Raw genomic sequence first — 57,671 nt, forward strand, 5'->3', positions numbered from 1 at the left:
ACCACGTCCACTCCGTCTCCCAGGATGTTCAGCTCGGAGTCGGTCACGAGGACAGCCACTTCAATCAGGGCGTCATTCGTGATGTCCAGGCCGGTCATTTCACAGTCAATCCAGACAATGCGTTCATTAGTTATTGGCACAGCACCAATGTACCGCGGAGCTCCGACAGAGGCGGCCGGCTCAACTGCTGCTGGACGAGTCCGGCGCCGTTCAGTGGCTGGAGTGGCTGCGCTGCTGGCGTTCCGCGGCCACGGCCGCCGCGGCGTCAACAGCGGAAGCTGCCGCGTCGTACCGCTGAACCGGGAGCTGTCCTGTCTCGGGAGGCCCGAAAACCCTCGTCCAGCGGCTTTCTCCGGCGGATCCGGGCGTTGCGCCGGCCTCCGGTGCGGTGGGACTTTCGGTGGCTCTGGGACTTTCGGCGGCGCTGCCGTCCGGGTTGACCGCAGCTGCCGGAGATGCCGCAGCGGCAGCGCGGCGGGACCGCCGGCTTTCCGGCACTGCGGCACCGGGGTCGATGCCCCGGCGGACATGTCCGGCCGGAGCCTGGGGGACATCAGGCTTACTGGCCGGAGAAACGCCGGCGCGGGCAGCTGCGGGACTGGCGGCGGCGGGTTTGCCGGCTGTGGCCGGTTTGCGCGCGAAGACCGAAACCACGGGCAGGACGCCCGTTGTCGGGTCGGCTGCGCGCATCTGCTTGCGCGTCATTGGTGCCGCAGGGGAAGGTTCCGGGGAAGATTCAGCTGATGGTTCAGCGGAAGGGGCGGGGGACGGGCCGGTGGACGGCGCGGAGGTTGGCTTAGGAGCTGCCTCAGTGGGCGGGGCAGCGGAGGTCACCGGCTCCGGGGTTACCGCCACGGCAGCAGCCGAAGCGGTTGGGGGAGTGGAGGAAACGGACCAGACAGCGGCGAAGCACAGGAGAAGCAGGAAGGCGCAGGCAGCGGTCACCAACCAGTCGATGCCGGCCCACTGCATTGCGGCGGCCGCCGTGAGGGCGAGGAAAAGTCCCCAGCCGAGCAAGCCGTGGTTTCTTTGAGCCGGCTGAGGGGGTGCCGAGGTGAGGTGCGGCAGGCTTGGGTGCCTCCGGCTTGGCGGCAGGCCGGGCGCGCCGGCCCGAATTCCGGCGCCGCCGCAGTTCCGGCTCACCGCTGGCCGGCGAAGGAGCTGCGGGCTGACTGGTGGCCGCGGACGGCCCTGCCGGCTCACCCTTGGCCGGCGGCGATGCTGCCGCGGACGGCCCTGCCGGTGACGGTGCTTCCGGTGCCCCTAAGGCGCCTGCCCCGGTGCTGCTTTCCGGCACCTCACGCACCGCCGGCTGCGGCACCGAAGGGTGCACCCCGCCGTCGTGCCGCTGTCCGTCTTCACTGTCTGCCCGGTGGCGCCCCACAGCCCATACCGCCTTGCCTTGATGATCCAAACGGATTTCAGTCTATGTGACGCGCCCCGCATCCCCGTGCTCCGGCCCGGGCGCGTCCGTGCTGTCCCTTCCGCCGTCCCGGCCGGGAGGGCCCCGCGATGCTAATATTTGGGCTAACTGACGGTCGTAGCCGCTGCGTGTCCAGCTCGTGAATTTCGGCTGCGCCGTGACTCCGGCCCGTGCCGCCGCGCCGTCGGGCAATTGTACGAAACCAAGGATTGGAACCACTCAGATGGCCGCCCAGGTCCCCGCGACCGAGCCTTCGCCTCCGGGTACGGAGTCAGCGAAAGCCCAGAACCCCAACGTCGCGATAATCCAGGGGCTCATCGGTTCCCTCATGATGCTCGGCGGTTCGCTCGGTGTCGGGTGGCTGTCACTGGCCTCCTATGACCTGCGGCGCAATCCGGTCATCATGTGGCTGCGCTTTGAACCGGAGGGATCCATACTCTCCGTGTTCCTGCTGGCGCTGGGCGGTATGCTGCTGGTCCGGTCGTGGCTGCGGCTCGGCCAGCGCATCACCTCGTGGGGGCCGAAACCCGGCCGGTGGTGCTGAAGGCCATCATCGCCTGGAGCGCCCCAATGTGCGTGGCCCTGCCGCTCTTCAGCCGCGACGTGTTTGCGTACATCGCCCAGGGACTGGTGATGGTCAGCGGACTGAATCCGTACAAGGACGGTTATTCGCAGATCTCCAACTACCTGCAGATCGGCGCCGACGACCTGTGGGCGCAAAGCCCCACTCCCTACGGTCCGGTCTTTCTGTGGCTGGAGGAACTGGTCATCCGGGTCACGGACGGCCAGCCGGAATACTCGATCCTGCTCTTCCGGCTGATCTCCCTGATCGGTGTGGCACTGTGCGTGTACTACGTGCCCAAGCTCGCCGAACTGCACAACATCAACCCCAACCGCGCCCTCTGGCTCACGGCCGCGAACCCGCTGTTCCTGACCACCTTCATCGCCAGCATCCACAACGATGCGCTGATGATCGGACTGGCACTCGCCGGCTTGTACCTGTCCGCCACCAAGCGCGCGATTCCGGGAATCCTGCTCATCACGCTGTCGGTGGGGATCAAGCCGATCACGCTGATCCTGCTGCCCTTCGTGGGCCTCATGTGGGCGGGCAAGGGAGCCTCCTGGCCGCGCAAGTTCCTGTACTGGTTCATGACCGCCGGAATAGCCCTGGGTGTCCTTTGGATCATGGGCCTCATCAACGGCTTCGGCTTCGGCTGGGTTGGCGCGCTCAGCACCCCGGGCAGCGTATGGATCTGGTATGCGCCCATCGGGTTCCTCGGCATGCTTGTTGCCACCCTGGGCAACGCGCTGGGTCTTCCCGGCTGGACGTTCGCGGACATCGTGCACACGCTGGGCCGGATCGCATCGATCCTGGTCGTGTTCTGGCAAATGTTCGTGGGCGACTACAGCAGACTCGTGCGCCGCCTGACCCTGGCGTTTGCCGCCGTCGTCCTCCTGGCGCCGATGATCCAGTCCTGGTACGTCGTGTGGCTGATCCCGCTGTTTGCCGTCACCGGCATCCGCAACGACTGGCAGGTCAAGACGCTGTACCTGGTGGTGTCCTTCTTCATGGTCTATGGGATCAGCGACCAGCTGGACATCTGGCCCTACTTCGACTTCAGCCTCACCGCCGCCCGGCAGATTGCTGCCGTGACGGCGCTGGGCTTTGCGCTGTACCTGATCTTCCTGGATCCCAAGACCAAGGTCCTGTTCCGGAAGAAGCTTACGGAGCCGTCTCCGGGCGAACTCCGGGTGCGTTGAGGAGCCGCTGCCGCCGGCCTTCGTCAGACGCACGATCCGCAGCAGCGACCAGATAAAGAGCACCAGCAGCAGGATGTTGCGGATGGTCAGGAGCAGGGCGACCACCACGTTCAGGTCGTTGTACAGCGCGGCATAGAACATCGGATACACCAGCGTGGTCAGGGGTGCAATCACGAGCATCAGGAGTGCCGGGACCCGCCAGCTGCGGCCTTCCCACGCTACGCCCACGGCCACGACGGCACCGAGCCAGAGCATGAACTGCGGCGAGCCCACTTTGTTGAAGACAATGAAGGCGGCCACCAGGGCCAGCGATCCGGCGATCAGCAGCTGACCGGCGTCGGCTCCGCGGCGCAGCGCCCAAAGCAGCAGAACGACGACGGCGAGGGCCGCCAGCGCGAGCAGCGGCATCATCAGCGCGGCCACGGGTTCGCCGAGGGCACCGCGGACTTCCCGCGTGTTGATGAGCTTGTCTTCGTAGATGAACGCATCGGAGCCGCCCAGGATGGCCTGCCACAGGCCCGGAGTGGTGAACGGTGCTTCCATCTGCATTCCGCGTGCGCCCTGCGCGCCGACGAACGACAGCAGGTGGGAGATGCCGCCGCCGGCGATAACAACGGCGGCCATGACCGCTGACACTGCTGCGCCGGTCAGCAGCAGGGTTCCGCGCCGGCGCCAAGTGACCAGGACCGCCAGGATCACAGCGGCGGGCCAGACCTTCATCCACGTGGCGAAGGCCAGCAGGGCCGAGGCGACGACGGGGCGGCTGGCCAGCAGAAGCAGGGCAATGATCACCAGCGGCGCGGTGAGCCCGTCGATCCGGCCCACGGCCACCGGCCCCAGCAGGCCGGTGACGACGAGCCACCAGTACGACGCGGCATACCGGGCCGGGGTGCCCGGCTTGCTGATCACGGCCACGGCAGCACCGTTCAGGGCCGTGAAGAGGAGGAACCAGACGAGCTGGTACGGGCCCCAGCCCAGCACCGCGGCCAGGACCATGGGAATGAGGGCGCCAATGGGGTAGACCCAGTCGTTGCTGATTCCCTGCCAGTTGCCGTTGTCGATCCCTTCGAACGCCCACTGCCGGTAGAAGTTAATGTCGCTGAGGACCCCGCCGGAAAAAATCAGAGACGACAATGCCGCGAAGAACACCAGGTGGACCAGAACAAAGCAAATCCATAACGATTTCCGGCGCATGAAGCGCTCCTGCAAAGGGGCCAGTTTCTGCGACATTCCGGGCGGTTCTCCTTAGGTAATGCAGGTGCCGTGTCCCGTTCGGACACAGCGATAAGGCTACCGGCGGCCATGCCGCGGCATGCAATCCGCCATCGGACACGGGATACTGGAGGAATGACCGACGGAACAGAACACGTAATTACGGCAGATTTCGACGTCGCGGAATGGGAACCGACCCCCTATCAGGTGGAGGGAACCAACAGCGAACTTTCGACAGTCCGCGCCGTCAAGATTTTTGAAGGGGACATCGTCGGCACCAGTGTGGCGGACCTGCTCATGGCCGGCAACGCCGTCGGCGCCGGGTATGTCTGCTCCGAGGTGTTCGCCGGCTCGATCGCCGGACGGGAAGGCACCATGGTTGTCCAGCACTGGGGTGTAGCCGAGGGCACCGCGACCGCCAGTTCCGGCCACATCATTCCGGGCTCGGGCACCGACGGCCTGGCCGGCATCGCCGGCAAAGCCATCTTCACGCAGGAACCCGACGGCCAGCACCGGCTTGAACTGCGCGTGACACTGCCCGAAGCCTGAGCTGGCTGAGCCTCTGCGGCTAAGCCCGTCCGCTCAGCCCGCTCCACTCAGCCCGCTCCACTCAGCCCGCTCCGCTCCACACGGGTCCGGCCCAACCGGCGGCGGGAAAAGCCAGCCACAGCGCCGCTGCCGCGGACGCAGCGATCACCGCGGCAAAGGCCGCCAGCCACAGCGCCGACGGCACTCCGGTCCGCTGGTACAGGATGTAGGCATCCGAGCTCTGCAGGGACCGCCGCCGCCGGGTATGGACGCTCAGGACGTTGAACCAGTCCCGCACCGCTCCCGCAAGCAGTGCCATACCAACCGCCAGCGTGATGCACGAAACGGCGAGCGGCGAGGCGAACCACACCAGCAGCACCGAGACGGCAGCGCAGCCGCAGGCAATGGCAAACCCCTGCAAATTGCGGATAAACAGCAGCGCCGCCAGCAGAATAAGTGCCCCCGCGGACAGCGCAAACCGGCCCAGCCGGAAAAGGCGGCCCAGACCAGCACGGCGCCGGTCACGGCGGGGACGGGATAGCCCCAGAAACCCGTCCAGGCTGCTGCGAACCGGCTGCGGCCCAGGCTGCGCATCTGTCCGGAGTGGTCGAACCTCAGCTCGATTCCCTTCACCACCTGCCCCGTCATGAGGGCGGCGAAGGCATGCCCGAGCTCGTGGACAAAGGTGACGAACAGGCCGAACCACCGCCACTCGGGCCGGGGGAGGGTGAGGGCGGCGGCCGATGCTGCGATCAGCAGCAGGACCGGCCACGCAACCTCCAGGGGCGCGCCGCGCGAAAAACCGTCCACTACCTTGGCCCACCACAGCGACAGGACGGAGCCGGCCGTACCGGCCTCCACTAGGAAACGGCCTCCGGCACGCTGCCGGTTCGGTCCGCCGCAACGACTTCAGCGGTGCGGTCACTCACGGGCCTCAAAGGTCCAGCTGTCCGCGCAGGATTGAATCGCCGGAGTGCGCGGGATCGCCGTCGTAGGGTTCATCCGAAATATCCACGACGGGATAGCTCGCCAAATCCAGGTCGGCGGGCAGCTCGAAGCGGCCCTCGGTGCCGTCCATCGTGCCGAGACTAACCATGGACGACGCGTCCGGGGCCAGGAGCCACACCTCCCGGAAACCCTGTGCGGCATCGCTGCTGGCGGTCACCACGAGTTCGCGCCGGCCGTCCGGCAGCCGGTCGATGACAGCGCTCCCGGTGTCTGAATAGGATGCCAGAGGTGCCAGCTCAGCCGAGGCCACCACCTCGGGAGGCGGGTCCACAGCGCGCACCGCTCCCCAGACACCGGCGCCGGCGACGACGACGGCGGCAGCCGCGGCGGCCAGCCAGGTTCCGGTCCGCCGGCGGCGGGCGGCCGCGAGCGACGACAGGGAGGCCCCGGAGGCGTTTGAAGCATCTGTGGCATCCACGGCGGCTCGGGAAACAGCGGTGGCGCCGGGGACCGCCAGCGGGTCCTGCCGGAGGTCCTCACCAAGGTTCAGTTCGCGGTGGATTCCGGCCCACACGGACGGATCCGGAGCCGGCAGGGTTACACCGGGTGCGCCGGACACAGCACCGCTGTCCGGCAGTTCGAGGTCGTCGCCGGATTCTCCCGCAGCTGCCTGCCGGGCGGCGGCAACCACCCGGGAAAAGGAACCCAGATCAGCCCGGCAGCGGGGGCACTGCTCCAAATGTTCGGTTTCTTCATCGGTGGAGGGTTCACCCAGTGCCAGGAGGGTGAGCGCATCATCATGCAGGTGCTGCATCACTGACCTCCAATCTCCGCCTCAGATGAACGAGGCTTCGGCGTATATGGCTCTTAACGGTTCCCAGCGGCATTTCGAGCCGGTCGGCAATTTGCTGATGGGTCAAATCCTCGTGGAATGCCAGCCGGAGGATTGACCCCTGCGGTTCGCCGAGCCGGTCGAGTTCGGCCTCGATGACCATCCGGTCGGCGACCCGGTCGGGGTTGCCGGGTCCGTCGCCGGCCTCATCCCGCCGCTGCGACGCGGCGGTGTCCCACATGCTCATCTCGCGGCCCCGGGAGGCACCCATCCCGGCAGCCACGTTGCGGGTGATCCCCACCAGCCAGGAGAGCAGGCCGGAGTGGTCGGGGGCATAGCTGGCCCGGTATTTCCAGGCGCGGATGAAAACTTCCTGAACGACGTCGTCCGCTGCGGCGGCGTCGGAGAGGCGCCGCAGCGCCAGCGACCGGATCAGGGGAGCGAAGCGGCGGTATGCCTCGGCCAGGGCCGGTTCGCTGCCGGCAGCGAAGGCACGGTCGAGGGCCGTGTCATGCTCGACGGAACCGGCTGGCATCGGGTGCGGTCTCCTGGTTTCGGGATGCCGGCCTGATGCGGCACGGCCTGCCGGGTCGGCAGTTTTCCCTATGATAGCGGTGCCGCCGTCAGGACGACGTTATCTTCGTAGTCATCCTCTGCTTCCAGCCATTCTCCGCCGCAGGTGACCAGCTTGAGCCGGGGTGCTCCGGTGCGGTCAAAGAGGCGGTGGCCGTCCAAACTCCTCTTCGCAATGTTCTCCACCCCTCCGTCGCATAGCGCAGAACTGAGCCGTCCGCCCGGGTGACGGTCAGGACGGTTCCCGCGGTGACGTCCTTTAGCCGGGCGATCGGGAGCTGTTCGGTGCGCGTATCCACGTGCGCCGCCAGGACGCTGGAACCTTCCTCAGCGCCGGGGGCGGGACCGTAGCGGTACCAGGCGGCCTGGTGATGGTTGTCCGGCAGGGCCATTGCGCCGTTGGCTTCGACCCTCCGGAATCACCTCAAGGTCTATTCCCGTGCCTTCGACCTGGATTCGTACCGGCCGCGGTACGGCTGCTGCGGGTTCCGGCACCGCGGGGCGGATCGCGATGGCGGAAGGATCCGGCAGGGATCCGGGGACGGCAGCCGCCGGAGCTGAAGCTGCCCCGGGAACCGGGCTGGAGGTGACAGCAGCCGCCGGACCGGCGGCGGAGGGGGCGTCCCCGGTACCCGGTGCGCAGGCGGTCGAACCGGCAGCGAGGGCACCTGCCAGTGCAGCGGCAGCCAGGAAGCGGCGAAGGGATGCGGGGCGGAACATTCGATCGGCCTTTCAAGATAATGCCGGGGTGATGGCGGGCAGCGGGGTTGCCCGCCGGTACAGGTGCTCCGGCGGGCAACCCCGCTGCCATCAACCCCGGGAGGGGGTTACGACTTACCGGCGCGATGCGGCGGCGGCACCGCTGCGGCGCAGCGCGACGGCGGCGCCGGCCAGGAGCAGGACCGCAAGTCCGGCACCGGCGGCGAGCATCTGCCCGTTGCCCTCATCCGGGGAGGCCAGGGCACCGGGCACGGCATTGGGTGCCGATTCCATGCCTTCGATGGTTTGCGTGGCCAGGGCGAGGTTGCCGTCCTCGAGCGAGCCCCACGCGTAGACGAAGGTATGGGTGCCCTCGGAGAGGGTAAGGTCGGCCGGGCCGATGACCGGTTCGGTGGTTCCGCTGCCGCGACAGATGCTGAAATGGTGCCGGCGTCAACCGCCAGTGTCTCCTCACCGGGGTTTTCCAGCCCGGTGATCACCGGAGATCCGTTGGCCAGCACGTCGACGGCGGGAGCTGCGGCCGTGTGCCGGACGGTCAGGTGTGACTTGCCCGGAGCCACGGTGGAGAGGTCGTTGGTGTAGAAGTTTGCCGTGGGTGCACCCGAGGCATCGAGGTTGGCGACGGCAGTGTAGTTTCCTCCCGCCGCCATTTCGACGGTGACCGGTCCGATGATCGGTGCCGAGGCATCGGCGGCGTCGGGCGCAGTAATGGCGAGTTCGTAGCTGCCTCCGGGCAGGTCAAGCGGCCCGGCCAGCGTTCCGGGGGTGAAATCGTCGAGGGTCAGTGCTCCGTTGACGTACACATCCACCGTTGTGTCCGGCACAGCGTGCAGGACGGAGAGCTGGGCGGTGTCCGCGGCTGCCGCGGGGGTCATGAACCCGACTCCGGCGGTCAGTCCTGCGGCTGCAGCGAGGGCGGTGACGGTCTTGCGCATGATGTCTCCTTGATGGTCGCGTCTCCGCCGGCCGGCGAAGGTGTGCTGTTGCTTACACCCCCTCTACTTCCGGCAGCCCGGGTTTGGATGCAGTTGCATGGAATTATTTTTCCGGCGCGCCTGAGCGCGCCGCTGCGGGCCCGGCCGGTTCCCGGCGCGGCCGGGCCCGTAGTATCATCGACTGGTTGCCCCCCGTAGCTCAATGGATAGAGCAACGGCCTTCTAATCCGTAGGTTGCGCGTTCGAGTCGCGCCGGGGGGACTGTGCGCACCGCCGCCTCCCGGTCAGGAGGGGTCGGCCAGCACCGCCCCGCCGGACACTGTGATCGCGAATGAGACCTGTCCGCCGTTGGAAGCGGGCAGCTCCAGATCCGGATACTGCCCGTCCGGCGCCTCGAAAGCCCGGAACTCGACCTGTTCAGCCCAGTCGTAGTCCGGCCGGTCCGCCACCGTCCCCACCGGCAGCACCGTCCCGGGACGGACAAAGAGGGCAGCTTCGAACACGGAGAACGTCCGGGTGTGCCAGCGGCCGCCGGGAAGCTGTTCACCCGACTCGAAATGGGTCCACACGCCGTCGGGCAGGTAGAAGGAAACCGTGCCGCCCGCGCTGAAGACCGGGGCCACCAGCAGATCCGAACCAAGCATGTACTGCCGGTCCAGCTGCGCACAGCCGGGGTCGTCGGGAAACTCCAGGAACATCGGACGCATGACCGGGGTGCCGGCCCGGTGGGCCTGCTCCGCAGCGTGCAGCAAATACGGCATCAGCTGCATTTTCAGGCGGGTGAAGTGCCGCAGGACGTCACTGGATTCATCATCCACCAGCCATGGCACCCGGTAGGAATTGGAACCGTGCAGCCTTGAATGCGAGGACAGCAGTCCAAAGGCTATCCAGCGCTTGAACAGCTCCGGATCCGGTGTCCCCTCGAACCCTCCGATGTCATGGCTCCAGAATCCAAAGCCCGACGCGGACAACGAGAGGCCTCCGCGCAGCGATTCGGACATCGCGGTGAAGGTGGATTCGCAGTCGCCGCCCCAGTGCACCGGCATTTTCTGGCCGCCGGTGGTGGCTGAGCGGGCGAAGAGCACTGCTTCGCCTTCACCGAGTTCCTTGGTGAGGAGCTCAAAGACGCTCTCGTTGTAGAGCTGCGCGTAATAGTTGTGCATCCGCTGCGGATCCGAGCTGTCATGCCAGACGACATCGGTGGGGATGCGCTCGCCGAAGTCGGTCTTGAAGGAGTCCACGCCCTGGCCGAGCAGGTGCCGCAGCTGGTCCTGATACCACTGCACCGCGTCCGGGTTGGTGAAGTCCACCAGCGCCATGCCGGCCTGCCACATGTCCCACTGCCAGACGGACCCGTCCGCCCGCTTCACCAGATAGCCCTTGTCCCTGCCTTCGGCGAACAGACGGGACCGCTGGGCGATGTAGGGATTGATCCACACGCAGACCTTCAACCCGCGCCCGTGGAGCCGGCGGATCAGCCCTTCGGGATCCGGGAACGTCGCCGGGTCCCAGACAAAGTCGCTCCAGTGGAACGCCCGCATCCAGTGGCAGTCGAAATGGAAAACGGAAAGCGGAAGGTTGCGTTCCTCCATTCCGTCGATGAAGGACATGACTGTCTTCTCGTCGTAGTTGGTGGTGAACGAAGTGGACAGCCACAGTCCGTAGGACCACGCCGGGAGCCGCGGGGGCCTGCCGGTGAGTTCGGTGTACCGGCGCAGGATGTCCTTCGGCGTGGGGCCGTAGATCAGGAAATACTGCAGGCGCTGGCCCTCCACGCTGAACTGTGTCCGGGACACGACCTCGGACCCGACCTCGAAAGAGACCCGTTCGGGCTGGTTGACGAACACTCCGTAGCCGTCGTTCGTGAGGTAGAAGGGAATATTCTTGTACGCCAGTTCGCTCGACGTGCCTCCGTCTTCATTCCAGACGTCGATGGACTGGCCGTTCTTCACGAACGCGCCGAAGCGTTCACCCAGCCCGTAGACGTTGGTTCCCACTCCCAGGGTCAGCTGCTCGTGCACGAAGGTGCGGCCGTCCCTGTCGGTGACGACGCCGATGCTGCGCGGCACCGACGAGGTCAGCAGACGGCCCTCGGCAGTGAAATCCACGTGCCAGTCCCCGGAGGTGCTGATGGCTGCGGACAGCCGGCCCGAGGTGAATCTGACGCGTGAGTCTTCCGTCTGGATCCGGACCCGGGGGTGGGTCTGTTCGACCGCAAAGTGCGGGCCCCGCTGCACGCCTCCTGGAAGTGCTCGATGGTGACGCCGATGACGTCTTCCAGCGGCGATTCGAAGGTGACGGTCAGCTGCGGACAGTTCAGCGCATCTCCGCGCCCTTCGATTTTCCTGGTGGGGGCGTATACGAGAAGACGGTCGCCGTCGGCCTCCACCTCGGACACGTCGCGGGGCCGCAGGACAGCCATGCCTTCCCGGGGCAGCCAGTAACCGTCAGTGAATTTCATGTGTGGTCCTTATGGTTTCGTCGTTGACATTGTTGCGGGCGCTGCCGGAAAGCTCGAGTACAACCGCCCCGTATGGTTCCAGTTCCAGGTCCGGTCCGGCCCGGTGCCCGGTCAGGAGGTCAGTGCCGGCAGCCGGAGCCCGGACGCTGCGCCGGACGCCGCCGTGGTTTAGTAGAAACAGCCACTGTCCGCGGTGGACCGCCTCGACGTCGTCGGGCAGCCCGCCCGAAAAAACGGAAGTGATGCCGGCGGCGGCAACCGCGTCCATTACCACTGCCGAGAGGGCAGCGTCGTCCAGGTCCGCCCCCACGTACCAAGCCTGGCCGCTGCCGTAAGGATGGTGGGTGAGGGCGGGTTTCCCGGCCAGGGGACCGCTGGAGAAGCAGGCCAGCGCCCGGGCTCCGTCCAGCCGCAGGTCCTCCGCCCAGAAGTATGCGGTTCCTGCCGGCGCGGCGGGCGAGGCGAAGGCGACGGCGGCAGGTTTGGCTAGGGGAACCCATTCCTCGCCGCTGACGCCCAGGCACCTGCGCAGGAGCGCAGGGAACCGTCCGGTGGCCAGGCGGGCATTTTCATCGGCCACGCCGGTGAACGGGCCGGCCAGGAAGGCGCCGCCGGCCGCCGCGTACTCTTCCAGGGCTTCAGCATGGGCCGCCCGCAGCAGGAAGAGGTTGGGGGCCAGTACCAGCGCAAACCGACTGAGGTCGGATCCCGGATGAACCACCTCCACCGCTATCCCGTGACGCAGCAGGGGCCGGTAGAAGGAGAGCATCTGATCCATGACCCGCAACCGCTCCGACGGGCGGGCACTTTCCTCTGCTGCCCACCAGCTGTCCCAGTCGAACAGGATGGCGACGCTGGCTGGAACGCCGGTGCCCGTGACGGGGGCCAGCGCCCGGAGCGACTTCCCCAGGGCAGCTGTTTCGCGGTAAACGCGGGTATCTGCGCCGGCCAGCGGCACGACGGCGGAATGGAAACGTTCGGCGCCGGCTGCGGACTGGCGAAACTGGAAGAAGCAAATGCCGTCCGCGCCCCGGGCCACCGCGGAGAGCGCGTCAATGCGGAGGGCGCCGGGCGCTTTGGGAACGTTGTGGCTGCGCCAGTTCACAGCTGATGTCGCGGACTCGAGCAGGAGCCAGGGGCGGCCGGATCCGAGGCCCCGGCACAGGTCATGGGTCAGGGCGCCGAGTTCGCGTGATCCGGGATCCGCGGGATCGGTGTACCAGTCGTTGGCTACGACATCTGTTTCCGGGGCCAGAGAAAAGTAGTCGGCTCCGGGAAAGAAGCCCATGAGGTTGGTCGTGACGGGTTTCTCCGGATCATGCCGCCGGATGATGTCGCGCTGCAGCCGGTAAAGGGATAGCAGCTCATCCGAGGTGAAGCGCTTGAAATCCAGGGCCTGCGCGGGATTGCCGATGTAGGGGGCCCGGCGCGGAGGGAGAATCTCCTCCCACGAGGAGTAGCGCTGGCTCCAGAACGCCGTGCCCCAGGCTGCGTTGAGTTCTTCGAGGGACCCGTGCCGCTTCTGCAGCCAGCCGCGGAAGGCGTGGGCGGTCTCGTCGTCGAAACTGACCTGGCCCAGCTCGTTGCCCACATGCCACATGGCCACGGCGGGGTGGGATCCGTACCGCCGGGCCAGGGCTTCGGTTACCGAGGCGGCAGCCCTGCGGTAGGCGGAGGATGAGGGATTGAACTGGTTTCGTGACCCGTACCAGAGGGTGCGTCCGTCCGCATCCTGGGGCAGGCTGCCGGGGTAGCGGTGCCCCAGCCAGGGCGGGGGAGAGGCCGTGGGAGTGGCAAGGTCCACCCGGATACCGCCGTCATGCAGCAGATCAAGGATCCGGTCAAGCCAGCCGAAATTCCAGCGGCCCTCCTCGGGTTCGAGCTGGGCCCAGCTGAAGACGCCCACGGTAACGAGGTTGATGCCGGCATCCTGCATCAGCGCAATGTCCTGGGGCCACACCTCTTCCGGCCATTGTTCCGGGTTGTAGTCGGCACCGAAGAACAGGGATCCCTGCTCTGCGAAGTTGGGTGGAAAAGTCATCGAATCCTTTCGATTCTCTTGGCGGAGCATGGACGTTTTTCGAAAAGGGATCCGTTGCGCCGCGGGGCCGCAGAGCTTAGGTTGGGCAGGAGCGGTGTCGAATTCCATCGACAGCCGACGAACAGCTGTCGCAGCGGGGGATCCTGCAGCCGGCCGGAAAGGAACAGTGCGCGATGCCCACGATGAGCGAAGTAGCCCGAGCAGCCGGGGTATCCACGAGCACCGTCTCCTACGTGCTCAGCGGTAAGCGCAGCATCTCCGAAGAAACCCGCAGGCAGGTGCAGGAGGCCGTCAGCCGGCTCGGTTACAGTCCCCACGCGGGAGCACGTTCCCTGGCGTCCAACCGCTCCAATGTGCTGGGACTGATGGCCCCGCTGCGCGCTGACGTCAATGTGAGCGTGGTGATGCAGTTCGTCGCCGCCGTCGTTTCCGCGGCCCGGGAGTTCGACCAGGATGTCCTGCTGCTCACCCAGGACGACGCCGAAGGGATTGAGCGCGTGACGTCCCGGTCCATGGTGGACGGACTGATCATGATGGACATTGAGGCAGCCGACCCGCGCATCCCGCGCCTGGCCAAGCTCCGCAAGCCCGCGGTGCTGATCGGCCTTCCCGACGATGCGCAGGGTTTGAGCTGTGTTGACTTCGATTTTGCGTCAGCCTCCAAAATTGCTGTCCGGCACCTGGCGGACCTGGGTCATCAAAGCGTTGCCTTCATTGGTTCTCCGCCGGCTTCCCTGGCCCGGCATGCGACGTATGCCGACCGCGCAGCGTCGGGGTTTGAGCAGGCGTGCCGGGACGCCGGCCTCGGCTGCAGCCTGCATGCCAGCGGCGCCACCTCCGCAGATCTGGGCGAAGTGCTGGATCACATCTTCCGCTCCGGCCGCGGCGACTCCGCGGTTACCGGGCTGGTGGTGCACAACGAGGCACTGGTGCCGATGCTGCGCGAAGCGCTGGCCGGAATTGGGCTGAGCGTGCCCGATGATGTCTCGGTCGTCGCGGTGGCACCCGTCGATGTGGCCACTGCGTCAGCCCGGCCCTGGACGGCCGTCAGCATTCCGGCCAGGGAGATCGGCCGTGCGGCGGTGGAGATGGTGATGGACAGGCTGAACTCGGACAAACCGGTTGAACTGCGCCTGATCCTCCCGGCGCTGGACGTGCGCACGACGACGGCGGCTCCGCCGCACCGCTGATGCCGTCTCCGCCCGCGTCCTGACCGTCCGGCGGGGCCGGGCTGCCGGCGCCGTCCCCGGGCCCCGGCGTCCGCCGTCGTCATCAGCCCTTCACCGCGCCAATCATGACGCCCTTGGTGAAGTGCTTTTGCACAAAGGGATAGACAAACAGGATGGGCACCATGGCGATGACGATCACTGCCATCTGCAGGGCAAGGGAGGCGGCGACGCCCTGCCCGATGTCGATCTGCCCCGGCACTGAAACACCCTGCAGCACGTAGGAGCGCAGGACCACCTGGAGCGGGTTCTTGGAGCTGTCGTTGATGTAGAGGACGGCGTTGAAGAACGCGTTCCAATATCCGACGCCGTAAAACAGCGCGATGACAGCCGTCACCGCTTTCGACATGGGGAGCACAATCTGGCCCAGGATGCGCCACTCGCTGGCGCCGTCGATCCGGGCGCTGTCCAGGATCCCCTGGTCAATGCCCATAAAGAACCCCCGCAGGATGATGATGTTGAACACCGACACGGCTCCGGGGAGGATCAGCGCCCAGTAGGAGTTGATCAGCCCCAGCCCGGAGACCAGCAGGTAGGTCGGAATCATTCCGGCGCCAAAGAACATGGTGATCAGCAGGATGAACAGGATGGGCGTGTGGGCGAAGGTGCCGGGCCTGGACAGGCCGTAGGCGCACAGGACTGATACGACGACGCTCAGCAGGGTGCCGACGGCGGTAACGCCCACGCTTACGGCGACGGCGCGCGTGACCACGCCGCCGTCGAGAATCTGGCGGTAAGCGTCAAAGGTGATGCCGTCGGGAATCAGGACCAGCCCGCCCGCTTCGGTGATGGTGGCCTGCGAGGACAGGCTGGTGAGGACGATCGTGTACAGCGGCCCGAGGACCGCCAGCACCACCAGGGTGAGGACCAACGCTTTGGCGGCCTTCCCGGCCGCGGAGGGCTCTTCCTCCCAGGCCGGCCTTCCGCTGGAGCGGCGGTCCGGTTTTTCGGAATCCATGAGAACTGTCATGACTTTGAGTACACCCCGTTTTCACCCATCAGGTGGGCTATCTTGTTGGCTCCAAGGATGAGTCCCAGGGAGACCAGGCCTTTGACGAGCCCGGCGGCTGCCGCATAACTCCAGTCGCCGTTTTGGACCCCGGTGTAATAGACGAAGGTGTCCAGGACTTCGGAAGCCCCGGCTCCAACCGCCGCCCGCTGCAGAATGAGCTGTTCGAAGCCCACCGATAGGGCATCACCGAGCCGCAGGATCAGCAGCAGGATAATCACCGGGCGCAGCCCGGGCAGGGTAATGTGCCACAACCGCTGGCGGCGGTTCGCGCCGTCGACCGCGGCAGCCTCATACTGTGCGGGATCGATCGCGTTCAGCGCCGCCAAAAACACGATGATGCCCCAGCCGGCGTCCTTCCAGATGGATTGGGACGTAATCAGGAACAGGAAGGTGTCGGGATTGGTCATGATGTCCATGCCGCCCCACCCGCGGGAAGCCAGCAGCTGGTTGAGCAGTCCTGCGCCGCCGAAGATCTGCTGGAACACTGAGACAACGAGCACCCAGGAGAAGAAGTGGGGCAGATAGACGACGGCCTGGATGGTGGCACGCATGGCCGGCCGTACCAGTGAGTTCAGCAGCAGGGCCAGGGCGATGGGGACCGGGAAGAAAAAGACGAGCTGGAACCCGGTGATCACCAGTGTGTTCTGGACGGCAAGGTAGAAGTTCGGGTCGACAAAGACGCGGGCAAAATTTTGCAGACCCACCCAGGGACTGTCCGCAATCCCGATAAAGGGGGAATAGTCCTTGAAGGCAACGACGTTGCCCAGGATCGGGACATAGGAGAAGACGATCAGCAGGGCGACGGCGGGGACGGTCATCAGCAGCAGGGACTTGTCCCGCCGCAGCCGTGTCCGCAGGGTCAGCCGGCGCTGGACCCCTGCCATTCCCGGGCGGGGAACGGTTCCCGGACCTGATTCGCGCTGGGCCACCGCCGTGGGCGCACTGTTCCTCATCAGGCGTTGAGGAAGCCGGCGTAGAAGTCGCGCAGCTCGTCGCCGCCGGACTTCTTCCAGGTGGCCAGGGCGGAGTCGAGGTCAGACATGGACTTGCGTCCCCGGGCAATGTCTTTGGCCAGGTCGTCAAACGGCTTGCCCAGGGAAGCGAATTTGGTGTCCTCCTGAATCTGCATCCCGAAGAACAGGCCCTCCTGCACGTTGGGAGCCTGCCGCGCTTCCCACTCGCTGCGCTCCTGTACATATCCCGGATACTGGACCATGGAATTCACGACCGGAGGACTGACCAGGAACGCATAGGTGCTGGTGACTTCAGCGCGTCCCTTGTCGGTGGCCTGGGGCACGTTCTGGCCGTCGAGGGTGTAGTGGACTCCTTCGACGCCGTTGGTGATGAGCCGGTTCTCTACGGTGCCGAACGGTGCCGCCATGTAATCGGCCAGCGCCAGGATCTCCTCGATCTTCGACTTGTCCTCGTTCTTCTTGACGAAGCTGAAGATGCTGGCAGGCGAGGCTTTGAACAGGGTGGGCTTGCCGCCGTCGGGTGCGAAGAAATCCATGGCCTGCATGCGGAACTGCGGATTGGTCGGCAGCACGCGGGCGAGGGCCTCGTGCCAACTGCCCAGCCCGTCGCCGGTCATCAGGACCGCACCGGATTCAAACCGGGATTTGGCCATCTGAGTGTTGCCCGCCACGGCATCCGGATGCACCGCGCCGGAAGCGAACAGCTTGGCGATCCATTCCAGGGCCGCCCGATATTGATCGCTTTCCAGCTTGTGCTGGAGCTTTCCGTCAATCTCCTGCCACATTGGCGGCACGCCGTGCATGATCTGGGCCAGGTTCCACACATCGTCGGAGCCCCAGCGGCTCTTGGACGCGTCGGTGGCCTCTTTCGCAATGTCCAAATACTCGGCCGCGGAGGCCGGTTGCTTCAGACCCAGTTCTTCGAACAGGTCCGCCCGGAAGAAGAACGCATCGTTCAGCAGCGTTCCGGGATATGGAAGGCCGTAGAGTCCGCCGTTGAACACACTGAACTTCCAGGCGTCGGTGGGCAGGTTCGCGAGGTTCGGGTACTTCTTGACCTTGTCGCCGGCCAGGTATTCGGACAGGTCAGTGAAGAGGTTTTCGGCCGCCTGCCCAAACCGCGGCGGAAGATTCCAGGACGGGATGACCACCCAGTCCGGCACATCCTTGGGCGAGGCGAGCACCGTCTGGATCTTGTCGTAGTACGTGTTTCCGTCATTGACCTGGAATTTGACGGTCGCTCCCAGTTCTTTGTTGACGCTGGTGTAGTAGCTGTTTTCGGGGAGCGCCGGAGGGACCGTCCACCAGGCCGGGCTCATGGCGGTGTACGTTCCGCCCTTGCCTGGAACGGAGGCAACCGAGGCCGTCAGGTCGGCCGGGAGGGAGGTGAAGCCCGGCGTCGAACCGTTGACGCCGGGGATGTCGGGAGTCGCCAGGCTGATCGGATAGTGGTTGGGGATCAGTTGTGCAATCGTGGCGCCCAAATCTTTGGAGGAGGTGATCTGCGATGTTGCGCCTCCGCTGCCGCAGGCGGTGAGGAAGGCGGGCACGCTGGCCGCGACGGCTGCGCCGCCCAGGAGGCCCAGAAGGACCTGCGGTCGACCGGGCGCTTGGAGAGCTGGCCCAGCAGGCCCGCTGCAGTACCGGTGTCTGTGGTTTTCGGACGGTTGCGCAGGGCTTTGTCGCGGGGCATGTCCCACTCCTTTGTGGATCGGTTGTTCCGGTCGGTTGGCAGTCCGTGGTGCGGCGGTGGAGCCACACTGTCGAATCGATTCGATTCTTCTCGACCCTAAAGCACCACTTGTAGGGATGCAAGCATTTTTTGTGATGCCGCTCACGCCGTAGGATGGCTTGCAAATACAGGTCCAGAGCGCCCATCGCAGGACCGAACGGCGACCTGCGTCGGGACTCAGCCTCCCGCGACCGCAGGGAAGCGCTTCGATCAACCAACGACTGAACGGAAGAAACATGGTGACGCAGCTAGCGAACCGCACTCCGGAAAACTTCCTGGCGGCTATGACCCAGGCCCAGAAGACCGCACTGCTGCACCAGCATTCGCCGGCGCTTCAGGAGCTGGGCCTGGCAGAGTTCCGCACGGGCACCGAAGCAGCGCACGGGGTGGCGTGGCTCGGCACCGCCACCGTTTTTCCGCAGACCGTTGGGCTGGCCGCGAGCTGGGACGAAGACCTGCTCCGGCGGGTCGGGAACGCCATTGGACGAGAAGTCCGGGCGAAGAAGGCCGACGATCCCACCGTGAGCCTGAACGTCTGGGCGCCGGTCGTGAATCCGCTGCGCCACCCGCTGTGGGGCCGCAACGAGGAGGGATTCTCCGAGGATCCGCGGTTGACCGGAATCCTCGCTGCGGCCTTCTGCCGTGGCCTGCGGGGCGCCGGCGGGCACTGGCTCACCGTCCCCACGCTGAAGCACTTCCTGGGATACAACAACGAAACCGACCGCAATGTGTCCTCCACGCAGCTGCGGCTCCGGGTCCTCCACGAGTACGAACTCCCCGCGTACCGGATCCCGGTGGAGGACGGAAACGTGGGCGCAGTCATGCTTGCCTACAACCTCGTCAACGGGCGGCCTGCACACGTCAGTGACCTGGTGGGAGAACACCTGAGGCGGTGGCACGGCGGGGAGGACCTGGTGGTCGTTACCGACGCGGGCGCCCCCACCAGCCTGTACACGGCCGAGAAGTACTTTCCGGACGCTGCGGCTGCCCATGCCGCCGCCGTCCGTGCCGGCGTGGACAATTTCACCGACGACGGAACCGACCCGGGACCCACCATTGCGCACCTGCGCCAGGCACTGGACCGGGGCCTGCTCACCCCGGAGGACATTGACCGCAGCGTGCTCCGCCTGCTGAAGCTGCGCGAACGGACCGGCGAATTCGAAGGGGCCCGAGATCCGCTCGCGTCCGGTGAAGCAGTCGATAGTGCGGCCCACCGGGCCCTGGCGGCTGAAGCTGCGGCCAAGTCGGTGGTGCTGCTGCGCAACGAACCCGTTGCCGGTGCGGCGGACCAGTCGCGGCTCCTTCCCCTGGGGGCAGACCCCGGGCGGGTGGCGGTCATCGGTGTGCCGGCCACCCGGGTGCTGACCGACTGGTACAGCGGTACGCCCACCTACTCCGTCAGCCCGGCCGAGGCGCTCGCCGGGCGGTATGGGGATGTCAATATCACGGAGGGGACTGACACCCTGGCTTTGCGGAGCGTGCGAACCGGAAAATACCTGGGCTCGGCCGCTGCCGACGAGGCTCTGTCCTGCATTGCCTCCACAGCCGGGGAGGCGGAGCAGTTTGAGGTCAAGGACTGGGGCAGCGGAGAGCTCACGCTGCGCAGCGTGGGCACCGGGCTGCTTGTGACCGGCGGTTCCGGCGCCTACCTGTACCCGTCAGCGCCGCGGGTAGGGGGATGGGTGGTGCAGGAGAGTTTCCGGCTGCACCGCGACGACGACGGCACAGTGGCCATCCAGCACACCGGCACGGGCAAATGGGTGCACGTGGAGGCGCACACGGGCAGTGCCCTGCTGGTCGCGGGAACAGCGGCCGGAGCTGACCGGTTCGTCCTGCGCACCGTCAGGGCCGGAGTCGCCGCAGCGGTGCAGGCAGCAGCCGCAGCCGACGTCGTCGTCGTGGCGGTGGGCAACGATCCGCACCTGGGCGGACGGGAAACCCTGGACCGCCGCACGCTTGAGCTGTCCCAGTCCGATCAGGAGCTGGTCCGGGCGGTGCATGAGGCTAATCCCCGCACCGTCCTGGCCATCATTTCCTCCTACCCCTATGCCCTCGGCGCGCTCGCCGACCTGCCTGCCATCGTGTGGTCCTCCCACGGCGGACAGGAACTGGGACATGCCATGGACGCTGTCCTCAGCGGGGCGGCCGAACCGGCCGGCCGCCTGCCGCAGACCTGGTACGCGGCGGATTCGGACCTGCCAGACATCCTGGACTACGACATCATCAGCTCCGGGGCGACCTATCAATACAGCGGGGCTGAGCCGTTGTTTCCGTTCGGGCACGGGCTGACGTACGGCTGCGTCCACTACGAGGAGCTCAGCGTTGCCGGAGCGTCCGGAGTCTTCGCTGGCGCCGGCACGTTCACCGTCGACGTCACGGTTTCCAACGACGGCACCCGGCCCGCGCAGGAGGTGATCCAGCTCTATGTCACCGCTGCCGGGCACCGGGCCGACTTTCCCCGGCGGCGGCTGGCCGGGCACTCCAGGGTGCTGCTGCAGCCCGGACAGCGGCACACGGAGCGGATCACGGTCAGCACCGGTGCCTTCGAAACGTTCAGCCTCACGGCCGGGCGGATGCTCGTGGAGCCCGGGCGGTATGTCCTGCTCGCGGGCTCTTCCGCCGGCAACCTGCCGCTGCAGGCCGTCGTGGAGGCCGACGGTGACGGCGGCCCGCTGCGCCGGCGCGGCGGCCGGATCCCCGCCGAGGCGTTCGACGCGTGCAGCAACCTCGAACTGGTGCCCGAAACACGCGGAACGGGCACGGCAGTGGCGCCGAAAGATTCCTCGCGCCCTGCCTGGGCCGAATACCGTGGCTGGGAAGCTCCCGGCGCGGGCCGGGAGGGCGGAGCCGGCGGCCGGGAGAGCGGGGCGGAAGTGCAGGTGGTCAGCTCCGGCGGCGGCAGCGTGGAGCTGCAATCCCGGGGGCTGGGCGGGCAGTGGCTCCGCGCCGGACACGGCGGGGCAGCGTCCGTTCCGGCCGGGACGTGCGGCACGGTGACGCTCACCGTGCCGGACTCCGCAACGGACGCGCTTCGCCTCGTTGTCCGCGGACCGGTGACCCTGTCTGCCCTGCGGGTGCACTGATGGCCGCAGCGAATGCCAGCGGCGGTGCCGACATTGCTTCCGGCCGTTTCCACGTGCTGGGGTACCCGGAGCCGGCGCTGGCCTTCACCGAAGCGTTGCCGCTGGGCAACGGACGGCTGGGAGCAATGTGTTTTGGCGGAGCGGGGCGGGACCTGATCCGGCTCAATGACGGGACGGCATGGTCCGGGTCCCCGGCCAGTGAACTGTTCGCTGAACCGCAGGATGCCGCCCGGAACGCGGAGGAGCTTCGCAAAGCCCGTCAGCTCATCCGTGATGGACGGTATTCCGCAGCGGAGCAGTGCCTCGCCGGGATGTCTCAGCCCTACACGCAGTCATACCTGCCTTTCGCCGATCTGGTGATTACGGCAGGTCAGGGAGCTGTGCAGCCGGATCGCGGCACTTACCGGCGCGCCCTGGACCTGCGGACCGGCATCCATACCCACAGCTACCGGATGCGGGGCAACCGGGTAACCCAGCAGGTCTTCGTGTCGGCTGTCCGCGGGGTGCTGGTTGTGGAAGTGGAAGCTGACCATCCGATGCACCTCGCGGTGGAGCTGCAGAGTCAGCTTCGGATCCACGGCAGTGCCGGCAGCGCCGGTACGCACGGGCTGCAGTTGCTCCTGCCCTCCGATGTAGCGCCCGCCCATGCCGGACCCGGCGCCGGCGTAACGTACGGTGGGCCGGCACTGGCTGGCGCCGTCGTCCTGTGCTGGGAACACGACGGCGGGGAATCCGCAACGACGGACAGCGGCCTGAGTGCCGGCGGAGTCACGCGGGCGCGTATTTGCCTGGCCACGGACACCACCTTCGCGGCACTTGGCGTCCAGCCCCGGGGCTCGGCCGCCGAAGCGTATGAGCGGGCGGAGGCCAGGGCACGAGAGGCGCTGAGCGCCGGAAGCGAAACGCCGCGTGCTGAACATCTCGCCGCCCACGGCAGCCTGTACGGCCGGGCCGCGCTCAGCCTGGGACCGTCTGCGGCATCCTCGCCGCAGGTGGCAGCCTCCCCGGGCGGGGCAGTCTCGCCGGGAGGGGCGGCCTCCCCGGCAGTGGCGGACGCGGACGTGACGGCCCTGATCGGCAACCGGGACGCTGCCCCGCAGCTCGCTGCGCTGCTGTTCAATTACGGCCGGTATCTGCTGCTGTGCAGCTCGCGCCCGGGATCCCTGCCGGCGACACTGCAGGGGCTTTGGAACGAGGACATGCAGCCGCCGTGGAGCTCGAACTACACGCTGAACATCAACACCGAAATGAACTACTGGGGAGCCGGGCCGGCAAACCTGGCAGAGTGCTTTGAGCCGTTCCTGGAGCTGGCCGCCGCTCTGGCCCGGAACGGGGAGGCCACAGCGGCAAGGGTCTACGGCCTTCCGGGCTGGGTCGTCCATCACAACACCGACGCGTGGGCTTTTTCCTCCCCGTCGCAGGCGACGCGGCCTGGTCCTTCTGGCCGCTGGGAGCGGCTTGGCTGTCCACGCAACTTGCCGAACATCTGCGGTTCGGCACCTCCACTGAGGCACAAATCCGGCAAGTGCGGACCATCATCCTCGGTGCCTGCCGGTTCTATCTGGTGTGGCTTCAGCCGATGCCTGACGGATCCCTTGGCACTGTGCCGTCCACATCACCGGAGAACCATTTCCAGACTCCCGAGGGGCAGGCCGCAGCGGCCCGGTCCTCCACCGCTGACATCGCGATGATTCGGCAGCTCTTCAGGGACGCCCTGGAGCTCGGTCCGGAGCAGGACCCTGTGGTTCGCCGGGCTGCGGAGGCACTGCGGCTGCTCCCGCCAGTCCCGCTCACACCGGAGGGGCTGGTGTCGGAATGGGCGGACAACTTCCGGCACCCGGAACCCCACCACCGCCACCTGTCCCACGTGTGGTTTGCCTATCCGGGCCGCGGGGATCTCGACGCAGCGCTTGCAGCGGCTGTTTCACGCACGCTGGACGGCCGGGGCGATGATTCCACCGGGTGGTCGCTGGTCTGGAAAATGGCGATGCGGGCGCGGCTCGGGCAAGCAGAGGCCGTCGGGCGGCTGCTGCCCCTGATCCTTCGGAGCGCCGGTGCCGGAGAAGGACGGCAGTGGGCCGGCGGGTTGTATCCGAACCTGTTCAGCGCCCATCCGCCCTTCCAGATCGATGGAAATTTGGGCTATGTGGCCGCAGTTGCTGAGTGCCTGATCCAGAGCCGGACATCCGCGGGGCATCCGTCCGCCGTCCTGCTGCTGCCGGCCCTGCCGCCGCAGTGGTGCGGAGGGGTGCGGTCCGCGGGCTGGTGGTCGTGCCCGGGGTGGTCGCCGGGCTCGAATGGGCTGCGGACGGGACGGGAGCCGCGAAACTGGTGCGGGCCGAACTGCAGGCCCGCTCGGCCCGCTCCGCGGGCACTTACCAGCTTGAATGGAACGGCGTACGCCGCCTGGCCCATATCGGCGCTGGGGAAGCCACGGTGGTATCCGCGGCGGACTTCACTGGCGCGGATCCGCTTTGCCCTGCACACCCGTCCGCCGCACCGTAACCGCGGCCCGTTTTCCACAGTTCCCAGGCCGCGGCGCGCTGAGGAGGGTTTACCGGCCCAGACTTTCGTGTACCGGCGGGAATCCGTCCGGCCGGCGCGGAAGGGGAACAGCATGAGCGACACCATCACGGTCCGTGGCTACGTAGCCACGGAAGTCCGGAGCACCACGGCCGACAGCGGGCTGGCCATCGCCAGTTTCCGAATGTGCTCCACTGAACGGCGCTATGACCGGGACGCCGGCAGCTGGGTCGACGGCCAGACAAATTGGTATTCGGTCAGCCTGTTCCGGCAGCTGGCAACCAACGCGGCTTTCAGCATCCATAAGGGAGACCGTGTGCTCGTGACCGGGCGGTTGAAAGTTCGGCAGTGGGCACTGGAGGATGGGCGCAGCGGTACCGCGGTTGACATCGATGCCGAGAGCGTAGGGCATGACCTGATGTGGGGGACCGCCAACTACCGGCGCAATGTCCAGGACCGTACCGCCACCGGCACCTCCGGCACTGAAGAAAGCGGTGACGACCTTCCGGCGGACCTGGACCTGGACACCGGAGAATTGATCGGTGCGGAAACAGGCGGTGAGGAAGCCGGTCGTGAGGAAACCGGTGAGGGGGCCGGTGACGGCCCCGGCGATCCCTTTGCCGCCGTGGAGGCATCCGGGCGGGGGCATGGCAGAATGGGCGGATGATTCGTGCACCGCGCAACCGCCGGCTGTCCCTGCTGACCCTGACCGTCCTGCTGGCCGGGTCCGCGGCTTTGCTTGCCCCGGCTGCGGTTCCGGCAGCTCCGGGTGCGGCCGGTCCGGTGGAAGTTGCCGGCGTCGCCGCGCCGGCGCTTCCGGTGGCATCCCAGCCGACGGCTGATACGCTCACGGCCTCGCTGACAGCGCTCGCCGCAGCAACGCCCACTCCCAGCCGCGATGAAGTTCGGCGGGCATTCACCGAGGCGGGCTTCACCGCGGGCTCCGTGGAGGTTTCACTGGACCGCACACCAACCGGGCTGGCCGTTGACTCCATCCGCGGGGCCGCCCCACACGGAGGCGACTGCCTCTTCGGTGAAGTACGTGAGGGACAGGTGGCAGTAACTGCCCTTCCCCTGCTGGACTCGGGGTTCTGCTTCGTTGGAGACCAGCGCTAGCTGTAATCTCCAGGACATTAGGTACGTCCGGAGCGCAGGCCCACGCGCCGGACAGGGCATCGGGCGGGGCGCAGGCAGGGCAGGTGCGGCAGCGGCGTAAGTTTCACGGGCACCGGGTCAAATGGCACTTATCCCAGTTGACGCACTAGCCTTAGTTCTATGGCGGAATTTATCTACACGATGACCAAGGCCCGCAAGGCCGTTGGCGACAAAGTTATCCTCGACGACGTAAGCATGTCCTTCTACCCCGGTGCCAAGATCGGCGTGGTGGGTCCCAACGGTGCGGGTAAGTCCACCATCCTCAAGATCATGGCCGGACTGGATACCCCGTCCAACGGTGAGGCCCGGCTCAGCGCCGGCTACACCGTGGGCATCCTGCTCCAGGAACCGCCGCTGAATGAGGAGAAGACCGTACTCGGCAACGTCCAGGAGGGCGTTGGTGAGATCTATGCAAAAATTCAGCGGTTCAACGAAATTTCGGAGGCAATGTCCGAACCGGACGCAGACTTTGACAGCCTGCTGGAGGAAATGGGCAAGCTGCAGGAAGCCATTGACGCCGCCGATGCGTGGGATATCGACTCCCAGCTCGAGCAGGCCATGGACGCCCTGCGCTGCCCGCCGCCCGAGGCTGACGTAACACTGCTCTCGGGTGGTGAGCGCCGTCGCGTGGCACTGTGCAAGCTGCTGCTGCAAAAGCCTGATCTGCTCCTCCTTGATGAGCCCACCAACCACTTGGACGCCGAGAGCGTTCTTTGGCTCGAGCAGCACCTCTCCGCGTACCACGGCGCCGTCCTGGCCGTCACCCACGACCGCTACTTCCTGGACCATGTGGCCCAGTGGATCGCCGAAGTGGACCGCGGACACCTGTACCCCTACGAAGGCAACTACTCCACGTACCTGGAGAAGAAGCGGGCACGGCTGGAGGTCCAGGGTAAGAAGGACCAGAAGCTGGCCAAGCGCCTGACGGAGGAACTGGACTGGGTCCGTTCCAACGCCAAGGGCCGCCAGACCAAGTCCAAGGCCCGTCTGGCCCGCTACGAGGAAATGGCTGCCGAGGCCGACCGCACCCGCAAACTGGACTTCGAAGAAATCCAGATTCCGCCGGGCCCGCGCCTGGGCTCCCTGGTGCTGGAAGCCAAGGACCTGCAGAAGGGTTACGGCGACCGCCAGCTCATTGAAGGCCTCTCCTTCTCACTGCCGCGCAACGGCATCGTTGGCGTCATTGGTCCCAACGGTGTGGGTAAGTCCACGCTGTTCAAGACCATCGTCGGTCTGGAAGAACTCGACGGCGGTGACCTGAAGATCGGTGACTCGGTCAAGATCTCCTACGTCGACCAGTCCCGCGGCGGCATCGATCCGGAGAAGAGCCTCTGGGAGGTTGTGTCCGACGGGCATGACTGGATCCAGGTCGGCCAGGTCGAAATGCCTTCGCGTGCCTACGTCTCCGCGTTCGGGTTCAAGGGCCCGGACCAGCAGAAGAAGGCCGGCGTGCTGTCCGGCGGTGAGCGCAACCGCCTGAACCTGGCCATGACGCTCAAACAGGGCGGAAACCTGCTCCTGCTCGATGAGCCCACTAACGACCTCGACGTCGAAACCCTCTCCAGCCTGGAGAATGCGCTGCTGGAATTCCCGGGCTGCGCCGTGGTGGTCTCGCACGACCGGTGGTTCCTGGACCGGGTGTCCACCCACATCCTGGCCTACGAGGGCACTGAAGAGAATCCGGCGAACTGGTACTGGTTCGAGGGCAACTTCGAAGCCTACGAGCAGAACAAGATCGAGCGCCTGGGCCCGGATGCGGCGAAACCGCACCGGGTGACCCACCGCCGCCTGACGCGCGACTAGGGAATACGGCCGTTCCGGCCATCCCCGGAAGAAACCCGCTCCGTACAACGGAGCGGGTTTCCTTTTCGGCTTCCGGGGAATGCGGAGCGCCCCCGGTGAGCTTAGGGCAGGTCGGGAACCCGCACCATGCCTTCCTGGGCGACTGTGGCCACGAGCTCGCCGGCACGGTTGAAGATCCGGCCGCTGGCCAGACCGCGGGCGCCGGACGCGCTGGGGGATTTCTGAACGTACAGCAGCCATTCGTCGACCCGCAGCGGGCGGTGCCACCACATGGCGTGGTCGAGACTGGCGACGGACATGCCGCGGGCTGACCAGGCCAGCCCGTGGCGGCGGAGCACCGATTCCAGCAGCGTGTAGTCGCTGGCATACGCCAGGGCGGCGCGGTGCAGGTTCTGGTCATCGGGCAGCGGACCGAAGGACTTCATCCAGACCGCATTGCGGGCCACCTTGTCCGGCCCGGCCTCAAAGTACACCGGCTTTTCCACGTGCCGGATGTCCATGGGCCGGCGGTGGGACCATGCCTTGGCAACCGGATGATCGATGCCCCGGAGCAGCTCCGCAGTGGTGGGCAGGGATTCCGGGTCGGGAATTCCGCCGGGCATCTCCACCTGGTGGTCCAGGCCCTCACCGGGCACCTGGAAAGACGCGATCATCGACAGGATGGGCACGCCGTTCTGGTAGGCATGGGTTCTGCGGGCCGAAAACGACCTGCCGTCCCGCAGCCGCTGAACTCCGAAGGTGATGGGAACCTCAGTGTCTCCGGGACGAAGGAAGTAGCCGTGCATGGAGTGCATCAGCCGCCCGGGCTCCACCGTGTTCGCTGCCGCGACGAGCGACTGTCCCAGAACCTGACCGCCGAAGATCCGCTTTTGCGGTTCCGGCTGTGAACCGCCAACGAAGATGTCCTCGTCCGTCTGGGCACCGTCCGCAGGGCTGAGGTTCAGCAGGTTCAGCAGCGATGTGGTGGGGTCGACGGTGTCGTCTAGGGCCATGGGTGGTTAGTCTCCTCGGGAAAGCTCAGCGGTGGGGAGGGCAACCGGCAACTTGCCGGGTCCCTCTTCGAGATTAGACGCACCCGCCGGGAACCCCCAAGCCGGGGGTTTACCGGGTTGGCCCCCGGATTTGAGAGGATGGGCTAATGCCTATCAATCGTTTTCCGATCCAACTACGCTTCGGCGACGAGGATTCCAACGGGCACGTCAACAACGTGCGCTTTATCCAGTTCCTGGAGGAGGCACGTGTGCGGCTCGGTCTGATGCCTTTGGGGGAGGCACTGTCTCCCGGCAACCCGGGATTGAATTTCCGGTCCCTGACGGCGCAGTCCGGCATGGCCGTCGTCGCCCGCCAGGAGATCGAGTATCTGGCACCCCTGGTTTACCGGCAGGAACCTGTGTGGGCCGAGATCTGGGTTACCGGGATCGGCACGTCCAGCCTGACCTACGGCTTCCGCATCGCGGACGACGACGGTGGCCGGGTCTATGCCCTGGCGCAGAGCACGCTCGTCGTGGCTGATGCCCGGACCGGGCGCCCGCTGCCGCTGTCCGATCAGCAGGTCCGCGTCCTGGAACACTGGAGCGGCGGGCCGGTTCCGTTCCGGAACGGCGGCACCGGGCAGCCGCGCGGGGGCGCGGCCGCCGAACCGGACGGAGCACTGCGATGACCGCCGGTGCCGCAGCGGTTCCCGGCGCTCCCGGCGGACTTGCCCTGGCTGATCCGCAGGTGACCGCGGACCTGCGCACGTTCGTGGTCCGTGCCCGGGCAGCCGATGACGGTGCGGTGCGGCTGCAGGCCGTCGGCTCCGTGCTCGCCGCCTACGTTTGCGTGCTGCGGCCGCGTGCGCTGGGCGAGGACGTTCCCACCGTCCTGGGGATGCGCACCATGCCGCTGGCGGAGCCGGCGCATCTTGACACCGTCGTTTCGCTCGCGTCCGTCGCCGACCGGCTGGCACGCATGGACGGCGCCGAAACCGTAATTCCGGTGCCGCCCACGACGGTCACCGAGAGCTGGACGGGGTGGGCGCGCCGCGCAGCGGATGGGAACGCGGAGCCGACGTTCCCTTCAAGCTGCTGGAGCAGGCCGCCCACCGGGGGATCCGGGAAGTCGCGGCCCTGGTTCCGGCCAGTTCGGGCGCACCCGTGGTGAGCACCGCCCGGGGTGCCGTCTGGGGGCAGCGGCTGCCCGGCGTTGATGCGGTCATTCCGGCGGGGGCGGCGTTCGCGGCATTGACGCTGGGCTTCCTTCCCGCTGCCGGCGACGGCGACGGTGCCGCTGCCGGCGATGGTGCCGGCAGCGCAGCGACCTTCCGCTGCGGCCGGTGGACCCGGTTGAGCATGCCGCGGGGACATGTATTGGTCCGCTCCGCTTCCGTTCTGGAGTTCTGACGAGGGCGTGCTTTCCGTGCCGCGCAGGGGCAGGAGCCGCAGCGGCTAGGCGGAGTTGACCATGGAGTGGGCTGCCCGCTCCAGATAATCCCAGAGGGTTGCCTCGTGCAGCGGGGACAGCTCCAGGGAGTCCACGGCGCCGCGCATGTGCCGGAGCCAGGCGTCGCGTGCCTGGGGGCTGACAGCGAACGGCATGTGGCGCATCCGCAGCCGCGGGTGCCCCCGCTGCTCCGAATAGGTCCGCGGGCCGCCCCAGTACTGTTCCAGGAACAGCAGCAGGCGCTCCTTTGCGGCTGTGAGGTCTTCCTCGGGGTACATGGGCCGCATCAGGGGGTCCTCCGCGACGCCGTCGTAAAAGACGTCGACGAGTTTGACGAAGGTGGCATGCCCGCCCACCGCTTCATAGAAATTGTCGGTGTAGGCGGGCTGGGCGAATCCCGGCTGGCCGGACAGTGGCAGCCGTGACGCTGCCGGCGGTACGGGGGACACAGGAAGCGCGGGGCGGTTTTCGGAGGGTGTTGCCGGGGTGCTCACCGTGATTCTCCCCTGGTTGAAACTGCGGACTGTGAAACCGGTGCGGCCGGTGCTGTTGCCGGTGCTGCCGGTGCGGCAGGCGCGGCGTCGGATACTGAAACAGCGCCCGGCGCGGTGTCCGGTTCTTCCGGCGGCTCGCGGAAGTCGCCCTGGGAACGGTTGCCGACCTTGGCCAGCTCGCCGTTGCGGATGTACCAGATCACGCCGCGGGTATCGACCATCCGGGTGATCCGGATACCAACCGACTGCACGGTTCCAATGGTGTCACCCACTTCAATGACGTCGCCGATGCCGTACTGGTCTTCGATGGTGATGAAAAATCCGGCCAGGGCGTCACGGATAAGCTCTCGGGCGCCGAAGCCGAGGGTAATGCCGACGATTCCCACGCTGGCGATCAGCGGCGCAATGTCCAGGCCAACGGCTCCCAGCACCATGATGATGACCACGGTCCAAATGCACAGGCTCACCGCGCTGCGCAGGAGCGCTCCGATGGTGTCGGCACGTTGGGCACGCCGCTTTTGTCCAGGTTGCGCATGACGGGCTGGGCCCATTTCAGCTTCGAGGAACTGAAGAGGGCATAGCCCTTCTGCGCGCGCCGGACAACGCGGTTGATCAGGAATCTCGCTGCCGTCCAGACAAGCATGCCGATGACAATGATGACTCCGGCCTGGATCAGGCCGGACCAGTCAAAGTCTTCGATGCTTATGGATGACGTGTCAGCTTCTGCGGCGGTCAGCAACGGACGGATACCGTCCCTTTCGTTTCGGGAAGCGAGCTGCCGTGTTGGCAAGCAAGCTGCGGGCACAAATAAGGCTACCGGGATAGGCTTCGAACATGCGCATCCTCATTCTTGGCGGTACCGTCTTCCTGTCCCGCGAGACTGCCCGGCAGGCCGTTGCGCGGGGCCACGACGTAACCTGTCTGGCGCGGGGCGAATCAGGACCGCCGGTAACCGGCGCCTCCTTCGTCGCCGGCAACCGGGAGGCCGGGCCCCAGGCCTACGCCGGGCTCGAGGGCCGCTGGGATGCGGTGATCGACGTCGCCCGCAAGCCGCAGCAGGTCTGCGAGGCGCTGCAGGCGCTGGCAGGCCGGAGCGGGTATTGGTCCTTTGTGTCCACCGCGTCGGTCTATGCGTCCCAGGGCATTCCGGGCGAAGACGAAAGCGCCGGCCTGGTGTCCGGCCTGGAGGCGGTCGACGGCGTGTATCCGGATCCGGCGGACAACGAGTACGGCGAAGGAAAGGTGTCCTGTGAGGAGCTGGTGCGGGCGTTGGGTCCCGGCGGCGTGCTGGTCACCCGGCCGGGCCTGATCGCCGGGCCCGGGGACGAGAGTGACCGCTTTGGCTATTGGCCGGCGCGCCTGGCCCAGGAACGCAGCCCGGTCCTGATTCCCGCCATGGCAGAAGTGATGACGCAAACCGTCGATGTGCGCGACCTGGCGTCCTGGCTCGTGGCCGGAGCCGAGGAGGCACGAACCGGCACGTTTAATGTGATGGGCCCCGCTGTTCCCTTTGGCGAGGTGCTGACTCTCTCTGCGGATGCAGCCGGATTCCACGGGAGTTTCCGCAGCGCGGACCCGCAGTGGCTCCACGAGCAGGGCGTGGCGTACTGGGCCGGGAGCGATTCGCTTCCGCTGTGGCTGCCGGAGGGGTACGACGGCTTCTCCACCCGGTCGAACGCGGCCGCACTGGCAGCGGGACTTACCCTGCGCCCCGTCGGCCAAACGGTCCGCGACATCCTGGAGGACGAGCAGGAGCGCGGGCTGTTCAGGGAGCGGAAGTCCGGACTCTCAGCAGCGCGGGAAACAGCGCTGCTGCAGGCCCTGGACGCTGTGTAGCTGGATTCGGCAGTCAGCCGGCGGCCACAATGGTCTGAGGCTCGTGCAGCACCGGGAAGTTCACGCTGCGGGCAATGAAACAGGTGCGGTTGGCTGCCGCATGCAGCTCTTCCGCCACGCCGGTTGAGTCTTCCGCGGCGACTGTGACCTGCGGGCGGAGCACCACACCGGTGAACTCGCCGCTGCCGTCCCGGTTCAGCCGAAGGGTGCCCGTGGCGTCGTCGGTGTAAGCCAGGACCGTGATGCCGTTTTTCACCGCGACATGCAGGTAGGAGAGCATGTGGCACTGGGAGAGTGCCGTCAGCAGCAGTTGTTCCGGATTCCAGCGGTCCCGGTCACCGTGGAATGTCGGATCCGCGGTTCCGGCGAGATCCGGAAGGCCGTCGGCCCGGACGATGTGGTCGCGGCCGTAATTCCGGTAGCCGGACGTACCGGTTCCCCGGTTGCCCGTCCATTCCAGGGAAACCGCATAGCTGTGCATGGAGAGATCCATGGTTCGTGGCCTTACTTTCCCGCGGGTCCGGCTCCGCGGCGCATGCTGGCTGCCGCGGAGCCCGGACCCGCATTTCTTAACGTGCCTACTTGTCGACCGCCTGTGCCTTCAGCGCGCGGACCACGCCGTCGCGGCTTTCCACAATGAGCCGGCGCAGCGAGGGCGCATCATCACCGAGCGAATCCAGGAAGGCATCCGTGGCATCCACCGTGGCCTGGGTGGTTAGCCGGGACGGGTAGAGGCCGGTCACGATCTGCTGGGCAATCTCGTGGGTGCGCGTACGCCACACGTCGCGGACGGCGGCGAAGTACTTTTCGGCGTACGGTTCCAGCAGCGCCGTGTCATGGACGCGGCTGAAGCCGACGATTGCCGAACGCTGGGCGGCGTTGGGCATGTCGGTCCGCTCTACGATGGCTTCCCATGCGGCTGCCTTGGCGGCCGGGGAGGAAGTGCGGCACGTGCCATGGCCGCGGCAAGCTGCCCGGTGGCCGTGGCATCCCTGTCCAGCTCGGCAGCGATCTCCGCTTCACTCATCCGGCCGCCGGCCACGAGGCCCGTCAGCAGCTCCCAGCGCAGATCGGCGTCGATGTGCAGGCCCTCCAGGGCCCGGTCTCCCGAGAGAAGTCCGGCCAGCGTATCCAGGTGCGCGTCCGAGACGGCGTGGCCCGCGAAGGACTTCATAAACTGCAGCTGCGAGTCCGAGCCCGGTGCCGCCGCTGCCGCCAGCTCCCAGATGCTGTCCGCAGCCGCCGCGGTCATGGCTTCGCGGTCCGCCGGCGCCACATAGAAGGCGAGTGTCGTTGCGAGCTGGCGCAGCAGGACCTGGACCACCGAGGAATCGGATTCGGAGCCAATGTTCTGCAGCACCAGTTCCACGTAGTTGCGGGCCGGAATCTCGCCGTCGCGGGTTGCGTCCCAAGCGGAGGCCCAGACCAGGGTGCGGGGCAGCGATTCGGAGATGTCCCGCAGGCGCCGCACGGCGGTGTGCCATGACTTTTCGTCCAGCCGGATCTTGGCGTACGCCAGATCGTCGTCGTTCAGCAGCAGCAGGTCCGGACGCTTCCGGCCCACGAGTTCGGCGACGTCAGTCCGTTCGCCGTCAATGTCCAGCTCCACGCGGTGCGTGCGGTGCAGCTTGCCGTCGTCGCCAATGTCGTAGCAGCCGATGGCCAGGCGGTGCGGACGCAGCGTCGGGTACTCGGCCACCGCGGTCTGGAGGACGGCGAAGGAGGTGATGGCGCCGTCGTCGTCCGTTTCGATGACCGGGCGCAGCGTGTTCACGCCCGCGGTTTCCAGCCACAGCTCGGACCATTCCTTCAGATCCCGGCCGCTGGCCGCTTCAAGTTCGGAGAGCAGGTCCTTGAGTTCGGTGTTGCCCCAGGCATGCTTGCCGAAGTACTCGCGGACGCCGGCCATGAACTGGTCCTTGCCCACCCAGGCCACGAGCTGCTTGAGGACGGAAGCGCCCTTGGCGTACGTGATGCCGTCGAAGTTGACCTGCACGTCTTCCAGGTCGCGGATTTCGGCGACGATGGGGTGAGTGGTGGGCAGCTGGTCCTGGCGGTAGGCCCAGGCCTTTTCCATGGACGCGAACGTGGTCCAGGACTGCTTGAACTCGGTGGCGTCCGCTGCGGCGAGAGTGGACATGAATTCGGCGAAGGACTCGTTCAGCCACAGGTCGTTCCACCAGCGCATCGTGACCAGATCGCCGAACCACATGTGGGCCAGCTCGTGCAGGATGGTGACGGCGCGGCGCTCCACCGTTGCGTCGGGGACGCGCGAGCGGAAAACATAGCTCTCCAGGAACGTCACGGCTCCGGCATTTTCCATCGCTCCGGCGTTGAACTCCGGCACGAAGAGCTGGTCGTACTTCTCGAACGGGTACGGCGTGCCGAACTGTTCTTCGTAGAACGCGAAACCCTGCCGGGTCAGTTCGAACACATTCTCGGCGTCCAGGTGCTGCATCAGTGACTTGCGCGCAAAGACGCCCAGCGGGATGGTGCGGCCGTCGGAGCTGGTGAGCTCACTGCGGACGGACTGGTACGGGCCGGCGATGAGCGCGGTGATGTAGGAGGAAATCCGCGGCGTCGGGTCAAAGGACCACGTGGCATTCTTGCCGCCCTCCTCCAGGGAACCGGCCGGAACGGGCTCCGGAGTGGGGAGTTGGAAATGACGTCCCAGTGCGACGGCGCGGTGACAGTGAAGCGGAAGGAGGCCTTCAAATCGGGCTGCTCGAAGACGGCGAACATGCGGCGGGAGTCGGGAACCTCGAACTGGGAGTACAGGTACACCTCGTTGTCCACCGGGTCCACGAAGCGGTGCAGGCCCTCGCCCGTGTTCATGTACAAGGCGTCAGCCTCAACAACGAGTTCATTGGATGCCGCAAGGTTGGGCAACTGGATCCGTACGCCGTCGGACACTTCTTCGACATTCAGGTCAACGCCGTTCAATGTGACCCGGTGGACGGTCGCGGTAACGGCGTCGATGAAGGTGGAAGCGCCCTGCCGGGCGGAGAACCGAACCACGGTGGTGCTTCCGAAGACCTCGTCCCCGCGGGTGAGGTCAAGATTCACGTCATAGGAATCGACACTGATCAGTTCTGCTCGTTCACGGGCTTCGGAGCGCGTGAGGTTCATACCTGGCAAGGTGTTGCCTTTCCAATATGCGAAGGGTGTCTGCCGTCCCGTGGAAATCGGCTTAACGGCTTATAACAATTGCAACATTGTCTCACTGGTTGACGCTCAGGAAGGAAAGGAACGGCAATTTTGGCGGAGAAAAATGGTGGCCGGTCCTGCCCGCAGCCGGTGCGGAGGCCCGTATGACGCATTATTTATGCCCGTCGAACAGCGGCTAGGCTGGAACGGCAGGATTTCCCCACCACACGAAACGGATGGAACATGCGCGTCCACATCGCAACCGACCACGCAGGCATGGAACTCAGTGCCCACCTTCTGGCCCACCTCCGCAGCAAGGGCTATGACATGGTGGACCACGGCCCGCAGGTCTACGACGCGGAGGATGACTATCCCGCATTCTGCATCGCGGCTGCCGAGGCCGTGGTGGTCGACCAGCAGAGCGGCGTCGAAGCCCTGGGCATTGTGCTGGGAGGCTCCGGCAACGGTGAGCAGATCGCCGCCAACAAGGTCCGCGGCATCCGTGCGGCGCTCGCCTGGAACCTCTCGACCGCCAAGCTGGCACGTGAGCACAACGACGCCAACGTGATTGCCGTGGGCGGGCGGCAGCACACTGTCGAGGAAGCCACCGAGATCATTGAGGCTTTCCTCGCCGAACCGTACAGCAATGCCGAACGTCACAACCGCCGTATCGCGAAGATTGCCGAGTACGAAACCACCGGCACCATCACGGTCCCCTGATGCCCGGGGCGTACTGATGCCGGAAGGCCATTCGATTCACCGGCTGGCCCGGCAGTTCAACTCTGTGTTTGCCGGCCGGCGCCTGGAAGTATCCAGTCCGCAGGGACGCTTTGCCGCCGGAGCCGCGCGCTTGGACGGCCGGACCCTGGTCAAGGCCGAGGCACACGGCAAGCAGCTGTTCCTGGCCTTTGACAACGACCTGTTCCTGCGCATCCACCTTGGTTTGTACGGCGCCTTCGATTTCGGCGGCGATTCGAGCTTCCTTGGCGCGTCCAGCATTGGTGCGCCCCGGAAAGTCGGAGAGCGCGAGGTTGCGTCGGACGATGACGGTGCCGCGTATGCCGGTCCGCCGCCCCCGAAGGGCGCCGTCCGCGTCCGCTTGGTCTCGCCAAACGGCTGGGCCGATCTCCGCGGGCCCACGGCGTGCGAAGTCATCACCGATGCCGAGCGGGCAGCCGTCGTTGCACGGTTGGGACCGGATCCGTTGCAGGATGACGCGGACGGACAGGAATTCGTTGCCCGGCTGCGGCGGCGCGGCTCGCCGGTAGGCCTGCTGCTGATGAATCAGGAGATCCTTGCAGGGGTCGGAAACGTATACCGTGCCGAAGTGCTTTTCGGCAGCGTCTTTCTCCCTGGCGGCTGGGAAAGGACGTAGCTGAGGACGAGGCGCTGGCGCTGTGGAAAGACATCGTTTCGACCATGAACGACGGCGTTTCCCAGGGCAGGATTATCACGACTCTCCCTGCTGACCGGGAAAGTGGTGCCGAACCGGTTCCACGGGAGGACGCACACTACGTATACCAGCGCACCGGCCTGCCCTGCCGGAGATGCGGAACAACGGTTGCCGGCACTGAAATGGGTGCCCGCAAGCTCTACTGGTGCCCTGCCTGCCAGGAGCGCTGAGGAGGGCTGCTTCACGGGGCGGGAAGTTTCGGCGCCGTCGACCGGTAGACGTGTCCGGTTGGTGTCCTGGTAACTACGGTGTGCCGCTGCGGAGGGCACTCTAGAGGTGACTCTGGATGTGACTCTGGCGGTCGCTCTGGACGTGAAACTCTGCCACCACGCAGCGGCAGTTCCTCCGCAGCAGCAGTGGCGAGCACCTCTGTACGTGCTTCCCAGCCGGGTGCTTCCTTGGCCTGGTTGCAGGCCTGGCATAGGCCTTGGATGTTCTCGGCACTGGTGGTGCCGCCGGCGTGGACGGGAGTGATGTGGTCGTAGTGGCGGATGGGTGCCCCGCACCAGGGTGTGCGGCAGACCTGGTCCCGTGCTGCGATGAGCCGGGCCAGGCCGCCGGGCACGAGCCGTGCCCTTGAGTCCATGGCCGTCAGTTGTCCGCTGGTCGGGGCGATGTAGAGGCGGCGGAGCCAGACTTCGGTGTGCGGATCCGGACGGGTGGGCGGCGTGCCCCAGCCGGTGCCCGGGCCAGGGCTTCTGGGTGCCCGGTCACCCGGGCTGCTCCCGGGGACTTCCGGGCCTCTCGGCATATCTGGTTTATCGAAATCGTCCCGTCCGTGGAGTTCCGGTTCTGGATCCGGTCCGCGGACCAGATCCCTGGCCCACTGGGCCGGAACGATTCCGTAACCGGCAAGCACGGCCGGCTCAGCCCCGTCGGGAACAAACGACCCGTCCTGCCCGGCTTCCGGTTCCGTCGTAGATGGGGTGGCACCGGGCCCACCGCCGGGTTTGATGCCGGCACCGGACCAGGGACGGCTCCGGCCCGCGCTCCGGCTGCCGGTCCCGGCACCGGCTCCGCGGGCCCCGCCCCGGCGGGAATGGTTATCAGAGCCGTTCCCCGTGCCCGCGCAGGCATCAGCAACATCGTTGTGCTCTCCGGTGTCCTTGTGGCCGGTCCCAGGACCGGCGGTTCCCCGGCCGGCCGTGGGCAGGATGCCGTGGAGCAGGGCCTGGTCCGTCATGATCAGCTGCACCTCGATCCGGGCGTCTTCGGCCCGGGCCTGCCCGGTGGCCCGCTCCACGAACGTGTCCACCATGATCTGCCCCTTCGTCCGGGGATCCCCGGCAGCCCGCAACCGGTCCGCTTCCCGGGTCAACGCCGCATACACGCCCACCCCCTGCGCCACTGGCAGCAGAGCCGTCAGATACGTCATGGTGTCCGGAGCCGGACGGCAGGACACAAACCGTTCCGACACCGCATGCGCGGCCCGCTTGACCACCGCATGCGGATCCAACCCGTACGACAACGACTTGATCCGGGCGATCAGCTTCCGGTCCCCGAGCTGCTCCAACTCCACCAGGTTCCCGGCGACCTGCCGGTCCACTTCCTGCCGGTCCGCCAAAGACAGGCACGCGGTTTCGCGGACCAGCAGGGTGGCCCGCCACTCACTGATCACTCCTTTGGAGAGCGCGGACAGGGTGTGGGGCATTTCCGTGGTCAGGATCCGGGCCAGGCCCAGCAGCTTCGCTCCGTGATGCGGGGACTCCCTGCGGGCCAGGGCCACTTCTGCGGCCACGCCCTTCCCGAGCTGGTCGGTTTTCAGTCCCGCGGCGGCCTGCGCGCGGCGGGTGGACGCATCAAAAGCCGCCGCGGCCCGGGCCTGCGCGGCGGCGATGACACCCTTGAGGTCCTCCAGGGCACGGATTTCCTGGATCAGCAGGACCCGCTCCGCAGCTTCCAACTCGGCAAGCGTGCCGCCGCCCTCGGTCGGTGGCTGCAGCGGGTGCGGTGTCCCGGCCACCCGTCCGGGGTGTCCGCCGTCGTCCTCGGAAGACGACGCCCGGCGGACGGCACCCGGGCCGGCCTTTCCGCCGCCGTCGTTTCCTGTGGAGTAGTACATAGCTCCTATTTTAGTGATCCAGTCCCTATTTTCCGCGGTTTTCGCATGCTGGACACTTACTCGAATTCGACTCAGTTTTCATCGGTTTGTAGGAGCCCGTCCCCGCTATAGGAACCGTGCTCCGAAGCGAGGCCTGTACTGGAACGAACCCCTGTGGGCGGGCTGGGATTCAGCCACCAGGCCTAGAGCGGCAACTGCAGGCAACCCGCACAAATCCCGCGGAAAACCACCTGTGCGGATTCCACCCTCGCGCCGGGAATGTCGATGTTCAGCAGTGGTGGCACCTCGCTGCCCGCCGGAACATCGGCAATCTCTCCGCAGTGGCGGCACAGGAAATGATGATGGTCGCTCCCGCTTAGCTCATACAGTGTGGTCCCCGGGCCCGCCTGCACCACGCGGACCAGTCCGGCGTCCGCCAGTGCCCGCAGGGCGTTGTAAACGCTGGTGCGCTGGACTGTTCCGCCGTCGGCTGCCAGCATTCCGGCAAGACCGTCCGCCGATCTGTGCCCTCCGGACGCAGCGAGGACCTGGTACACCTCAAGGCGGGGAACAGTGGCGCGGAGCCCTTCCTGCGCAGTGCCGCACTGACCTCGACCGCAGTGGCAGGCAGCCCGGCGGCTGTTGGGAAGTCGGGCTGGGTCAACTCATTCACCTCCGCGGAACTGGCATGGGTTTGGATAGGAAGAAAGTCTAGCGGCCGGGCAAGGGGAGGTTGCGGAGAGGAAAACCGGGGAGAGGAAAACCTGGTAGGGCGGGACTCCGGAGCAGAGCATCCCGCGGAAGGGGCGGTGCCGTGGATCGGTGGATGTTGGTTCCCTGCGGCCGGGGACGCCCCTATGGCATCTACCCGCTACCCAGGCCCGTCCTACCGCTATCCCGCCAGGGCTTCAAGGAACGCCGCTGTCACGGCCACTGCGTCAGCGGCGCTGCCGGGCAGGAAGACGGCGACGGCGAGATCGCCCTGGATGGCCGCCACCCAGGCGTGGTCGGACTTCTCACCGCCGGTCCCCGCCGTGCCTGCCGCGGCCATGACAGGTTCGCCGGAGACATATGCCAGGACCTCCAACTCCTCCGAGGCACGTTCGCCGGCCACATTAGCGCGCAGAATCGACTGCAGCTGTTCCGCCTCGTCGGCGAACAGCGCCGGGGTGCCGTCGGCGGACGAGGGGGCTCTGTCTCTCCGTCCCCGGAGTCCTGCCGAGCCTGGGGGTTAAGGACCAGCACGGGAGAGACCCTGTCGCCCCTGCCCACGGAGGCCGCCACGGCTGCCACGGCGAAGGGCGAAGCGAGTACCGTTCCCGGAACGTCCGCGGCCGCCGTCTGCTCGGCTCCACCGTCCGGCACTCCACCGTCCGGCACTCCACCGTAGAACGCCGGCGTCCCCAGGCCCTCGGCTGTGCCCAGCCCCAGGCTTTGAGCCGCTGCCGCCAGGTCCGCGTCAGCGGGAATGCCAGGCTCTTCGGTTCCTCCCGCTGCGCCGGCACGGAGCCGGGCCAGCTCGGTAACCGGGAGGAACGAACTGCCCAAGGAGTATTCCCCCAGCAAGGCAGCCTGGGTCCCCTCGCCTCCGGATGAATTGGCGACGGCCAGGACATTGCCGGTGGAGGGCTGGACTGCCACCAGCGAAGCACCGGGTGTGTCGGAAAGGAGGGCATCTGCCTGGGACTGGATCCGCAGGTCAAGGGTAGTCTCCAGGGCCAGGCCGGGTTCCGCCGGTGCTTCAAAAAGAGGCGGGGAAGGGGCGTTGTCCGCGTTCAGGACACGAACCGTCACCGCGTCTGAGCCCCTGAGCTGGGAATCGTATTCACGCTGGAGTCCGGAGAGCCCGGTGAGGTCCCCCGGAGCCAGCAGGCCGTCAGCGGCCATCTCATCTGTTGCCGGCCCCACCGTCCCCAACAGGTCTGCCGCAAAGCCGGGGCTCGGGCCCAGTACCCGCCTTTCCGGAAGGGCATCGGCGCCGGGAATGGTTGCGATCTCGGTATCGAAGGACGGTGACACCTTGTCCTGGCGCACGGTAGTGACTTCAACGAACTCATCGGGCCCGGCAGCCTGGACTTTTGCCGTGAGTGCGTCCGCATCCAGACCGAGGAAGAGACAAAGGTAATAGACCGAAGCGGCGTACTCATTTCCGCCCAGCACTGACTTGTCCAAGACCACCCGCCAAACCGGCCAGTGGCGCATCAGCACGGACCCGCCGGTGCCCAAAATGTCCGCACGCGTGGGCGGGGATGCCTTGCGCACCAGCCTCTGCCACGGAAGAAGGTCCGGATGCACCGTGGTGGAACGGAAACGGGTTTGCCAGCCGGTGTCCTTTCCGCGCTCCAGAGTCACAGTGGTCTCGTAGGTGTAGTCCTCCATTGACGCGTTGACGTCCCACACGTATTTCAAGGTGGCTACGGCCTCGTCGGCTGAGACTTCGTCGATTTCTGACACTGTGACGGAAGGTTTAATCTTCATGCCGGAGACCACGTACTCGAGCATGCCGTTCACGGCCTCGACGGTTGAACCGGCGAACTCGTTTCCGGTGACGTCCAGGCGGGAGAGCCCGTCCGCCAGTGAGGCGACGGCTTCTTCCGGTCCGGGGCGCTCTTCAGTGGAACATCCGGCCAGCGGAAGGCACAGGAACGAGAAAGCAAGGATGGCGGCTGTCAGGCGGTTCTTCCCCATGCGGGAACGATAGCTGCGCGCAGTGAAAAAGGGACGGGGAAAGCTCCGAATTGCTCCTGCGGGGGACCTTATTGGCCGCTTCCGGCCAACCCGTCCAGGAACGCCTTCATCACCGGTCTGCCGGAGGTGGACCCGAGTTCGCCTTCTTCGATGAACAGTGCGGCGGCGAGGCCGCCCTGGATTGCCGTTCCCCAGGCTTGCGGGAGAATTACCTGCTGTGGGGCCCAGGCACTCGAGAGGGCAGCAGCTCCGAAACTCGCGCCTGCCTGTGGTTCGTGAAGGCAAACAAAAAGGTCCCCCGCCACAGCGGAGGACCCTTTCTAAGCCGGCAGCTGCCGGTTATATTTCTCAGAGGGGATGACGGGAATCGAACCCGCGTGATCAGTTTGGAAAACTGAGGCTCTACCATTGAGCTACATCCCCGGCGCCCTAAGGCAGGTTTTACCTTAGCACGGGAAATCGGCGGTTCGGTAATCCCGGCCGGAACCGGGCTTTGGGGAGGATCGGGCCACGCCCAATTGTGCACAGGGCCCTGCATGCCGGTAGGCTGTCAGGTGCACTGACGGGGTGTAGCTCAGCTTGGAAGAGCGCCTGCTTTGGGAGCAGGAAGTCGCAGGTTCAAATCCTGTCACCCCGACTCTGTAGTACACATGGTGCAGACCCAATCCCAGAACCCTCAGGAGAACTACGCTGTGAAGAGCGCTGTAGAAAACCTCACACCCACGCGGGTAAAGCTCGTTGTCGAAGTTCCGTTTGAGGAATTGAAGCCGAGCATCGAAGAGGCCTACAAGACCATCGCCACCCAGGTGCAGGTGCCTGGCTTCCGCAAGGGCAAGGTCCCCAACAGGCTCATCGACCAGCGCGTCGGCCGCGGCTACGTTCTGGAAACCGCCATCAACGACGGCCTGAACGGTTTCTACCAGGAGGCTGTATCGGAAACGGGTATCCGTCCGATGAGCCGCCCCGAGGTTGAGATCAGCGAAGTTCCGGACCCCGCAACGGACGAGGGCCAGCTGGTCTTCAACGTTGAGCTGGACATCCGCCCCGAAATCGAACTTCCGGATTACTCCGGCCTCGAGGTTACCGTTGAGCCGGCGGAAGCCTCCGACGACGACGTCGCCAAGGCTCTGGACGAACTGCGCGGCCGCTTCGGCACGCTCAAGAGCGTTGACCGCCCCGCCGCGGACGGCGACTTCCTCACCATGGATCTCATCGCCAAGGTCGGCGACGAAGAAATCGACTCCGCCGCGGACCTCTCCTACCAGGTCGGCGCAGGCACCATGCTCGAAGGCATGGACGAAGCAGTCACCGGCCTGTCCGCTGACGAGTCGGCAACCTTCGAGACGAAGCTGGCCGGCGGCGAGCACGCCGGCGAAGACGCAACCGTCACGGTGACGGTCAAGGCTGTGAAGGAGCGCGAGCTTCCCGAGGCCGACGACGACTTCGCCCAGCTGGCCAGCGAATTCGACACCATCGAAGAACTCCGTGAAGACCTGACCAAGCGCGCCGCAGAGTCCAAGCTGATGGAGCAGGGCGTCGAAGCCCGCGACAAGGTCCTGGAGAAGCTGCTGGAAATGATCGAGGTTCCGGTTCCGGAGTCCGTCATCGAAGAGCAGCTGGAACAGCACTTCAGCTCCGAGAGCGCCCAGGCCCAGGGCGAGGACCACGACACCGAAGAGCACCGTGCGGAGGTTCGCGAGAACACTGCGGCGGCCTTCAAGAACGAAATCATCCTTGACGCTGTTGCCGACAAGGAAGAGGTCGGCGTCAGCCAGAACGAGCTGATCGACTACATCGTTTCCGCCGCCGGCCAGTACGGCATGGATCCGAACCAGTTTGCCCAGCTGATCGACCAGAGCGGCCAGGTCCCCATGATGGTTGGCGAAGTCCGCCGCCGCAAGGCCCTTGCCAAGGTCCTGGAGCAGGCCAAGGTTACCGACACCGCAGGCGTCGAGATCGACCTGAGCGACTTCGTCCGCCCCGCCGGCGAAGAAGCACCCGCTGCGGAAGCTGAAGCCCCCGAGGCCGAGGTTGCCGAAGAGTCCAAGGACGACAAGGCATAATCTTCCCCTCCGGGAGGAAACTGAACCACTGATGTGCGCCGCTTGCCCGGAAGGGCGGGCGGCGCCGTCGTCTAACAGGCGGCCGGGCACAGGGTCCGCTGCGTCCGGCTGCCTGTGATTTGTCCTGCCGCAGGCTGTGACGGGCATCGTGCGCCGTCAGCGAACAGCCCGCAAATCGGGAGCAGATCGCTGTCCCAACAGGTTAGTGTCCTAGAAGAGATAAACGGCGGGACCAGCTGACGCAGTTAGCGGTTCTGTACCCCGCCAGAGCGAGAGGTCACTCAGTATGGCAATTGCACCCAACACACCCACAATGGCAACGGTGGACCCGGCGAGCCGGGACGACTACATCTACAATCGTCTGCTGCGCGAGCGGATCATTTGGTTGGGCTCGGAAGTGCGTGATGACAACGCCAACGCCATCTGCTCTCAGCTGCTGCTGCTCTCCGCAGAGGATCCCGAGAAGGACATCTTCCTCTACATCAACTCGCCCGGCGGATCCGTGACGGCCGGCATGGCCATCTACGACACGATGCAGTTCATCCCGAACGACGTCGTCACCGTTGCAACGGGCCTGGCCGCATCCATGGGCCAGTTCCTGCTCTCCTCCGGCACGAAGGGCAAGCGCTACGCCACGCCTCACGCCCGGATCCTGATGCACCAGCCCTCCGGTGGCATCGGCGGCACGGCCTCCGATATCCGCATCCAGGCGGAACTGATTCTGCACATGAAGCAGGTTATGGCCGAACTGACGGCCGAGCAGACCGGCCAGACCGTGGAGACCATTCTGCGGGACAACGACCGCGACAAGTGGTTCACGGCCCAGGAAGCACTGGAGTACGGATTCTTCGACAAGATCTCCGCGCACGCAGGCGGCGTCACCGGCGGCGGCGGAACGGATCAGGACAAGGGCGCGGCCCCGACCGAGGACTAACCCTTCCTCTTTCCAGCGCACCTTTCTTAGACTTCAGGAGTAAAGCAATGAACATGAACTTTGGAACCGCGGGCGGAACGGCGCCGCAGATGCCGTCCAACCGCTACGTGCTGCCGCAGTTTGAAGAGCGCACGCCTTACGGCTTCAAGCGCCAGGACCCGTACACGAAGTTGTTCGAGGACCGCATCATCTTCCTGGGCGTCCAGGTCGACGACGCGTCCGCAGATGACGTGATGGCCCAGCTGCTGGTGCTTGAGTCCAATGACCCGGACCGCGACATCACCCTGTACATCAACTCTCCCGGCGGCTCGTTCACCGCTATGACGGCCATTTACGACACCATGCAGTACATCCGTCCGGAAATCCAGACGGTCTGCCTGGGCCAGGCTGCCAGTGCCGCAGCCGTCCTTCTGGCCGCAGGAACCCCGGGCAAACGCCTGGCCCTGCCGAACGCCCGCGTCCTGATCCACCAGCCCGCCCTCGGCGGCGGCGAGCGTGGCCAGGCCTCGGACCTCGAGATCCAGGCGGCCGAGGTGATGCGGATGCGCACCTGGCTGGAAGACACGCTGGCCCTGCACTCGAACCACACGTCCGAGGAAGTCAACCGCGACATCGAACGTGACAAGATCCTCACCGCCGCCGGCGCCCTGGAATACGGGCTGATCGACCAGGTGCTGGATTCCCGCAAGATCAAGACCCCGGCCATCAACCGGATGTAACGCTTTCGAAAGGCCCGTGGCGCGGAAATACGCACCACGGGCCTTTCGATGGCTGAATCGACCAGCCAATTGTCCTAGAGTGGAGCATGGGTGACTGGCAGCAGTCCGTCCCGCACGGGACGGATGCCGGCACTGTTGGAACGATGGACCATTTAAGGGGACTGAATTATGGCTCGCATTGGTGAGAGCACCGATCTGCTCAAGTGCTCTTTCTGTGGAAAAGCCAGAAACAGGTCCGCAAGCTCATTGCCGGCCCCGGAGTCTACATCTGCGACGAGTGCATTGACCTGTGCAACGAGATCATCGAAGAGGAACTCTCCGAGGTGGCGGATCTGGGGACGTTTGAGCTTCCCAAGCCGCGGGAGATCTTTGATTCCCTGCAGGAATACGTGATTGGACAGGAACCCGCCAAGCGTTCCCTCGCCGTCGCCGTCTATAACCACTACAAGCGCATCCAGGCCGGGCACGCCCCACGCAACACCGGAAACCTCTCGGACGCCGTCGTCTCCGACGAAGTGGAAATCGGCAAGTCCAACATCCTGCTGATCGGACCCACGGGCTGCGGAAAGACGTACCTGGCTCAGACTCTGGCGCGCCGCCTGAACGTTCCCTTTGCCGTAGCCGATGCCACTGCGCTCACCGAGGCCGGCTATGTCGGCGAAGATGTTGAGAATATCCTGCTCAAGCTCATCCAGGCCGCAGACTATGACGTCAAGAAGGCCGAGCAGGGCATCATTTACATTGACGAGATCGATAAGATCTCGCGCAAGAGCGAAAACCCGTCCATCACCCGTGACGTCTCCGGGGAGGGCGTGCAGCAGGCGCTGCTGAAGATCCTGGAAGGCACGGTGGCGTCCGTGCCGCCGCAGGGCGGCCGCAAGCACCCGCATCAGGAATTCATCCAGATCGACACCACCAATGTGCTGTTCATCGTTGCCGGCGCCTTTGCGGGGCTGGAGGAAATCATTGGCTCCCGGTCCGGCCGGAAGGGCATCGGATTCGGGGCACCCCTGAACGAAAGCGCCAAGGAAGCGGATTCCTACGCGGATGTCATGCCGGAGGACCTGCTGAAGTTTGGCCTGATTCCGGAATTTATCGGCCGCCTGCCCGTTATCACCACGGTCTCGAGCCTGGACCGGACCGCCCTGATCCGGATCCTCACCGAGCCCAAAAATGCCCTGGTCAAGCAGTTCCAGAAGATGTTCCAGCTCGACGGCGTCGAGCTCACCTTGAGCCTGCGGCCCTGGACGCCATTGCCGACGCCGCGCTGTCCCGCGGAACCGGCGCCCGCGGCCTGCGCGCCATCCTCGAAGAAGTGCTGCTGCCGGTCATGTTCGACCTGCCCAGCCGCGACGACGTCGCCACCGTGGTCATCACTGCCGACGTCGTCACGCAAAAGGCCGAACCCACGCTGATCTCCCAGGCTGTGGCCGCCAAGCGGCGGAACAAATCGGCCTAGACAGCGGTTGGCACCGGTAACTGCGGCTTGCTCCGGCAAGCCTGCCGTGCGTACTGATTCGCATAACCTCGAAGGAGTTTGCCTTGACCTCACCTGACACTGCGGCGAAAGCCGATTTCTGGTTTGACCCGATGTGCCCGTTCGCCTGGGTCACGTCCCGCTGGATGGACGAAGTCGAGACGGTGCGCGACGTCAGCACCGCATGGCATGTGATGAGCCTGTCCGTCCTGAATGAAGGGCGTGACCTGCCCGAGGCTTACCAGGAACGCATGAAGGCTGCCTGGGATCCGGTCCGCGTCATCATTGCCGCCGCCGAACTGCATGGCGACGAGTACATCAAGAAGCTGTACGACGCGATGGGTACACGCATCCATATTGATGGTTACGAGGATTTCAATGTCGTCATCCGTGAGGCTCTCGACGAAGTAGGGCTGCCGGCAGATCTGGCCCAGTACGCTGACAGCGGCGAGTACGACACCCCGCTGCGGGCCTCCCACCAGGAAGGCATTTCCAAGGTGGGCGACGACGTCGGAACCCCCGTGGTTGCCTTCAACGGCACCGCGTTCTTTGGTCCGGTGCTGACCCGGATTCCGCGCGGTGAAGAAGCGGGCCGCATGTTCGACGGCGCACTGATGCTGGCCTCGAACCCCGCCTTCTTCGAGATCAAGCGCAGCCGCACGGAGAGCCCGCAGTTCGACTAACTGCTGTGCTTCCAGCAAACAGAACGCCCGGCCGGAAATTTCCGGCCGGGCGTTCTGTTTTATTCGGTGCTGGGCCTACTGGGCCGCAGGAGCCGGGTCCACCGGCGCCAGCTCGACGTCGGACACGGCCAGTTCGCCGTCACCGGTTGCGAGGGCGAGGTCACGCACGTTGCCGGCAGCCTTGAGATCGGCCAGTCCGGCCTGCAACTGGGCCACCTGTGCAGCGGATGCGGTGACCGTGGCCTTGAGGACCTCGGTGCGCTGCTTGACCTTGGCTTCGGACTTGGCCTTGCGGATCCCGCCCAGGGCGGTGGCCACGGTGGCGAGGATGCCGGCGTCGGCCGTCGCCACTGCGGAGGACAGGGCGTCAACGTTCGGCCACGGGGCGCGGTGCACCGAGCCGTGACGCCACCAGCCCCAGACCTCTTCGGTGGCGAAGGGAAGGAACGGCGCGAACAGGCGCAGCAGGGCGTCCATCGTGGTGGCCAGGGTGGCCAGCACCGAAGCCTGCTCCTCTTCGCCGGCGGCACCGTAGGCGCGGTCCTTGATCAGCTCCACATAGTCATCCGTAAAGGACCAGAAGAAGGACTCGGTCAGCTGCAGGGCCTTGGCATAGTCGTAGCGGTCAAACGCCGCGGTGGAGGCGCTGACCACTTCGGCCAGCTGCTTCAGCAGGGCGGAGTCCAGGGCGTTGGTGATCACCGAAGTGTCAGCCGTGACCACGTTCTTCTCGGTGGCGCCCAGGTTCAGCACGAACTTGGAGGCGTTGAGCAGTTTGATGGCCAGCCGGCGGCCAATCTTCATCTGCGCAATCTCGTAGGCCGTATCGGCACCCAGCTTGGCGGACGCCGCCCAGTAGCGCACGGCGTCGGACCCGTAGTCGTTGAGCACGTCGGTGGGAACCACCACGTTGCCCTTGGACTTGGACATCTTCTTGCGGTCCGGATCCAGGATCCAGCCCGAGATGGCCGCGTGCTTCCACGGCGCCGCGTGGTTCAGCGCATCGGCGCGCACCACGGAGGAGAACAGCCAGGTGCGGATGATGTCGTGGCCCTGCGGACGCAGGTCAAACGGAAAGACCTTGCTGAACAGGTCCTCGTCCCGGCTCCAGCCGCCCACGATCTGCGGGGTCAGGGAGGAGGTGGCCCAGGTGTCCAGGACATCGGCATCGCCCACAAATCCGCCGGGTGAGTTGCGCTGGGACTCCTCGTAGCCCGGAGCCGGCTCGGCCGCCGGGTCAACGGGCAGCTGCTCCGAGGACGGCAGCACGGGGTTGTCGTAGTCCGGGTTGCCGGAGGCATCCAGCGGATACCAGACGGGAACCGGCACGCCGAAGAAACGCTGGCGGGAGACCAGCCAGTCGCCGTTGAGCCCTTCGATCCAGTTTTCGTACCGTGAGCGCATGAACGCGGGGTGGAAGTCGATTTCCTTGCCGCGGGCAATCAGGGCTGCGCGGCGGTCCTCGTCACGCCCGCCGTTGCGGATGTACCACTGGCGGCTGGTGACAACCTCAAGCGGCTTGTCGCCCTTTTCGAAGAAGTTCACCGGGTGGGTGATCTTCTTGGGCTCACCCTCCAGGTCACCGCTGGCGCGCAGCATCTCGACCACGGCTTCCTTGGCGCTGAAGACCGTCTTGGCGGCCACGGCGGCGTAGTTTTCGCGTCCCGTGTCCGTGGTGATCCACTCGGGTGTGTCGGCCAGCAGGCGGCCGTCACGGCCGACGACGGCGCGGGTGGGCAGGTTCAGCTCGCGCCACCAGGTGACGTCGGTCTGGTCGCCGAAGGTGCAGATCATGGCGATGCCCGAACCCTTGTCCGGCTTGGCCAGCGGATGCGCGCGCACCTCAAGTTCGACGTCGAACAGCGGGGAAGTGACCGTGGTGCCGAACAGGCGCTGGTAGCGCTCGTCGTCGGGATGTGCCACCAGAGCCACACAGGCCGGGAGCAGCTCGGGACGGGTGGTCTCGATGAAGACCTTCTCGCCGTCGGGCGCATGGAAGCTGATGCGGTGGTAGGCGCCGGGCTGTTCGCGGTCCTCCACCTCGGCCTGGGCCACGGCGGTGCGGAAGGTGACGTCCCACAGGGTGGGGGCCTCGGACATGTAGGCGTCCCCGGCCCTGAGGTTGTCCAGGAAGGCGCGCTGGCTGACGGCGCGGGAGTTGTCATCGATGGTGCGGTAGGTGCGGGTCCAGTCCACGGACAGGCCGAGCGTGGAGAAGAGGTCCTCGAAGACCTTCTCGTCCTCCACTGCCAGCTCTTCGCACAGCTCAATGAAGTTCCGGCGCGAGATCACGTCGAAATCGCGCTGGTTCTTCGGCGCGGTTGCCGGCGGCCGGTAGTCCGGATCGTACGGCTTGGTGGGATCACAGCGAACGCCGTAGTAGTTCTGCACCCGGCGTTCGGTGGGAAGGCCGTTGTCGTCCCAGCCCATCGGGTAGAACACGTTCTTGCCGGTCATGCGCTGGTAGCGGGCCATGACGTCGGTCTGCGTGTAGGAGAACATGTGCCCCACGTGCAGTGAGCCGGAGGCCGTGGGCGGGGAGTGTCGATCGAGTAGACGTCCCCGCGGACCGTGTCTTCGTTGAACGCGTACGTTCCCTCGTCGCGCCAGCGGCGGCTCAGTGTTGCTTCCAGCCCCTCAAGGGCGGGCTTGTCGGGGACGGATACGGTCTTGGGTTCATTGTCGGGCGTGTCTGTGCCCGGAAAGTTTTCAGCCATGGTCCCATTCTTCCACGCGGGCGGTATGGCCTGCGGCACTGTTGCGCCCGCCGGCGGAGGTCCCGGGAGACCCTGTCCCGTTCCGTGCGCCGGCCGTAGCATCCGGGGTATGGCAAAGCTCCAGGAGAACCCGGAATCGATCCGCATCCGCCGCATCTATGCAGCGCCCGACGGCGGTTACCGGGTCCTGGTGGACCGGCTGTGGCCGCGCGGGGTTTTCAGGGCCAGTGCTGAACTCGACGAGTGGCTCAAGGAACTCGCACCCAGCCCGGAGCTGCGCAAGTGGTTCGGACACCGGGAAGACCGCTGGACCGGCTTCCGGGAACGGTACCGGGAGGAGCTTGCCGCCAACCCGGCGGTTCCGAACTTTTCCCGGGACTGTGCCTCCCGGCCGGACACCGTGCTGCTCTACGGGGCGCGCTCGGCGACGGAGAATGAAGCCGTGGTGCTGCGGGAGTACCTCTTGGAACCCGGCCGCCGGCCCTGACAACCGGGTTTACACCGACTGGTGCGGGAAGATGGCAGGATGCCTCTTGAAAACCTGCTCACCAGCCTCAGGGCACTTCCCGAATCGGAACAGCGGAACGAGTATCTGCGGTTCCTGGACGAGTTCGGTGCCGCCGCCCTGCAGCGGGACGGCGGCCCGGAACACGTCACGGGGTCCTGTTTCGTGTTTTCACCCGGCTTCGACCGTGTCCTCCTGTGTTTCCACCGAAAGGGGCAGTTCTGGGTGCAGTTTGGCGGGCATCTTGAGCCAAAGGACGCGACGGTGGCGGAAGCCGCCCAGCGGGAGGCCCGGGAGGAGTCCGGAATCGGCGGGCTGATCCTGCTGTTCCCGGACTCTTTTCCCGTGCTCATGGATCTTGACCGGCACCAGCTGGCCGGGGGATTCTCCTGTTCCGCCCACTGGGATGTGGGCTACGCCGCTGTGGTTAGCCCGGATGCCGGGGTCTCCGTAAGCGATGAAAGCGAGGACGTCCGCTGGTTCCCGGTCGATGACCTCCCCGCCCGGGTCCCGGCAGGCTTCGGTTCCAGGCTGGAGCATGTCCGGCGCAGGGCAATGTCGCTGCCGGCCGCGCTGTAAGCCCCGCCGGGTTCGTAGCCATCATGCATCCGGCTACGAAAGCCCTGTGGCTCTGAAGGCATATGGGCTGGTAATGAGCATGACAAATGCAACCAATACTGCCCCTCCTCCGACAAATGACAGCGTCAGGTATGACTTATCCCGGGCCGTAACCTGTCCTTTTGGCAGCGGTGGACGCCTCCTCCAGTAGAACGCAGCCGGCAGTTGAGCCAGCGCTCCAATAAGCATCAGGGGAAGATAAACGCTGGGCGGCATTGTTGCTCCAAGCAGAATAAGAGGTACTCGACAGTGGCAATGATTCGACACTGTATCTGCCGCTACATTTCCGGTGTCGCCGCAACACCGCAACACCGCAATATAGAAGCGCTGCCGGAAGGGAAGTCGCTAGGGTGGTGCCATGACCCCTAAGCGCGCAGTAGTCACCGGAGCAAGTTCAGGCATTGGAGCAGCGGCCGTACGTGCCCTGCGAAACTCAGGCTGGGACGTGGTGGCCGTGGCCCGCCGCGGGGACAGGCTTGAGGCCCTCGCCGCGGAGACCGGCGCGCAGGCAGTTACCGCCGACGTGACGGACAGTGAATCCGTGGCCCGGATGGCCGAACAGGTGCTGGCCACCGGGGGAGTGGACGCCGTCATCAACAATGCCGGCGGCGCCTGGGGTGTGGACTCCGTGGCAACGGGCAAACTCGTCGACTGGGAAGCCATGTACAACGTGAACGTGCTGGGCGCGCTCCGCGTCACCCAGGCCTTCCTGCCCGCGCTGCGTGCTTCCGGCCAAGGGTCAGTGCTGATGCTGACCTCCACCGCGGCGCTCGCATCCTATGAAGGCGGCGGCGGGTACTGTGCGGCGAAGTCCGCTGAGCAGGCGCTCGCCGAAACCCTGCGCCTTGAGGAAGCGGAAAACAACGTCCGCGTGATCGAAATCCTGCCCGGCATGGTCAAGACCGAGGAGTTCTCACTGAACCGGCTCGGTGACAAGGAGGCGGCGGAAAAGGTCTATGCCGGAGTGGAGAAACCGCTCACCGCAGAGGACGTTGCCGACGTCATGGCCTACTCGCTGAACCTTCCGCACCACATCAACCTGGACAAGGTGGTGCTGCGCCCGCTCGCCCAAGCGGCCAACCATAAGGTCATCCGCCGGCCGCAGGGCTAAGTCCTTCACACCTCCAGAACGTCTCCCTTGCCGGCAGGGCCGCGTGCCCGCCGCTGCGGCAGAAAACGAGGGGAAGTCCCAGGGCAAAAGTTGGGCTGGGCCGGTCCATGGCCTGGAGATGAAGGTGCGGTTCGGAGGAAGCCCCGCTGTTGCCGCAGCGGGCAATCAGGGTGTCCGGCTCCACCCGGTCTCCGGGCCGGACACGGGCGCTGCCCTGCTTTAGGTGGGCGTAGGCAATGAATCCGCCGTCGTCGGGAGCGATGACGATGAGGTTTCCGAAAACATGCCGTGAGCCCAGCATGCCGCGGGCGAGGTTCTCGATGAAGAGGGCCGGCAGTGCGCTCCAGGAGTTTCTGCTGCGGTGGTCAGGCGCAGTGTCCCTGGCCAGGACGACGGTGCCGCTGGTTCCTGCCGTCAGGGGTTGCCCGAAGGTGGGAAAGTCAGCTGCCGGGCGGAATCCTCCGGTGAGCGCAAATGAATGGGGTTCAGGGCCCGCGGCGAGCAGGTCGATGGCCCAGGTCTGCCCGAACAGGTGCGTACCGTGGCTGGGTACGGAGGTGCTGGGGGAGCTCACCGCCGTCCAGGCACCGGAGACCGGAGGCGCCATGATGACCGGCGGCCGCTCCTTGCCCCGCAGTGTGCGCTGCAGAACGAGCATCAGGATGGTCAGAAGAAGAACCGCCAGTCCGGTCAGATCCCGGGCCAGGCTCAGCGCCGGCGAAACGTCCGGCAGCGCCTGCCAGCCGATGGCTGTCACGGCCAGGGCAATCGTCGCGGCAGTGACCGGCCAGCGCAGAACGGCAGCAACTCTCGCCGCGCGGCCGGCTGCAGAGATCTCGTAGGAGACCGGGTGTGTTGACGCCGCCGTCATCGGGTGGCCGCCACGAGGATGGTCAGCAAGGGGACAACCCGGGCGGCGGGTACTTCGTAGTGGCCCCGTCCCGCGCTCTGCAGCCAGCCGGCGGCTGCGAGCTGGCGCAGGTGGTGATGGAGCTGCCCGGTAGTTCCAAGGTCCGGCAAATCCGCCAGCTCAGCGGTGGAACCGTGTCCCCGGACAACGGCTTGAACGATGGCAAGGCGCACCGGGTGTGCCAGTGCGCTGATGGTGTCCGACAAGTCCGGCCAGTCAGTGTCAATCAAGGCGGCGGCCGATGCGCTCTGCTGCCAGTCATATGTTTCTCCGGTGGGCAGGGCGACGGCGCCGACGAGCATGACGTCTCCGGAGTCATCGACCAATTGCGCCCGGAGGCCTTCGAGCGCCCAGAATTTTGCCGATGTCCGAGCGGAAGTCCCGGAGACCTCCGGGTTCCGGTTTACGGGTTCAGGACTCTCCAGAAGCGTGAGGATCCGGTCAATCTTCTCTTCCAACGCCTTCGTTTCCGTCATTCCATGGATAGTACGGTATTCCGTATTTATTCGTCCAGACCAGTTCTCGACTTGGCTTGGGATGCGGGTCCTTTTACGGATCATCCTGACCACCACCCCGCTACTAGGTTAAAAAAATCCGTAGCAAATGTTCTCTTCAACCCGCCCGCACCCGGGCTGATGCCACGCCGCCCTGCGGGACTTCGACAACCCCGGAACCGTGGCCTAAACTGGCGGAAGCAGCTTTGACCCGGCCATCACCGGTGAGCTTCCGGAAGAACAGCCCCAAACTATTCAGCACAAGGGCCCAGTAGAACCGGACGGGTAAGCCCGTCACAGCAGTCAACGAGCGGCAGCCGGCTCGGCGGCGCAGAGCACTGCAGACTCCTGCAGGGCCCGGCACCGGCGACGACGGCGGCAAGCGAGGTGGTACCGCGGATCACCGCAGGCTTTGTGCCGGCAGCGATTCCGCCCTCGCATCCTGTAATTCATCAGAACTACTTGCCGCTATCAGGATGACGAATATGCCTTCTATCTACCCCAAGGCCACCACGGCCGCCGCACCGGCAGAAAATGCCGCCCCGTCTTCCCCTAAGTTTCCGGAACTCGAAGAACTCGTTCTGAAGTACTGGGACGAAGACGGCACCTTTCAGGCTTCCATCGATGCCCGCCCCGCCGGCGAAAACGGCGCCAATGAGTTTGTCTTCTATGACGGCCCGCCCTTCGCCAACGGCCTGCCCCACTACGGGCACCTGCTGACCGGCTACGCGAAGGACCTGGTGGCCCGCTACCAGACCCAGCGCGGCCGACGCGTGGAACGCCGCTTCGGCTGGGACACCCATGGACTGCCCGCCGAGCTCGAAGCCATGAAGCAGCTGGGCATGTCCGACAAGGTCCAGATCGAAAAGATGGGCATCGACAAGTTCAACGACGCCTGCCGCGCCTCCGTCATGGAATACGCCGGCGAGTGGAAGGACTATGTCACCCGCCAGGCCCGCTGGGTGGACTTCGAAAACGACTACAAGACGCTCAACGTTGAGTACATGGAGTCGGTCATCTGGGCCTTTAAGACCCTCCATGAGAAGGGCCTGACCTACAGCGGCTTCCGGGTGCTGCCGTACTGCTGGAAGGACGAGACTCCGCTGTCCAACCATGAGCTGCGCATGGACGACGACGTCTACAAGGACCGCCAGGACCAGACCGTCACGGTCACTTTCCCGATCACTGCCGGGGACAATGTGCTGTCCGCGGAGCTCGACGGCGTGAACGCCATCGCCTGGACCACCACGCCGTGGACGCTGCCCACCAACATGGCCCTCGCCGTCGGACCCTCCGTCCGCTACGCCGTGGTGCCCGCGGGCCCTCACGGCACGCAGGCCGGCGACGGACGCTTCCTGCTCGCGGAGGACCTCCTCGGCTCCTACGCCAAGGACCTGGGGTATGACGACGCCGAGGCCGCCCGCGCGGCCGTCACCTCCGTGCACCTGGGCAGCGAGCTGGCCGGACTGCACTATGCGCCGCTCTGGAACTACTACGCCGACACGGAAAAGTGGGGCACGGAGAACGCCTGGCAGATCGTCACCGCGGACTACGTCACCACCACCGACGGCACCGGCATCGTCCACCAGGCCCCGGCCTATGGTGAAGACGACCAGAAAATCTGCGAGCTGAACGGCATCCCCGTGATCCTCTCCGTGGACGAGGGTGGCAAATTCCTGCCCATGTTCGGCGAGGGTCCGCTGTCCGGCATCGCCGGACTGCAGGTTTTCGACGCCAACAAGCTCATCACCAAGGTGCTGCGCGCGGACGGCCGCCTGCTGCGCCAGGCCAGCTACGAGCACAGCTACCCGCACTGCTGGCGCTGCCGGAACCCGCTCATCTACAAGGCGGTCTCCTCCTGGTTCGTGGAGGTCACCAAGATCAAGGACCGCATGGTCGAGCTGAACCAGCAGATCAACTGGATCCCGGAGAACGTCAAGGACGGCCAGTTCGGCAAGTGGCTGGAGAACGCCCGCGACTGGTCGATCAGCCGCAACCGGTACTGGGGCAGTCCCATCCCGGTGTGGGTTTCCGATGATCCCAATTACCCGCGCACCGATGTGTACGGTTCGCTGGAGGAAATCAAGGCAGACTTCGGCCGCCTGCCGCTGAACCATGAGGGCCAGCCGGACCTGCACCGGCCGTTCATCGATGAGCTGACACGCCCGAACCCGGACGATCCCCGCACGCCCGAAGAGGGCCAGTCCACCATGCGCCGCGTGGAAGACGTCCTGGACGTCTGGTTCGACTCCGGCTCCATGCCCTACGCCCAGGTGCACTACCCGCACGAGAACGCCGACTGGTTTGAGCACCACAACCCGGGTGACTTCATCGTGGAGTACATCGGCCAGACCCGCGGCTGGTTCTACACGCTGCACGTGCTCGCCACGGCACTCTTTGACCGCCCGGCGTTCCGCAACGTCATCAGCCACGGCATCGTCCTGGGCTCGGACGGGCAGAAGATGTCCAAGTCGCTGCGGAATTACCCTGACGTGTCCGAGGTCCTGGACCGCGACGGCTCCGACGCCATGCGCTGGTTCCTGATGGCCTCGCCGATCCTGCGCGGCGGCAACCTGGTGGTCACCGAACAGGGCATCCGCGAAAGCGTCCGCCAGGTGATCCTGCCGCTGTGGAACGTGTGGCACTTCTTCACGCTTTACACCAACGCTGCGAACAACGGCAGCGGTTACGAGGCGAAGCCGCGCTACGAGTCCACCGAGCCGCTGGACAACTACATGCTGGCGGCCACCGGTGACCTGGTGCGGACCATGACCGGCCAGCTGGACAGCTACGACGTATCCGAGGCCTGCGAAACGCTGCGCCAGTACATGGACACCCTGACCAACTGGTACATCCGCCGCAGCCGCAACCGGTTCTTCGACGAGGATCCCCAGGCGTTCGACGTGCTCTACACCTGCCTGGAAACGGTGTGCCGGGTGGCCGCTCCGCTGCTGCCGCTGATCTCCGAAGAGATCTGGCGCGGCCTGACGGGCGGGCGCTCGGTGCACCTGACCGACTGGCCCGACGCGGACCTCTTCCCGCAGGATCCGGCGCTGGTGGACCGGATGGACCGCACCCGGCGGATTGCCTCCGTGGGCTCGTCGCTGCGCAAGGCCGCGAACCTGCGGGTGCGGCTGCCGCTGTCGGAACTGACCGTCGTCGCCCCCGGCGCCGAGGCGCTGCAGGGCCAGTTCGCCGCGATCATCGCCGATGAACTGAACCTGAAGTCCGTGCGGCTGATGGACGCCGCTGCCGCGGATCCGGCGGAATTCGGCATCACGCAGAAGCTCGTGGTCAACGCCCGTGCCGCCGGCCCGCGCCTGGGCAGGAACGTACAGACCGCGATCAAGGCCTCCAAGTCAGGGGACTGGTCGGTGGACGACGCCGGTACGGTCACCGCCGGCGGCCTGGAACTGCAGCCGCAGGAATACACCCTGGAAACAGTGGTCGAGACCGCTGACGGCGAATCCGCCAAGGCTGTCTCCGTGCTGCCCGGCGGCGGCTTCCTGGTGCTCAACACCGAAGTCACCCCGGAACTGGCCGCCGAAGGCACCGCCCGGGACGGTATCCGCGCCATCCAGCAGGCCCGCCGCGACGCGGACCTGCACATCAGCGACCACATCCGTACCGAGGTGACAACGTCGCCGGCCTCCGCCGCAGCCCTTGAGGCCAATGCGGAACTGATCAAGTCCGAAACCCTGACCGACGAGCTGGTTCTCACGGCAGTTACCCCCGCCGACGACGCTGAAGAATTCACCGTCTCACTGGAGAAAATCTAAATGAGCATGTTTGACGGACCGTCCGGCGCAATTGACGGGTTCTCCGTGGAAAGCGTTTATGCCGAGCTGCTGAGCCGCGCACCGGAAAACAAAATGGAGCCGCGGATGGCACCGCTGTTCCGGGCGATGGAGGTGCTGGGGGAGCCGAACAAGGCGTTCCCGATCATCCACATCACCGGAACCAACGGCAAGTCCTCCACGGCACGCATGATTGAAGCAGGGCTGCGGGCCTACGGGCTGCGCACCGGCCGGTACACCAGCCCGCACCTGAGCAAGGTCACCGAGCGGATCAGCATCGACGGCGAACCCGTCTCCGATGAGACGTTTGTGCGGATCTGGGACGAAATCCACCCGTACCTGGACATTGTCGACGGCGAACTCACGGCAGCCGGGGAACCGCGCCTGACGTACTTCGAAGCCGTCACCATCCTCGCGTTCGCGGTCTTCGCCGATGAACCCGTGGACGTTGCCGTCATCGAAGTCGGCCTGGGCGGCATCACCGACGCCACCAATGTGGGTGACGGCTCCGTTGCCGTCGTCACGCCGATTTCGCTGGACCACACGGAACTGCTGGGCGACGACGTCGCCGACATTGCGGTGGAAAAGGCGGGCATCATCAAGGAGGGCGGCTTCCTTATC

Annotated in this window: 38 protein-coding genes, 3 tRNA genes and 12 pseudogenes (2 of these 53 only partly in view); 27 read left to right on the forward strand and 26 right to left on the reverse strand. The window is 66.0% G+C overall.

The window, feature by feature from the left end; translation table 11 throughout:
• Positions 1-98 (reverse strand): annotated as a pseudogene (orn, locus tag OL239_RS07655) (oligoribonuclease) (it extends 461 nt beyond the left edge of the window).
• 112 nt (positions 99-210) lie between these two features.
• The gene (locus OL239_RS07660) at positions 211-1,017 is read right to left on the reverse strand and encodes a hypothetical protein (RefSeq protein WP_268911351.1); all 807 of its coding nucleotides are present in this window, start codon (positions 1,015-1,017) and stop codon (positions 211-213) included.
• 629 nt (positions 1,018-1,646) lie between these two features.
• Between OL239_RS07660 and OL239_RS20080 the strand changes: the two genes are divergently transcribed.
• Both OL239_RS20080 and mptB read left to right on the forward strand, forming a co-directional pair.
• Entirely contained in the window at positions 1,647-1,967 is a 321-nt protein-coding gene (locus OL239_RS20080) for a hypothetical protein (protein ID WP_442864246.1), read from the forward strand.
• Complete coding sequence (gene mptB / locus OL239_RS07665; RefSeq protein WP_442864247.1) at positions 1,937-3,184, forward strand: polyprenol phosphomannose-dependent alpha 1,6 mannosyltransferase MptB; 1,248 nt, start codon at positions 1,937-1,939, stop codon at positions 3,182-3,184. The genes OL239_RS20080 and mptB overlap by 31 nt, the downstream gene beginning before the upstream one ends.
• Positions 3,185-3,541: 357 nt before the next feature.
• On the opposite strand, the pseudogene OL239_RS20085 reads toward mptB, so the two are convergent.
• Positions 3,542-4,414 (reverse strand): annotated as a pseudogene (locus OL239_RS20085) (glycosyltransferase 87 family protein); the annotation flags it as partial.
• A 117-nt stretch (positions 4,415-4,531) separates the two neighbouring features.
• Here OL239_RS20085 and OL239_RS07675 point away from each other — a divergent pair.
• Entirely contained in the window at positions 4,532-4,945 is a 414-nt protein-coding gene (locus OL239_RS07675; protein WP_268911353.1) for a DUF3224 domain-containing protein, read from the forward strand.
• 61 nt (positions 4,946-5,006) lie between these two features.
• On the opposite strand, the pseudogene OL239_RS07680 reads toward OL239_RS07675, so the two are convergent.
• From OL239_RS07680 to OL239_RS07700, 5 genes and pseudogenes are all read right to left on the reverse strand, one after another.
• A pseudogene (locus OL239_RS07680) lies at positions 5,007-5,785 on the reverse strand (M50 family metallopeptidase).
• 73 nt (positions 5,786-5,858) lie between these two features.
• Positions 5,859-6,686: an anti-sigma factor gene (locus OL239_RS07685; protein ID WP_268911354.1), complete on the reverse strand. Its 828-nt coding sequence runs from the start codon at positions 6,684-6,686 to the stop codon at positions 5,859-5,861.
• Entirely contained in the window at positions 6,670-7,239 is a 570-nt protein-coding gene (locus OL239_RS07690) for an RNA polymerase sigma factor (protein ID WP_268911355.1), read from the reverse strand. Before OL239_RS07690 ends, OL239_RS07685 begins: the two co-directional genes overlap by 17 nt.
• A 68-nt stretch (positions 7,240-7,307) precedes the next feature.
• Positions 7,308-7,463: a class F sortase gene (locus OL239_RS07695; protein WP_268911356.1), complete on the reverse strand. Its 156-nt coding sequence runs from the start codon at positions 7,461-7,463 to the stop codon at positions 7,308-7,310.
• Positions 7,464-8,111: 648 nt separating this feature from the next.
• A pseudogene (locus OL239_RS07700) lies at positions 8,112-8,932 on the reverse strand (DUF4397 domain-containing protein).
• A gap of 188 nt (positions 8,933-9,120) precedes the next feature.
• Between OL239_RS07700 and OL239_RS07705 the strand changes: the two are divergent.
• Positions 9,121-9,193: transfer RNA gene (locus OL239_RS07705), tRNA-Arg, on the forward strand.
• A 41-nt stretch (positions 9,194-9,234) separates the two neighbouring features.
• Here OL239_RS07705 and yicI read toward each other — a convergent pair.
• Together yicI and OL239_RS07715 are read right to left on the reverse strand one after the other, a co-directional pair.
• A pseudogene (gene yicI / locus OL239_RS07710) lies at positions 9,235-11,393 on the reverse strand (alpha-xylosidase); the annotation flags it as partial.
• Positions 11,380-13,434 (reverse strand): beta-galactosidase, encoded by a 2,055-nt coding sequence (locus tag OL239_RS07715; RefSeq protein ID WP_268911357.1) that lies wholly within the window; start codon positions 13,432-13,434, stop codon positions 11,380-11,382. The pseudogene yicI and the gene OL239_RS07715, both read right to left, overlap by 14 nt.
• Before the next feature lie 173 nt (positions 13,435-13,607).
• Here OL239_RS07715 and OL239_RS07720 point away from each other — a divergent pair, with 173 nt between their 5' ends.
• A complete protein-coding gene (locus OL239_RS07720) occupies positions 13,608-14,624 on the forward strand; it encodes a LacI family DNA-binding transcriptional regulator (protein ID WP_268911358.1) in 1,017 nt (338 codons plus the stop codon).
• Positions 14,625-14,706: 82 nt separating this feature from the next.
• Here the strand turns inward: OL239_RS07720 and OL239_RS07725 are convergent, their stop codons facing one another.
• From OL239_RS07725 to OL239_RS07735, 3 genes are all read right to left on the reverse strand, one after another.
• Positions 14,707-15,630: a carbohydrate ABC transporter permease gene (locus tag OL239_RS07725; protein ID WP_268911359.1), complete on the reverse strand. Its 924-nt coding sequence runs from the start codon at positions 15,628-15,630 to the stop codon at positions 14,707-14,709.
• The gene (locus OL239_RS07730; protein WP_268911701.1) at positions 15,627-16,556 is read right to left on the reverse strand and encodes an ABC transporter permease; all 930 of its coding nucleotides are present in this window, start codon (positions 16,554-16,556) and stop codon (positions 15,627-15,629) included. The genes OL239_RS07725 and OL239_RS07730 overlap by 4 nt, the downstream gene beginning before the upstream one ends.
• Positions 16,557-16,624: 68 nt before the next feature.
• Positions 16,625-18,196 carry an extracellular solute-binding protein gene (locus OL239_RS07735; protein ID WP_268911360.1) on the reverse strand — a complete coding sequence of 524 codons (1,572 nt, stop codon included), beginning with the start codon at positions 18,194-18,196 and terminating at the stop codon, positions 16,625-16,627.
• Positions 18,197-18,614: 418 nt separating this feature from the next.
• Here OL239_RS07735 and OL239_RS07740 point away from each other — a divergent pair, with 418 nt between their 5' ends.
• The 6 genes and pseudogenes from OL239_RS07740 to ettA all read left to right on the forward strand — a co-directional run bounded on the left by OL239_RS07740 (position 18,615) and on the right by ettA (position 26,942).
• Positions 18,615-21,461 (forward strand): beta-glucosidase family protein, encoded by a 2,847-nt coding sequence (locus OL239_RS07740; protein ID WP_268911361.1) that lies wholly within the window; start codon positions 18,615-18,617, stop codon positions 21,459-21,461.
• A pseudogene (locus OL239_RS07745) lies at positions 21,461-23,571 on the forward strand (glycoside hydrolase family 95 protein); the annotation flags it as partial. The gene OL239_RS07740 and the pseudogene OL239_RS07745, both read left to right, overlap by 1 nt.
• Before the next feature lie 53 nt (positions 23,572-23,624).
• Positions 23,625-23,966 carry a hypothetical protein gene (locus tag OL239_RS07750; RefSeq protein ID WP_268911363.1) on the forward strand — a complete coding sequence of 114 codons (342 nt, stop codon included), beginning with the start codon at positions 23,625-23,627 and terminating at the stop codon, positions 23,964-23,966.
• Between the two features lie 112 nt (positions 23,967-24,078).
• On the forward strand, positions 24,079-24,651 hold the full coding sequence (locus tag OL239_RS07755) for a single-stranded DNA-binding protein (RefSeq protein ID WP_268911364.1): 573 nt from the start codon (positions 24,079-24,081) through the stop codon (positions 24,649-24,651).
• Positions 24,648-25,100 (forward strand): DUF6993 domain-containing protein, encoded by a 453-nt coding sequence (locus OL239_RS07760; RefSeq protein WP_268911365.1) that lies wholly within the window; start codon positions 24,648-24,650, stop codon positions 25,098-25,100. The genes OL239_RS07755 and OL239_RS07760 overlap by 4 nt, the downstream gene beginning before the upstream one ends.
• 159 nt (positions 25,101-25,259) lie before the next feature.
• Positions 25,260-26,942: an energy-dependent translational throttle protein EttA gene (gene ettA / locus OL239_RS07765; protein WP_268911366.1), complete on the forward strand. Its 1,683-nt coding sequence runs from the start codon at positions 25,260-25,262 to the stop codon at positions 26,940-26,942.
• A gap of 101 nt (positions 26,943-27,043) precedes the next feature.
• On the opposite strand, the gene OL239_RS07770 is transcribed toward ettA, so the two are convergent.
• Positions 27,044-27,934 (reverse strand): acyl-CoA thioesterase, encoded by an 891-nt coding sequence (locus OL239_RS07770; RefSeq protein ID WP_268911367.1) that lies wholly within the window; start codon positions 27,932-27,934, stop codon positions 27,044-27,046.
• A 146-nt stretch (positions 27,935-28,080) separates the two neighbouring features.
• Between OL239_RS07770 and OL239_RS07775 the strand changes: the two genes are divergently transcribed.
• Both OL239_RS07775 and OL239_RS07780 read left to right on the forward strand, forming a co-directional pair.
• Positions 28,081-28,602 carry an acyl-CoA thioesterase gene (locus OL239_RS07775; RefSeq protein WP_268911368.1) on the forward strand — a complete coding sequence of 174 codons (522 nt, stop codon included), beginning with the start codon at positions 28,081-28,083 and terminating at the stop codon, positions 28,600-28,602.
• Positions 28,599-29,323, forward strand: a pseudogene (locus OL239_RS07780) (hypothetical protein). The gene OL239_RS07775 and the pseudogene OL239_RS07780 overlap by 4 nt, the downstream one beginning before the upstream one ends.
• A gap of 45 nt (positions 29,324-29,368) precedes the next feature.
• On the opposite strand, the gene OL239_RS07785 reads toward OL239_RS07780, so the two are convergent.
• From OL239_RS07785 to OL239_RS07795, 3 genes are read right to left on the reverse strand one after another with little or no spacing between them, the layout of a single operon-like run.
• Positions 29,369-29,812, reverse strand: a complete 444-nt coding sequence (locus tag OL239_RS07785) for a globin (RefSeq protein ID WP_442864287.1) — start codon at positions 29,810-29,812, stop codon at positions 29,369-29,371.
• A gap of 41 nt (positions 29,813-29,853) precedes the next feature.
• Entirely contained in the window at positions 29,854-30,324 is a 471-nt protein-coding gene (locus OL239_RS07790) for a mechanosensitive ion channel family protein (RefSeq protein ID WP_268911369.1), read from the reverse strand.
• The gene (locus OL239_RS07795) at positions 30,321-30,596 is read right to left on the reverse strand and encodes a hypothetical protein (RefSeq protein WP_268911370.1); all 276 of its coding nucleotides are present in this window, start codon (positions 30,594-30,596) and stop codon (positions 30,321-30,323) included. The genes OL239_RS07790 and OL239_RS07795 overlap by 4 nt, the downstream gene beginning before the upstream one ends.
• Before the next feature lie 95 nt (positions 30,597-30,691).
• On the opposite strand from OL239_RS07795, the gene OL239_RS07800 reads away from it, so the two are divergent.
• On the forward strand, positions 30,692-31,693 hold the full coding sequence (locus tag OL239_RS07800) for an epimerase (RefSeq protein WP_268911371.1): 1,002 nt from the start codon (positions 30,692-30,694) through the stop codon (positions 31,691-31,693).
• A 13-nt stretch (positions 31,694-31,706) separates the two neighbouring features.
• On the opposite strand, the gene OL239_RS07805 is transcribed toward OL239_RS07800, so the two are convergent.
• Positions 31,707-32,186, reverse strand: a complete 480-nt coding sequence (locus OL239_RS07805) for an OsmC family protein (RefSeq protein WP_268911372.1) — start codon at positions 32,184-32,186, stop codon at positions 31,707-31,709.
• Positions 32,187-32,271: 85 nt separating this feature from the next.
• Positions 32,272-34,822: pseudogene (pepN, locus tag OL239_RS07810) on the reverse strand (aminopeptidase N).
• 261 nt (positions 34,823-35,083) lie between these two features.
• Here pepN and OL239_RS07815 point away from each other — a divergent pair.
• The gene (locus OL239_RS07815; protein WP_268911373.1) at positions 35,084-35,560 is read left to right on the forward strand and encodes a ribose-5-phosphate isomerase; all 477 of its coding nucleotides are present in this window, start codon (positions 35,084-35,086) and stop codon (positions 35,558-35,560) included.
• A gap of 16 nt (positions 35,561-35,576) precedes the next feature.
• Positions 35,577-36,463 (forward strand): annotated as a pseudogene (locus OL239_RS07820) (Fpg/Nei family DNA glycosylase).
• An 11-nt stretch (positions 36,464-36,474) separates the two neighbouring features.
• Here OL239_RS07820 and OL239_RS07825 read toward each other — a convergent pair.
• From OL239_RS07825 to OL239_RS07840, 4 genes and pseudogenes are all read right to left on the reverse strand, one after another.
• Positions 36,475-38,355, reverse strand: a complete 1,881-nt coding sequence (locus tag OL239_RS07825; protein WP_268911374.1) for an HNH endonuclease — start codon at positions 38,353-38,355, stop codon at positions 36,475-36,477.
• 182 nt (positions 38,356-38,537) lie between these two features.
• Positions 38,538-38,912 (reverse strand): annotated as a pseudogene (locus tag OL239_RS07830) (Fur family transcriptional regulator); the annotation flags it as partial.
• Positions 38,913-39,258: 346 nt separating this feature from the next.
• Entirely contained in the window at positions 39,259-41,022 is a 1,764-nt protein-coding gene (locus OL239_RS07835; protein WP_268911375.1) for an NTF2-like N-terminal transpeptidase domain-containing protein, read from the reverse strand.
• A gap of 352 nt (positions 41,023-41,374) precedes the next feature.
• A tRNA-Gly gene (locus OL239_RS07840) sits at positions 41,375-41,445 on the reverse strand.
• A gap of 140 nt (positions 41,446-41,585) precedes the next feature.
• Here OL239_RS07840 and OL239_RS07845 point away from each other — a divergent pair.
• The 6 genes and pseudogenes from OL239_RS07845 (at position 41,586) to OL239_RS07870 (ending at position 46,898) form a co-directional block, all read left to right on the forward strand.
• A tRNA-Pro gene (locus OL239_RS07845) sits at positions 41,586-41,659 on the forward strand.
• Positions 41,660-41,714: 55 nt separating this feature from the next.
• On the forward strand, positions 41,715-43,085 hold the full coding sequence (gene tig / locus OL239_RS07850; protein ID WP_268911376.1) for a trigger factor: 1,371 nt from the start codon (positions 41,715-41,717) through the stop codon (positions 43,083-43,085).
• 313 nt (positions 43,086-43,398) lie between these two features.
• Complete coding sequence (locus tag OL239_RS07855; RefSeq protein WP_268911703.1) at positions 43,399-44,019, forward strand: ATP-dependent Clp protease proteolytic subunit; 621 nt, start codon at positions 43,399-43,401, stop codon at positions 44,017-44,019.
• 47 nt (positions 44,020-44,066) lie between these two features.
• Positions 44,067-44,738: an ATP-dependent Clp protease proteolytic subunit gene (locus OL239_RS07860; protein ID WP_227890168.1), complete on the forward strand. Its 672-nt coding sequence runs from the start codon at positions 44,067-44,069 to the stop codon at positions 44,736-44,738.
• 168 nt (positions 44,739-44,906) lie between these two features.
• Positions 44,907-46,197, forward strand: a pseudogene (gene clpX / locus OL239_RS07865) (ATP-dependent Clp protease ATP-binding subunit ClpX).
• An 83-nt stretch (positions 46,198-46,280) separates the two neighbouring features.
• Complete coding sequence (locus OL239_RS07870) at positions 46,281-46,898, forward strand: mycothiol-dependent nitroreductase Rv2466c family protein (RefSeq protein ID WP_329609376.1); 618 nt, start codon at positions 46,281-46,283, stop codon at positions 46,896-46,898.
• A 75-nt stretch (positions 46,899-46,973) separates the two neighbouring features.
• Here OL239_RS07870 and valS read toward each other — a convergent pair.
• Positions 46,974-49,615: pseudogene (gene valS, locus OL239_RS07875) on the reverse strand (valine--tRNA ligase).
• A 109-nt stretch (positions 49,616-49,724) separates the two neighbouring features.
• Between valS and OL239_RS07880 the strand changes: the two are divergent.
• The 3 genes from OL239_RS07880 to OL239_RS07890 all read left to right on the forward strand — a co-directional run bounded on the left by OL239_RS07880 (position 49,725) and on the right by OL239_RS07890 (position 51,849).
• Positions 49,725-50,102 (forward strand): DUF488 domain-containing protein, encoded by a 378-nt coding sequence (locus OL239_RS07880; RefSeq protein WP_268911377.1) that lies wholly within the window; start codon positions 49,725-49,727, stop codon positions 50,100-50,102.
• A 39-nt stretch (positions 50,103-50,141) separates the two neighbouring features.
• Positions 50,142-50,699 carry an NUDIX hydrolase gene (locus tag OL239_RS07885; protein WP_268911378.1) on the forward strand — a complete coding sequence of 186 codons (558 nt, stop codon included), beginning with the start codon at positions 50,142-50,144 and terminating at the stop codon, positions 50,697-50,699.
• A 397-nt stretch (positions 50,700-51,096) separates the two neighbouring features.
• Complete coding sequence (locus OL239_RS07890; protein ID WP_268911379.1) at positions 51,097-51,849, forward strand: SDR family oxidoreductase; 753 nt, start codon at positions 51,097-51,099, stop codon at positions 51,847-51,849.
• Here the strand turns inward: OL239_RS07890 and OL239_RS07895 are convergent.
• Positions 51,827-52,720, reverse strand: a complete 894-nt coding sequence (locus OL239_RS07895; protein WP_268911380.1) for a M23 family metallopeptidase — start codon at positions 52,718-52,720, stop codon at positions 51,827-51,829. The two genes, OL239_RS07890 and OL239_RS07895, sit on opposite strands and share 23 nt — an antisense overlap.
• The gene (locus OL239_RS07900; protein WP_268911381.1) at positions 52,717-53,235 is read right to left on the reverse strand and encodes an ArsR/SmtB family transcription factor; all 519 of its coding nucleotides are present in this window, start codon (positions 53,233-53,235) and stop codon (positions 52,717-52,719) included. Before OL239_RS07900 ends, OL239_RS07895 begins: the two co-directional genes overlap by 4 nt.
• A 494-nt stretch (positions 53,236-53,729) precedes the next feature.
• Between OL239_RS07900 and ileS the strand changes: the two genes are divergently transcribed.
• Positions 53,730-57,032, forward strand: coding sequence for an isoleucine--tRNA ligase (ileS, locus tag OL239_RS07905; protein ID WP_268911382.1), 3,303 nt, complete (start codon positions 53,730-53,732; stop codon positions 57,030-57,032).
• Positions 57,033-57,671: the 5' end (the start) of a bifunctional folylpolyglutamate synthase/dihydrofolate synthase gene (locus tag OL239_RS07910; RefSeq protein WP_268911383.1), read on the forward strand. Its footprint extends 741 nt past the window's final position; only the first 639 of its 1,380 coding nucleotides appear in the window; its start codon is at positions 57,033-57,035; its stop codon lies beyond the right edge, outside the window. It abuts the gene before it with no gap.

It is taken from the genome of Arthrobacter sp. ATA002 (assembly GCF_026898095.1).
Classification (GTDB): Bacteria; Actinomycetota; Actinomycetes; order Actinomycetales; family Micrococcaceae; genus Arthrobacter_B.

Excerpts from the sequence above, each read along its gene's own strand:
- OL239_RS20080 (WP_442864246.1), top strand. The coding sequence starts at position 1,647 with ATGGCCGCCCAGGTCCCCGCGACCGAGCCTTCGCCTCCGGGTACGGAG.
- OL239_RS07675 (WP_268911353.1), top strand. The coding sequence starts at position 4,532 with ATGACCGACGGAACAGAACACGTAATTACGGCAGATTTCGACGTCGCG.
- OL239_RS07685 (WP_268911354.1), bottom strand. The coding sequence starts at position 6,686 with ATGCAGCACCTGCATGATGATGCGCTCACCCTCCTGGCACTGGGTGAA.
- OL239_RS07690 (WP_268911355.1), bottom strand. The coding sequence starts at position 7,239 with ATGCCAGCCGGTTCCGTCGAGCATGACACGGCCCTCGACCGTGCCTTC.
- OL239_RS07715 (WP_268911357.1), bottom strand. The coding sequence starts at position 13,434 with ATGACTTTTCCACCCAACTTCGCAGAGCAGGGATCCCTGTTCTTCGGT.
- OL239_RS07720 (WP_268911358.1), top strand. The coding sequence starts at position 13,608 with ATGCCCACGATGAGCGAAGTAGCCCGAGCAGCCGGGGTATCCACGAGC.
- OL239_RS07725 (WP_268911359.1), bottom strand. The coding sequence starts at position 15,630 with ATGACAGTTCTCATGGATTCCGAAAAACCGGACCGCCGCTCCAGCGGA.
- OL239_RS07730 (WP_268911701.1), bottom strand. The coding sequence starts at position 16,556 with ATGGCAGGGGTCCAGCGCCGGCTGACCCTGCGGACACGGCTGCGGCGG.
- OL239_RS07740 (WP_268911361.1), top strand. The coding sequence starts at position 18,615 with ATGGTGACGCAGCTAGCGAACCGCACTCCGGAAAACTTCCTGGCGGCT.
- OL239_RS07755 (WP_268911364.1), top strand. The coding sequence starts at position 24,079 with ATGAGCGACACCATCACGGTCCGTGGCTACGTAGCCACGGAAGTCCGG.
- OL239_RS07760 (WP_268911365.1), top strand. The coding sequence starts at position 24,648 with ATGATTCGTGCACCGCGCAACCGCCGGCTGTCCCTGCTGACCCTGACC.
- ettA (WP_268911366.1), top strand. The coding sequence starts at position 25,260 with ATGGCGGAATTTATCTACACGATGACCAAGGCCCGCAAGGCCGTTGGC.
- OL239_RS07770 (WP_268911367.1), bottom strand. The coding sequence starts at position 27,934 with ATGGCCCTAGACGACACCGTCGACCCCACCACATCGCTGCTGAACCTG.
- OL239_RS07775 (WP_268911368.1), top strand. The coding sequence starts at position 28,081 with ATGCCTATCAATCGTTTTCCGATCCAACTACGCTTCGGCGACGAGGAT.
- OL239_RS07800 (WP_268911371.1), top strand. The coding sequence starts at position 30,692 with ATGCGCATCCTCATTCTTGGCGGTACCGTCTTCCTGTCCCGCGAGACT.
- OL239_RS07805 (WP_268911372.1), bottom strand. The coding sequence starts at position 32,186 with ATGGATCTCTCCATGCACAGCTATGCGGTTTCCCTGGAATGGACGGGC.
- OL239_RS07815 (WP_268911373.1), top strand. The coding sequence starts at position 35,084 with ATGCGCGTCCACATCGCAACCGACCACGCAGGCATGGAACTCAGTGCC.
- OL239_RS07825 (WP_268911374.1), bottom strand. The coding sequence starts at position 38,355 with ATGTACTACTCCACAGGAAACGACGGCGGCGGAAAGGCCGGCCCGGGT.
- OL239_RS07835 (WP_268911375.1), bottom strand. The coding sequence starts at position 41,022 with ATGGGGAAGAACCGCCTGACAGCCGCCATCCTTGCTTTCTCGTTCCTG.
- OL239_RS07855 (WP_268911703.1), top strand. The coding sequence starts at position 43,399 with ATGGCAACGGTGGACCCGGCGAGCCGGGACGACTACATCTACAATCGT.
- OL239_RS07860 (WP_227890168.1), top strand. The coding sequence starts at position 44,067 with ATGAACATGAACTTTGGAACCGCGGGCGGAACGGCGCCGCAGATGCCG.
- OL239_RS07880 (WP_268911377.1), top strand. The coding sequence starts at position 49,725 with ATGGCAAAGCTCCAGGAGAACCCGGAATCGATCCGCATCCGCCGCATC.
- OL239_RS07885 (WP_268911378.1), top strand. The coding sequence starts at position 50,142 with ATGCCTCTTGAAAACCTGCTCACCAGCCTCAGGGCACTTCCCGAATCG.
- OL239_RS07890 (WP_268911379.1), top strand. The coding sequence starts at position 51,097 with ATGACCCCTAAGCGCGCAGTAGTCACCGGAGCAAGTTCAGGCATTGGA.
- OL239_RS07895 (WP_268911380.1), bottom strand. The coding sequence starts at position 52,720 with ATGACGGCGGCGTCAACACACCCGGTCTCCTACGAGATCTCTGCAGCC.
- OL239_RS07900 (WP_268911381.1), bottom strand. The coding sequence starts at position 53,235 with ATGACGGAAACGAAGGCGTTGGAAGAGAAGATTGACCGGATCCTCACG.
- ileS (WP_268911382.1), top strand. The coding sequence starts at position 53,730 with ATGACGAATATGCCTTCTATCTACCCCAAGGCCACCACGGCCGCCGCA.